General features: G+C 61.8%; 59 protein-coding genes, 1 tRNA gene and 1 pseudogene (1 of these 61 running past the window's edge). 22 read left to right on the top strand and 39 right to left on the bottom strand.

The window, feature by feature from the left end:
* Positions 1–105 precede the first annotated feature (105 nt).
* The 6 genes from WBN73_RS02865 to WBN73_RS02840 form a co-directional block, all read right to left on the bottom strand.
* Positions 106–1,815, bottom strand: coding sequence for an ABC transporter ATP-binding protein (locus WBN73_RS02865; protein ID WP_337339412.1), 1,710 nt, complete (start codon positions 1,813–1,815; stop codon positions 106–108).
* 10 nt (positions 1,816–1,825) lie between these two features.
* Positions 1,826–2,770, bottom strand: coding sequence for an ABC transporter permease (locus WBN73_RS02860; RefSeq protein WP_024817469.1), 945 nt, complete (start codon positions 2,768–2,770; stop codon positions 1,826–1,828).
* Entirely contained in the window at positions 2,760–3,689 is a 930-nt protein-coding gene (locus WBN73_RS02855) for an ABC transporter permease (RefSeq protein WP_207594118.1), read from the bottom strand. The genes WBN73_RS02860 and WBN73_RS02855 overlap by 11 nt, the downstream gene beginning before the upstream one ends.
* Before the next feature lie 124 nt (positions 3,690–3,813).
* A complete protein-coding gene (locus WBN73_RS02850; protein WP_337339411.1) occupies positions 3,814–5,496 on the bottom strand; it encodes a peptide ABC transporter substrate-binding protein in 1,683 nt (560 codons plus the stop codon).
* A 338-nt stretch (positions 5,497–5,834) separates the two neighbouring features.
* Positions 5,835–6,305 (bottom strand): SRPBCC domain-containing protein, encoded by a 471-nt coding sequence (locus WBN73_RS02845; RefSeq protein WP_207594120.1) that lies wholly within the window; start codon positions 6,303–6,305, stop codon positions 5,835–5,837.
* A gap of 213 nt (positions 6,306–6,518) precedes the next feature.
* A complete protein-coding gene (locus WBN73_RS02840) occupies positions 6,519–6,899 on the bottom strand; it encodes a hypothetical protein (RefSeq protein WP_207594121.1) in 381 nt (126 codons plus the stop codon).
* A gap of 305 nt (positions 6,900–7,204) precedes the next feature.
* Here WBN73_RS02840 and WBN73_RS02835 point away from each other — a divergent pair, with 305 nt between their 5' ends.
* The gene (locus tag WBN73_RS02835) at positions 7,205–7,738 is read left to right on the top strand and encodes a hypothetical protein (protein WP_207594122.1); all 534 of its coding nucleotides are present in this window, start codon (positions 7,205–7,207) and stop codon (positions 7,736–7,738) included.
* Positions 7,739–7,859: 121 nt separating this feature from the next.
* Here WBN73_RS02835 and WBN73_RS02830 read toward each other — a convergent pair whose 3' ends face one another.
* Positions 7,860–8,513 carry an SDR family NAD(P)-dependent oxidoreductase gene (locus tag WBN73_RS02830; protein ID WP_337339410.1) on the bottom strand — a complete coding sequence of 218 codons (654 nt, stop codon included), beginning with the start codon at positions 8,511–8,513 and terminating at the stop codon, positions 7,860–7,862.
* A 584-nt stretch (positions 8,514–9,097) separates the two neighbouring features.
* Here WBN73_RS02830 and WBN73_RS02825 point away from each other — a divergent pair.
* Entirely contained in the window at positions 9,098–9,301 is a 204-nt protein-coding gene (locus tag WBN73_RS02825; protein WP_207594124.1) for a hypothetical protein, read from the top strand.
* Between the two features lie 218 nt (positions 9,302–9,519).
* Positions 9,520–9,906, top strand: coding sequence for a hypothetical protein (locus tag WBN73_RS02820; protein ID WP_337339409.1), 387 nt, complete (start codon positions 9,520–9,522; stop codon positions 9,904–9,906).
* 177 nt (positions 9,907–10,083) lie between these two features.
* Here the strand turns inward: WBN73_RS02820 and WBN73_RS02815 are convergent, their stop codons facing one another.
* From WBN73_RS02815 to WBN73_RS02805, 3 genes are all read right to left on the bottom strand, one after another.
* Positions 10,084–10,584 (bottom strand): hypothetical protein, encoded by a 501-nt coding sequence (locus tag WBN73_RS02815; RefSeq protein ID WP_337339408.1) that lies wholly within the window; start codon positions 10,582–10,584, stop codon positions 10,084–10,086.
* Between the two features lie 82 nt (positions 10,585–10,666).
* Positions 10,667–11,167, bottom strand: a complete 501-nt coding sequence (locus WBN73_RS02810) for a GrpB family protein (protein WP_337339407.1) — start codon at positions 11,165–11,167, stop codon at positions 10,667–10,669.
* Positions 11,168–11,524: 357 nt separating this feature from the next.
* Complete coding sequence (locus tag WBN73_RS02805) at positions 11,525–11,905, bottom strand: hypothetical protein (protein ID WP_337339406.1); 381 nt, start codon at positions 11,903–11,905, stop codon at positions 11,525–11,527.
* 176 nt (positions 11,906–12,081) lie between these two features.
* Between WBN73_RS02805 and WBN73_RS02800 the strand changes: the two genes are divergently transcribed.
* Together WBN73_RS02800 and WBN73_RS02795 are read left to right on the top strand one after the other, a co-directional pair.
* Positions 12,082–12,540: a hypothetical protein gene (locus WBN73_RS02800; protein WP_337339405.1), complete on the top strand. Its 459-nt coding sequence runs from the start codon at positions 12,082–12,084 to the stop codon at positions 12,538–12,540.
* Positions 12,541–12,869: 329 nt separating this feature from the next.
* Positions 12,870–13,250 carry a hypothetical protein gene (locus WBN73_RS02795; RefSeq protein WP_337339404.1) on the top strand — a complete coding sequence of 127 codons (381 nt, stop codon included), beginning with the start codon at positions 12,870–12,872 and terminating at the stop codon, positions 13,248–13,250.
* A gap of 147 nt (positions 13,251–13,397) precedes the next feature.
* On the opposite strand, the gene WBN73_RS02790 is transcribed toward WBN73_RS02795, so the two are convergent.
* Complete coding sequence (locus WBN73_RS02790; protein WP_337339403.1) at positions 13,398–13,754, bottom strand: hypothetical protein; 357 nt, start codon at positions 13,752–13,754, stop codon at positions 13,398–13,400.
* A 903-nt stretch (positions 13,755–14,657) separates the two neighbouring features.
* The gene (locus WBN73_RS02785; protein ID WP_337339402.1) at positions 14,658–14,888 is read right to left on the bottom strand and encodes a helix-turn-helix domain-containing protein; all 231 of its coding nucleotides are present in this window, start codon (positions 14,886–14,888) and stop codon (positions 14,658–14,660) included.
* Between the two features lie 93 nt (positions 14,889–14,981).
* Here WBN73_RS02785 and WBN73_RS02780 point away from each other — a divergent pair, with 93 nt between their 5' ends.
* Complete coding sequence (locus WBN73_RS02780; RefSeq protein WP_337339401.1) at positions 14,982–17,000, top strand: alpha/beta hydrolase; 2,019 nt, start codon at positions 14,982–14,984, stop codon at positions 16,998–17,000.
* A 122-nt stretch (positions 17,001–17,122) separates the two neighbouring features.
* Positions 17,123–17,518 (top strand): hypothetical protein, encoded by a 396-nt coding sequence (locus tag WBN73_RS02775; protein ID WP_157731655.1) that lies wholly within the window; start codon positions 17,123–17,125, stop codon positions 17,516–17,518.
* Between the two features lie 437 nt (positions 17,519–17,955).
* On the opposite strand, the pseudogene WBN73_RS02770 reads toward WBN73_RS02775, so the two are convergent.
* Positions 17,956–18,899 (bottom strand): annotated as a pseudogene (locus WBN73_RS02770) (YobI family P-loop NTPase); the annotation flags it as partial.
* A gap of 131 nt (positions 18,900–19,030) precedes the next feature.
* The gene (ychF, locus tag WBN73_RS02765; protein ID WP_207594149.1) at positions 19,031–20,116 is read right to left on the bottom strand and encodes a redox-regulated ATPase YchF; all 1,086 of its coding nucleotides are present in this window, start codon (positions 20,114–20,116) and stop codon (positions 19,031–19,033) included.
* Positions 20,117–20,227: 111 nt separating this feature from the next.
* On the opposite strand from ychF, the gene WBN73_RS02760 reads away from it, so the two are divergent.
* Positions 20,228–21,457: a DNA recombination protein RmuC gene (locus WBN73_RS02760; protein WP_337339399.1), complete on the top strand. Its 1,230-nt coding sequence runs from the start codon at positions 20,228–20,230 to the stop codon at positions 21,455–21,457.
* 85 nt (positions 21,458–21,542) lie between these two features.
* Here WBN73_RS02760 and WBN73_RS02755 read toward each other — a convergent pair whose 3' ends face one another.
* Positions 21,543–22,628: a 4-hydroxy-3-methylbut-2-enyl diphosphate reductase gene (locus tag WBN73_RS02755; protein WP_337339398.1), complete on the bottom strand. Its 1,086-nt coding sequence runs from the start codon at positions 22,626–22,628 to the stop codon at positions 21,543–21,545.
* Positions 22,629–22,652: 24 nt separating this feature from the next.
* A complete protein-coding gene (locus WBN73_RS02750; protein WP_337339397.1) occupies positions 22,653–23,510 on the bottom strand; it encodes a hypothetical protein in 858 nt (285 codons plus the stop codon).
* Positions 23,511–23,695: 185 nt separating this feature from the next.
* On the opposite strand from WBN73_RS02750, the gene xseA reads away from it, so the two are divergent.
* On the top strand, positions 23,696–24,973 hold the full coding sequence (xseA, locus tag WBN73_RS02745; RefSeq protein ID WP_207594153.1) for an exodeoxyribonuclease VII large subunit: 1,278 nt from the start codon (positions 23,696–23,698) through the stop codon (positions 24,971–24,973).
* 41 nt (positions 24,974–25,014) lie between these two features.
* Positions 25,015–25,266, top strand: a complete 252-nt coding sequence (locus tag WBN73_RS02740) for an exodeoxyribonuclease VII small subunit (RefSeq protein WP_207594154.1) — start codon at positions 25,015–25,017, stop codon at positions 25,264–25,266.
* Between the two features lie 42 nt (positions 25,267–25,308).
* On the opposite strand, the gene WBN73_RS02735 is transcribed toward WBN73_RS02740, so the two are convergent.
* From WBN73_RS02735 to WBN73_RS02695, 9 genes are all read right to left on the bottom strand, one after another.
* Complete coding sequence (locus tag WBN73_RS02735; protein ID WP_337339396.1) at positions 25,309–26,163, bottom strand: polyphosphate kinase 2 family protein; 855 nt, start codon at positions 26,161–26,163, stop codon at positions 25,309–25,311.
* Between the two features lie 54 nt (positions 26,164–26,217).
* Complete coding sequence (locus WBN73_RS02730) at positions 26,218–27,438, bottom strand: pyridoxal phosphate-dependent aminotransferase (RefSeq protein ID WP_207594156.1); 1,221 nt, start codon at positions 27,436–27,438, stop codon at positions 26,218–26,220.
* A 120-nt stretch (positions 27,439–27,558) separates the two neighbouring features.
* A complete protein-coding gene (locus tag WBN73_RS02725) occupies positions 27,559–28,515 on the bottom strand; it encodes an ABC transporter substrate-binding protein (RefSeq protein ID WP_337339395.1) in 957 nt (318 codons plus the stop codon).
* Positions 28,512–29,255 carry an ABC transporter permease gene (locus WBN73_RS02720; RefSeq protein ID WP_337339394.1) on the bottom strand — a complete coding sequence of 248 codons (744 nt, stop codon included), beginning with the start codon at positions 29,253–29,255 and terminating at the stop codon, positions 28,512–28,514. Before WBN73_RS02720 ends, WBN73_RS02725 begins: the two co-directional genes overlap by 4 nt.
* Positions 29,252–29,992, bottom strand: a complete 741-nt coding sequence (locus WBN73_RS02715; protein WP_337339393.1) for an ABC transporter permease — start codon at positions 29,990–29,992, stop codon at positions 29,252–29,254. Before WBN73_RS02715 ends, WBN73_RS02720 begins: the two co-directional genes overlap by 4 nt.
* On the bottom strand, positions 29,992–31,086 hold the full coding sequence (locus WBN73_RS02710) for an ABC transporter ATP-binding protein (RefSeq protein ID WP_337339392.1): 1,095 nt from the start codon (positions 31,084–31,086) through the stop codon (positions 29,992–29,994). The genes WBN73_RS02715 and WBN73_RS02710 overlap by 1 nt, the downstream gene beginning before the upstream one ends.
* Positions 31,087–31,240: 154 nt before the next feature.
* Complete coding sequence (rsgA, locus tag WBN73_RS02705) at positions 31,241–32,410, bottom strand: ribosome small subunit-dependent GTPase A (RefSeq protein WP_280623194.1); 1,170 nt, start codon at positions 32,408–32,410, stop codon at positions 31,241–31,243.
* 224 nt (positions 32,411–32,634) lie between these two features.
* Entirely contained in the window at positions 32,635–33,087 is a 453-nt protein-coding gene (locus WBN73_RS02700; RefSeq protein WP_280623195.1) for an NUDIX hydrolase, read from the bottom strand.
* A gap of 32 nt (positions 33,088–33,119) precedes the next feature.
* Positions 33,120–34,916: a glycoside hydrolase family 35 protein gene (locus WBN73_RS02695; RefSeq protein ID WP_337339391.1), complete on the bottom strand. Its 1,797-nt coding sequence runs from the start codon at positions 34,914–34,916 to the stop codon at positions 33,120–33,122.
* A 50-nt stretch (positions 34,917–34,966) separates the two neighbouring features.
* Between WBN73_RS02695 and WBN73_RS02690 the strand changes: the two genes are divergently transcribed.
* Positions 34,967–35,998 carry a pirin family protein gene (locus WBN73_RS02690; protein ID WP_280623198.1) on the top strand — a complete coding sequence of 344 codons (1,032 nt, stop codon included), beginning with the start codon at positions 34,967–34,969 and terminating at the stop codon, positions 35,996–35,998.
* 64 nt (positions 35,999–36,062) lie between these two features.
* Here the strand turns inward: WBN73_RS02690 and WBN73_RS02685 are convergent, their stop codons facing one another.
* The gene (locus WBN73_RS02685) at positions 36,063–36,998 is read right to left on the bottom strand and encodes an N-acetylglucosamine kinase (protein ID WP_207594165.1); all 936 of its coding nucleotides are present in this window, start codon (positions 36,996–36,998) and stop codon (positions 36,063–36,065) included.
* A gap of 41 nt (positions 36,999–37,039) precedes the next feature.
* Here WBN73_RS02685 and WBN73_RS02680 point away from each other — a divergent pair, with 41 nt between their 5' ends.
* Complete coding sequence (locus WBN73_RS02680) at positions 37,040–38,098, top strand: nitronate monooxygenase (RefSeq protein ID WP_337339390.1); 1,059 nt, start codon at positions 37,040–37,042, stop codon at positions 38,096–38,098.
* Here WBN73_RS02680 and WBN73_RS02675 read toward each other — a convergent pair.
* On the bottom strand, positions 38,073–39,047 hold the full coding sequence (locus tag WBN73_RS02675) for a LysR family transcriptional regulator (protein WP_337339430.1): 975 nt from the start codon (positions 39,045–39,047) through the stop codon (positions 38,073–38,075). The genes WBN73_RS02680 and WBN73_RS02675 overlap by 26 nt on opposite strands.
* Positions 39,048–39,177: 130 nt before the next feature.
* Between WBN73_RS02675 and WBN73_RS02670 the strand changes: the two genes are divergently transcribed.
* Genes WBN73_RS02670 through WBN73_RS02660 form a run of 3 tightly spaced genes read left to right on the top strand, consistent with a single transcriptional unit; the run spans position 39,178 to position 41,641 of the window.
* Complete coding sequence (locus WBN73_RS02670) at positions 39,178–40,407, top strand: MFS transporter (RefSeq protein ID WP_337339389.1); 1,230 nt, start codon at positions 39,178–39,180, stop codon at positions 40,405–40,407.
* Positions 40,408–40,438: 31 nt separating this feature from the next.
* Positions 40,439–41,080, top strand: a complete 642-nt coding sequence (locus tag WBN73_RS02665; RefSeq protein ID WP_337339388.1) for a TMEM175 family protein — start codon at positions 40,439–40,441, stop codon at positions 41,078–41,080.
* A gap of 54 nt (positions 41,081–41,134) precedes the next feature.
* Positions 41,135–41,641, top strand: a complete 507-nt coding sequence (locus WBN73_RS02660) for an Lrp/AsnC family transcriptional regulator (protein ID WP_089595726.1) — start codon at positions 41,135–41,137, stop codon at positions 41,639–41,641.
* Between the two features lie 19 nt (positions 41,642–41,660).
* Here the strand turns inward: WBN73_RS02660 and WBN73_RS02655 are convergent, their stop codons facing one another.
* Positions 41,661–42,896, bottom strand: coding sequence for an MFS transporter (locus tag WBN73_RS02655; protein WP_337339387.1), 1,236 nt, complete (start codon positions 42,894–42,896; stop codon positions 41,661–41,663).
* 146 nt (positions 42,897–43,042) lie between these two features.
* Here WBN73_RS02655 and WBN73_RS02650 point away from each other — a divergent pair, with 146 nt between their 5' ends.
* The 4 genes from WBN73_RS02650 to zapE are packed head-to-tail and all read left to right on the top strand — an operon-like array spanning position 43,043 to position 46,205.
* Entirely contained in the window at positions 43,043–43,594 is a 552-nt protein-coding gene (locus WBN73_RS02650; RefSeq protein WP_280623203.1) for an Lrp/AsnC family transcriptional regulator, read from the top strand.
* A gap of 10 nt (positions 43,595–43,604) precedes the next feature.
* The gene (locus WBN73_RS02645) at positions 43,605–44,030 is read left to right on the top strand and encodes a DUF1761 domain-containing protein (RefSeq protein WP_207594170.1); all 426 of its coding nucleotides are present in this window, start codon (positions 43,605–43,607) and stop codon (positions 44,028–44,030) included.
* 10 nt (positions 44,031–44,040) lie between these two features.
* Positions 44,041–45,036, top strand: coding sequence for a magnesium/cobalt transporter CorA (gene corA, locus WBN73_RS02640; protein ID WP_337339386.1), 996 nt, complete (start codon positions 44,041–44,043; stop codon positions 45,034–45,036).
* Positions 45,033–46,205: a cell division protein ZapE gene (zapE, locus tag WBN73_RS02635; RefSeq protein ID WP_337339385.1), complete on the top strand. Its 1,173-nt coding sequence runs from the start codon at positions 45,033–45,035 to the stop codon at positions 46,203–46,205. The genes corA and zapE overlap by 4 nt, the downstream gene beginning before the upstream one ends.
* A 35-nt stretch (positions 46,206–46,240) precedes the next feature.
* Here zapE and WBN73_RS02630 read toward each other — a convergent pair whose 3' ends face one another.
* The 11 genes from WBN73_RS02630 to galU form a co-directional block, all read right to left on the bottom strand.
* A complete protein-coding gene (locus tag WBN73_RS02630; RefSeq protein ID WP_207594172.1) occupies positions 46,241–46,771 on the bottom strand; it encodes a ferritin in 531 nt (176 codons plus the stop codon).
* A 54-nt stretch (positions 46,772–46,825) separates the two neighbouring features.
* The gene (crcB, locus tag WBN73_RS02625; protein ID WP_337339384.1) at positions 46,826–47,197 is read right to left on the bottom strand and encodes a fluoride efflux transporter CrcB; all 372 of its coding nucleotides are present in this window, start codon (positions 47,195–47,197) and stop codon (positions 46,826–46,828) included.
* Positions 47,194–47,637, bottom strand: coding sequence for a fluoride efflux transporter FluC (locus tag WBN73_RS02620; RefSeq protein WP_337339383.1), 444 nt, complete (start codon positions 47,635–47,637; stop codon positions 47,194–47,196). The genes crcB and WBN73_RS02620 overlap by 4 nt, the downstream gene beginning before the upstream one ends.
* Positions 47,624–48,148 (bottom strand): universal stress protein, encoded by a 525-nt coding sequence (locus WBN73_RS02615; protein WP_337339382.1) that lies wholly within the window; start codon positions 48,146–48,148, stop codon positions 47,624–47,626. The genes WBN73_RS02620 and WBN73_RS02615 overlap by 14 nt, the downstream gene beginning before the upstream one ends.
* A 41-nt stretch (positions 48,149–48,189) precedes the next feature.
* Positions 48,190–49,902, bottom strand: coding sequence for an ABC1 kinase family protein (locus WBN73_RS02610; protein WP_337339381.1), 1,713 nt, complete (start codon positions 49,900–49,902; stop codon positions 48,190–48,192).
* A 4-nt stretch (positions 49,903–49,906) separates the two neighbouring features.
* Entirely contained in the window at positions 49,907–50,449 is a 543-nt protein-coding gene (locus tag WBN73_RS02605) for a PadR family transcriptional regulator (RefSeq protein WP_089595737.1), read from the bottom strand.
* 445 nt (positions 50,450–50,894) lie between these two features.
* Positions 50,895–50,967 (bottom strand) — tRNA-Ala (locus WBN73_RS02600).
* Between the two features lie 38 nt (positions 50,968–51,005).
* Entirely contained in the window at positions 51,006–51,806 is an 801-nt protein-coding gene (locus tag WBN73_RS02595; protein ID WP_337339380.1) for an SDR family oxidoreductase, read from the bottom strand.
* Positions 51,807–51,812: 6 nt separating this feature from the next.
* Complete coding sequence (locus tag WBN73_RS02590; protein WP_207597607.1) at positions 51,813–52,694, bottom strand: hypothetical protein; 882 nt, start codon at positions 52,692–52,694, stop codon at positions 51,813–51,815.
* Positions 52,695–52,839: 145 nt separating this feature from the next.
* Positions 52,840–53,451 carry a GNAT family N-acetyltransferase gene (locus WBN73_RS02585; RefSeq protein ID WP_337339379.1) on the bottom strand — a complete coding sequence of 204 codons (612 nt, stop codon included), beginning with the start codon at positions 53,449–53,451 and terminating at the stop codon, positions 52,840–52,842.
* Positions 53,452–53,458: 7 nt separating this feature from the next.
* The gene (galU, locus tag WBN73_RS02580; RefSeq protein WP_198318245.1) at positions 53,459–54,394 is read right to left on the bottom strand and encodes a UTP--glucose-1-phosphate uridylyltransferase GalU; all 936 of its coding nucleotides are present in this window, start codon (positions 54,392–54,394) and stop codon (positions 53,459–53,461) included.
* Between the two features lie 98 nt (positions 54,395–54,492).
* On the opposite strand from galU, the gene WBN73_RS02575 reads away from it, so the two are divergent.
* The 3 genes from WBN73_RS02575 to cpaB form a co-directional block, all read left to right on the top strand.
* Positions 54,493–55,101: a 5-formyltetrahydrofolate cyclo-ligase gene (locus tag WBN73_RS02575; RefSeq protein WP_207594179.1), complete on the top strand. Its 609-nt coding sequence runs from the start codon at positions 54,493–54,495 to the stop codon at positions 55,099–55,101.
* Positions 55,102–55,237: 136 nt separating this feature from the next.
* A complete protein-coding gene (locus WBN73_RS02570; protein WP_207594180.1) occupies positions 55,238–55,501 on the top strand; it encodes an FmdB family zinc ribbon protein in 264 nt (87 codons plus the stop codon).
* A gap of 70 nt (positions 55,502–55,571) precedes the next feature.
* On the top strand, positions 55,572–55,938 hold the 5' end (the start) of the coding sequence (gene cpaB / locus WBN73_RS02565; RefSeq protein WP_207594181.1) for a Flp pilus assembly protein CpaB. It continues 437 nt past the right edge of the window; only the first 367 of its 804 coding nucleotides appear in the window; it begins with the start codon at positions 55,572–55,574; its stop codon lies beyond the right edge, outside the window.

Below are 55,938 nucleotides of genomic sequence, written 5' to 3'. Positions count from 1 at the left end.
CAGAGCGGGCCTCACAACAAGTCTTTATGAACGGCAAGAGCCGGTGGTTTCCTTTCGGGAACCACCGGCTCTTGCGTTATCCAACCGTCAAGCGTTCGACACCGGTCAAGCCACCGCGGGCGGGAGCAGGAGCGATCCGCCAGGGATGGCATCCAGGAGTGCCTGGGTGTATGCCTCACGGGGGTTGTCGAAGACATCCTCCGTGCTGCCCGTCTCCACGAGCTTGCCCTTTTCCATGACGCAGACATGGTCCGCAATCTGGCGGACCACGGCGAGGTCGTGGGTGATGAACAGGTAGGTCAGGCCAAGGTTGTCCTGGAGGTCTGCCAGCAGGTTCAGCACCTGTGCCTGCACCAGGACGTCAAGGGCCGAGACCGCTTCGTCGCAAATGATGACTTCCGGATCCAACGCCAGCGCGCGGGCAATAGCGATACGCTGCCGCTGACCGCCCGAGAGCTCGTTGGGATACCTCTGCATCATGGACTGGGGCAAAGCCACCTGGTCCAACAATTCGCGGACCTTCTTCTCGCGGCTGGCCGCATTCCCGATCTTGTGCACGCGCAGCGGCTCTTCGATGGTTCTGAAGATGTTGTACATCGGGTCCAGGGAACCGTACGGATCCTGGAAGATGGGCTGCACGCGGCGACGGAACTTGAAGAGCTCCTTGCCCTTCAACCCAGCAGTATCCACGCCGTCGAAGATGATCTGGCCCTCAGTGGGCTTCTCAAGCTGGAGGACCATCTTGGCAACAGTGGACTTGCCCGAGCCGGACTCGCCCACGATCGCCGTCGTGGTTCCGCGCTTGACGCTGAAGCTGACATCGTCAACAGCAGCGAAATCCGACGTCTGACCCAGTCCCTGACGCAATTTGTAGATCTTGCGCAGGTTCTTGATCTGGAGGACCTCGTCCTGGACCCGGCTCTGTGCGGCAGCCACGGGCGCCAAGAGATCGCCGGCCTCCACACCCTGCTCCTTGGCCACCTGGATACGACGCGATGCCAGGGAAGGCGCCGATTCAACCAGGCGACGGGTGTAGGGGTGCTGGGGATTGCGGAGGAGTTCCAGCGAGGGACCGGCTTCGACCACGTTGCCCTGGTACATCACGATCACTTTGTCAGCGCGTTCGGCGGCGAGGCCGAGGTCGTGCGTGATCAGCAACACCGAGGTGCCGAGTTCAGTGGTCATGGTGTCCAAGTGGTCCAGGATCCTGCGCTGCACCGTGACATCCAATGCCGAGGTCGGTTCATCGGCAATGAGGAGCTTGGGCTGGCAGCTCAAGCCGATGGCGATCAGGGCGCGTTGACGCATGCCGCCGGAGAATTCGTGCGGATACTGCTTGGCGCGGCGTGCAGCGTCGGGAAGTCCGGCTTCGGAGAGGACGCGGGCAACGTCTTCCGGGCCATCAGGGCGACCGTTGGCCTTCAGGGTTTCCCGCACCTGGTAACCGATCTTCCAGACCGGGTTCAGGTTGGACATGGGGTCCTGGGGAACCATGCCGATGTGGCTGCCGCGGAGCTCGATCATCCGCTTCTCCGAAGCGTGGGCGATGTCTTCGCCGTCCAGGAGTATCTGCCCGGATGAGACGCGTCCGTTGTTGGGCAACAAACCGATGGCGGCCAGCGCCGTCGTCGATTTTCCCGACCCCGACTCCCCCACAATGGCAACAGTCTCGCCCGGCATGATGGACAGGTGCGCGTTCTTGACCGCCTTGACCTCCCCTGAGCCGGTCTTGAACGTGATGGCCAGGTCCTTGATTTCCAAGATGGGCCGTACTGGTGCCGTGGCTTCATCAATTCTGATGTCTGCAGAAGTCATGTTCGCCTCCTTAGCGCTGACGGCTCTTGGGATCAAGAGCATCGCGGACGGCGTCGCCAAGCATGATGAAGCTCAGGACGGTGATGGACAGGGCTGCTGCCGGGTAGAGCAGGATTCCCGGGTTGGTGCGGATCGAGGCGTTGGCCGCTGAGATGTCGTTACCCCACGACATCACGCTGCCGGGCAACCCGACACCCAGGAAGGACAGGGTGGCCTCAAGGACAATGAAGACGCCCAGCTCGAGGGTGGCAAGGACAATCACGGGCGCCAGGGCGTTGGGCAGCGCATGCTTGACGAGCGCACCAAACTTGGACACACCCAGCGACCGGGCCGCGGTGACGAAGTCCGCATTGCGTACTTCGATGACGGCGCCTCTGGTGATACGCGCCATCTGTGGCCATGCGAGGAGGGAAATTGTCAGCACCACTGTCCAGACGCTCCTGTTCTCACGGAACAACGGCAGCTGCGTGATGACCAAGGCGCCCAGGATGATCGGCAACGCGAAGAAGATATCGCCGAGTCGTGCAAGGACGGAGTCCAGCCAGCCACCGTAGTAACCGGCCAGCGCACCGAGGGTGACGCCGATGATGACAACGGCAAGTACGGACAGGACACCCACAGACAGGGAAGCCTGCGTACCGTGGATCACGCGGGAATAGACGTCGCAACCCTGCAGGGTGAAGCCCAGAGGGTGGCCCGCAGTGGGACCGCCCTCGGAATTAGCCAACTGGCAGTCGTTATCGGGTGCCACGCTGGTGAAGAGGCCCGGGAACAGCGCAACGACGACTAGCAGCAGGATCAGCAGCGAGGAAACGATGAACATAGGGCGCCGGCGAAGCTTGCGCCAGGCGTCTGCCCACAGGCTGAGCGGCGCCTGATCTGTTTTCACGGCATCGGTGGCCAGAAGGGGTGTCTCCTCGACGGGAGCTACGAAGTGTTCAGTATTACTGGTCATAGCGGATCCTCGGGTCAAGCCAGGCGTACAGGAGGTCAACCAAGAGGTTGGTGATAACAAAGACCAGCACCAGAACACTCACGATCGCGACGATGGTAGGGCCTTCGCTGCGCTGGATGGCCTGGAAGAGTTTGTTACCCACTCCGGGGACGTTGAAGATACCTTCGGTAACGATGGCACCGCCCATGAGCCCACCAAGGTTGGCGCCCAGATAGGTCACGACCGGGATCAGCGAGTTCCTGAGGATGTGGGCCATCACGACGCGGGGCCGGGACAAACCCTTTGCTGTAGCCGTGCGCACGTAGTCCGCGTTCATGTTCTCGCTGACGGAAGCGCGGGTCAGCCGGAGGACATAGGCGAAGGACACCAGGCCCAGGACGACGGCAGGCAGGATCAGGTTGCCCCAGTCGGCGTTGGCGCCGACCGTCGGTTTAGCCCAGCCCAGTTGGACACCGAACACCAGCTGGAAGACGAAGCCCAAAACGAAGGTAGGTACGGCGATCACCAGGAGTGAAACAACCAGAACGGTCGAGTCGAAGAGCTTGCCCTTTTTCAGGCCTGCGAAGACACCGAAAGCGATGCCGAACACGGCTTGGATGATGAGGGCTTCAATGGCGAGCATTGCCGTCACGGGGAAAGCCCTCGCCAGCGAGTCAGCGATGGGCTGCTGGGTGAAGTCAACGCCAAGGTTGAAAGTAAACAGGTTTTTGATGAAGAGCCCGTACTGGACCCAGAACGGCTGGTCCAGATTGTACTGGGCCCTCAGGGCGTCGATGACGCTCTGAGGCGGCTGGCGATCGCCGAAAAGGGCGGCAATCGGGTCACCGGGTAGTGCGAAGACCATGTAGTAGACGAGGAGCGTGGTCCCCAGGAATACCGGGATGACCTGAAGGAGTCTACGGAGAATGAAACGAACCACGGGTCACCCCTCTCCGGTGGTGGGGCATTGGTGTGTCATGTGTGCCTTCCTGCCAAGCAAGCAAGGGGGGCCCGGCACTGTGGCCGGACCCCCTTTGCCCTAAGGCAAGTTCAGATCCTGGAGACTACTTGGCCTCGATGTCGAAGTAGCGGACTCCGCCGTTCCAGCCGGTTTCAGCTGAGACAACGTTGTTGCTCCATACGATCGGGGTCGCCCGGTACCACAGGGGCAAGCCCGGGAGTTCCTTGAACAGGATCTCCTGTGCCTCGTTGAACTTCTTGTTGGCGTCTTCCGGAGTCTTGGCTGCAAGGCCTTCCTTGAGGAGCTTGTCGAACTCGGCGTTCGAGTACTTCTCGTAGTTGGACGATGCGTTGGTTGCCCACACCGGTCCGAGGAAGTTGTACAGCGACGGGTAGTCGCCCTGCCAGCCGGCGCGGGTGAGACCCGGGAGGGACTGCGACTTGCGCAGGTCCAGAACTTCAGCGAACTTGGCGAAGGGCTGGATTTCGGCCTGGATACCAAGGTTGTTCTTGAAGGCGTTGGCAACGGCGTCAATCCATTCCTTGTTGCCACCGTCTGTGTTGGAGGCAATCAGGAGCGGCTTCGAACCGTCGTACGGCTTGATCTTCTCAGCCTGGGCCCAGAGATCCTTGGCCTTCTGAGCGTCGAACTTCAGGACATCGCTGCCCGGGATGGCGTCGTTGTAGCCGTCGAGCACGGGAGCCGTGAACTCGGTGGCCGGGGTACGCGTGCCGTTGAAGATGACCTTGGTGATCTCTTCGCGGTTGATCGCGTGGGACAGAGCCTGGCGACGCAGGAGACCGGCTTCACCCTGGAAGTTCGGGTTGTAGCCCGGGATGTTCAGCGTGGCGTTGTTGGCGTTCGGACGCGTGGAGTTACGGTCCGGGAAGTCCGTGGTGTAGGTCTTCAGTGCGTTCGACGGGACGACGTCCGTGATGTCGAGGTTGTCAGCCTGGAGATCCGTGTACGCGGGGCCCGGATCGGTGTAGAACTTGAAGGTCACGCCGCCGTTCTTGGCAGCACGCGGGCCGGTGTAGTCAGCGTTCTTGACCAGGGAGATGGACTGGTCGTGTACCCAGGCACCTTCCTTCTCGAACTTGTACGGGCCGTTGCCGATGGGGTTCTCGCCGAACTTCTTCGGGTCCTTCAGAGCCTCGGAAGGCAGCGGGTAGAAGGCGGAGTAACCAAGGCGCAGCGACCAGTCAGCCTCCGGCTGGGACAGCTTGACCGTGATGGTCTGGTCATCCGTTGCTGCCAGGCCGGACATGGTCTGGGCAGTGGGAGCCGGGGTGGAGGTCTTCTTTCCGTCGGCGCTGGTGGTCTCAGTGACCGCGCTGACGTCGGTGTAGCCTTCGATGGATTCGAAGAAGAAGCCGTTGTTCTGGAGGTTGGTGCTCAGCGCGGCGAAGTTCCAGGAATCAACGAACGTCTTGGCCGTGATGGCCTCGCCGTTGGTGAACTTGGCGCCGGACTTGACCTTGATGGTCCAGTTCTGCGAGTCGGTTGTCTCAATCGACTCTGCCAGAGCGTTGACGGGCTTGCCGTCAGAGTCGTAGGCGCGAAGGCCTTCGAACAGCAGCTCGACGACGCGGCCACCGTACACCTCGTTGGTGTTGGCCGGAAGCAGCGGGTTCTGCGGTTCGTTGCTGTATGCGGAAATGACCTTGTTCGGGTCAGCTGCGGCAGAGCTGTTTGTGCTGGTGCCGCCACCGCCGCCGCAACCGGTCACTGCGAGGGCGATGATCGCCGCTACGCCTAGAGCTTTGGAAGTGCGCGAGAAACGCATTCCGCCTCCTATGAGTCGTGGAGTTGAGCAGGGAAAATTCGTGATTTCCCCCAGGCACAGGCACAGTTTCCTACTGTGACGTTGCCTACATGTGTGTGTAAGCCTACCCACATTGTGTCCGGATGTTGGGACATGGTGGCCAAACTGTAACCGTTCCGCAACCTACACATGCCTAAATTGGCGGGAATTTCAAGTCAAACCCTACTCGGTGGTAGCATTCGCTGTCTGACAGCAGGACAGGACGATTTTTGGGGAAAAATAGAGTCCCGGTTCCGTGGAACCGAGACTCTTTCCTCATCTATGGCGGGTCACCGACCGCCGGGTGATTGGCACCTCTGCTAGTCAGCACCCTCAGCCAGCGCTGCCAGTTGATCCGTGACCAGGCTCCAGCCCTCCTGCAGGCCAAGCTGTTCATGCTCGGCAAGCGCCTCCGGGCTACCGTGACGCGCCACAATCCGGTACAACGTTCCATCGGTGTGATCGGCAAAAGTGACCTCTCCCGTCACAGGGACGGGCCTGGGGCTGGCGGGCCGAAGGCTGCTGTCCACGGCGTTGGTAAACACCACTCGCTCTCCCGGGTCAACGACGAGGAAGGCGGCGTCCATGTGTGGCACGAAGGCCGAACCGTCCTCGCTCATGGATGTCACGAAACCGCCGCCTGCGTGCGGCTCAAATGACTCAAGCCTGCAGGAATATGGTTCGGGGATCCACCACTTCTCGAAGAGCTCCGGCGTTGTCCAGGCACTGAATACCCTGGCACGGGGCGCACGGATGACCCGTTCGACCACGAGGTCAAGATCACGGTTCACGGTTCTCCTTGAAGTTGCTGGTCTGGGCTTTGCTGCACCCGACCCATTATGGGTGTCGCGCCTACTGGGCGGGAGTGCGTCGATGGATTCGTCAGCCCCCGAAAAGCGGACAAGGCTTCTCTTGGCAGGGCGTTGTTGCCGTCATCAAAGATCAGCACGGGTTCGGGTGCCTTGGTGCCGCTGGGCATCCGACCCCGTGCCGACTGCCTACTACTAAGCGGCTGTGGCTACCCAGGCCGAACAACCATAGATGCCGGTGCCGGCGCTGCGGTTGTTGAGGCATGCCCGCACATAAACCGTGCCACTAAGCCCACTGCCTTGAGTTTGGCCAACAGAACCGTACCCAGCGCTGTTTGTCAGCGTCGCAATATAGGTGGTCCCGTTCGACACATACCTGAGCTGGGCGACTGATGATACGCCGTCCGACTTTGTGTCCTTGCTTGTCAGGACATTGCTGGACGAGTTGTAGTAGGCATATGAGCCGGTTACTGACGCCCCTGCGCTGGCTGAAGCCATAGGCGCGGTAGCAAGCATTGCGATTGCCATGGCACCCGCTGCTGCAACTCCGGAGATAGCCAACCGTGATTTACGCATGTAATAATTCCTTCCCCATTTTTTCGTGAATTATTAGCCTCACACTCGCCCCCTAACGTGGTGGCGGTCACACTGCGGAGCCGCTCTGAGTCTCAAGTGGTCGATTTCTGGTGTCAAGTCACATGACTGTCGAATCGTTCTATTGCGCCTCTGTCCACCACCCAGGCAGCAGCGGAGAAGATTGCCAGCAATTTCGCGTCACGTTTCCGTGATTCAACTCACGTACTAATCAGCAGCCGTCATGTTGCCGCTGCCATCGCTTGGGGTCATTCGACACCGGGCTTTCCCGCTTGAAAGGTCCATTGATGAAAATGTTCGGACGCTTTTCAGACCACTCAGGAGATTCCACAGTTTCTGGCGAAAACGCAGCAGCGATGCCGTCGCGACGTAACGCGGCAACCAGAAGAGGAATCTCCAAACGACCGCTCAAGAAGCTCACGGCAGCCGCCGCCATCGGCGCCGTGCTGTCATTGACCATGGTGGCAGCACCTGCCAATGCCGCCGGAACCAAGCTGTCGAGCAATATCAAGTACTGCAGCCAGTTCCCTCATAACGGATGGGGCGGCCAGCTCTATTACAGCGACGGACGCTCAAAATGTGCGCAGGTATACACCAACTACAACCTGAACGTCAGGAAGGGACCCGGCACCGGCTACGCCTACGCCGGGTGGATGCTCAGCAGTGGCAAGGTCTACGAATTTGATTGTTGGACAACCGGCACCTGGGTCGACGGTGACAACATCTGGCTCAAGCTCTATTCCAACTCCGGTCCCAGTTACGTTTCTGACCGCTATGTCTACACCGGGCCCAGCGTTACGACCTTTCTGCCGCACTGCTGAAAGGCTCTAGAAATAAGGGGTCTGGCGCCGAAGCGCCAGACCCCTTATTTACGTCGGGACAATGAATGCCAGGATTCCAGAGGTTGGTCGGAATGTCTCAGTTACAGGACCTTGGCCGAGTCTAAAAAGCGGTGCTGGGTAGATCCTTCTCGCCATCGACGATCGCGGTGACGATCCGCGCTGCAACCACGTCCGGATCAAGCCCCACTCCGAATCGCGGCGCTGACCCGGCGATCGGATGCTCGGAGAGTGCGGTACCAGTGTGGCCTGGACGGGCATCCAGGATTCGGATGCCCGTCCGGCGATACTCGCGCGCCGCTGCGACAACGAAGGACGCAAGCCCGGCCTTCGACGCCGAGTAGGCCGCCAGACCGGCCACGGGTGCCTCGGCAACAACGCCGCTCAACGTGACCACGAATGGCTCCCGTCCCTCACGTGCCGAGGCCGTGAGATAGGGCTGGCTCTGGGTAATGAGCTGGATTGGACTGAGGGTGTTCACAGCGAAGAGTTCATCAACCGTGGCGGGTTCAAGGTCAGATGCGGCGCCGAAAGCGACGACCCCGGACGCCACGACAAGCCCGTCGAGGCGTCCATGCTGCGCATTCGTGTCTTTCAGGACTTCCCGGATCACGGAAGGTTCGCGCAGATCGTACCCAGCAGACTTTGACGACCGGGCGACCACAGCACCGGCGCCCTCCAACTGAGCGGCTATGCGCGAACCAAGTCCGCCAGTGGCGCCGACCACCAGCACAACCGCACCCTGAAGAGTCATCATGGGTAGATCCTAGGTCATGCGCTGCAGGCCCGGACCCGTTCACCTGTCATTGCGCACTTCTTGCCCTGAACCTGAAGATCAACCGGTCAGAAACTATACGTTGAATCTAAACTCCACCACGTTACGTAACCGGGTAACCTGTGCAGAGCCTGCCCATTTCTAGTCGGCTTCTCGCTGTCGGTCTCCGGCCTACCGGTCGTCTGTCCGCCGCGCCACTTCATCATGCTCACCCGGAGTCTTCTTCGGAATCCCTGGCGTCTGCGAAGGCTGTGTCTGGGAGACGTTCGTCAGAGACAGCGGGGCGGAGAGCGGCGTGGGCATCGCATCTCAGTATCGGAGGACGCCCTCAGTAGAATCGCTCATCGACATCCACGATGTCATAGCCAGCCGCCTTCGCCTGCTCAAAGACGGCATAGCAGGGTTGACGACTAGCGAACCCTGTCCTGCCAGTGTCTGACAGGCGTATGCATGCTAGCCGCGACAGATATCACTACTATGGCGTCGCGCAAATCGAGATCCCGGCTCGCTTGAGATCTGGCAATAGCCGGGGTCATCGCGACCTGGTCCTCTGGGAGAGCACCGCAATGGCTATTCGGGCAACAATCGCGATTGGCGACGACAGATGGGCGACGCGCCCCTATGGCGTGGAGTTCGACGACGCAGTGTGTGATCGCCTGTTTGCGGTTTCCTTCATCGAGCATCTCCCTTTGCTGTCGGAGCCAGGAGCTGACGTTGTTCTTCTCCTGGGACCAAAGATGAAAGCGCAGTACGAACAGTTCTACCCGTAGATCAAGCTCACGGCGCAGCTGCGCCGCGCCAAACTGAATCTTCCGCCCCGGTATGCCGGTCAGCGGCCCCTACTTCGGTAAATGACACGGCCCCATGCCGTCAACAGCAACCTAGTCGAGGGCTCGTTAACCGATCCTTCACCGGGCAGCGATGCGTCAAGGAGACGGAAGTCCACAATAGACATTGAATATCCCCAAAGACCCGATGAAGGTGCACAGTGAATCTTGAAGAATGGCATGACATGCGTACTCTCACCGAGGACATTCTTGCTCGAGCCGTTGAAGATTGGGTCACCCCCTTCGAAGTGGTCTCAGTCTGCATCCGTCGAGGCCTGAGAGACCGGGACGATGTTCGGGACCTCGCGCTTGGCCTGATCATTCGCATGATAGCCACCGGCCTGCTCGTGCCCGGTGATATTGGAGGGTCGAAGCACCGTCCATGGGAGTGCTCCCCAAGCGAGGCCGTCGCCCGCATTGCCGCTGAATGGGCTTCCTTTCCCGACCTGGCCAGCCTTGGGACAGGCGATATAGCATGGCTCGATGCCACACCCGAGGGGAACGTGTCGGGCAGGAGGTTCTGCTTCGTGAATATTCCGCCTGGCTAGAGGCGACAAACGCGACAGACCGAGAAACGCCGTAACCAACAACAAACGCATCGGCGGGGTCAGAACCATCAACCGCAATGAGACGTTCGGTGAAGGATCGTCTATCGAACGCTCTGGTGCTTGCTACATCCGCGCCGGTTGAGTTCTTCCCGAACCCGAACAAACACGAACCGGGGCTTAGCGGTTATGGAATTCGAACCTGTCGCCCCCGTCCGGATCGCCTAGCGTATAGGTGAGGAACTGATCTGAGCCACGTTTCCAGACAGACAAGGGAAAGATTGCCAAGTCCTGTGATATCTCGGGCCTGAGCCTGATGTTCGTGGCCTTTTTGCTGACGAGGTCCTTTTCAATCGACCATTGGCCGGAATGGGTTTCTAACCTTTCCCAGTCGAGCTTCTCTGAATAGGTCCATTCCCCGAAGGTTCCCTCGGGCACTCCAGACCACTCGAAGATACCGTCAGCGCAGAGCTTCAAAAGTGTCGTGTGGCCTTTCCTCGGCTTCGATGTCCACTCGCCAACAATGTCAGAAGGCTCTACCTCGTCGGGGAGCTCCAACAATGCGCACGCACTCACCGTGGCGACGAGAACTGCGCCCCCGAGGCCTATCAGTACCTGCCGGCGGCCAACCTGGGATTCCCGCAACTCAGCCCGCGCAGGAACGAAGTTGCCAATCTTCATTGATCTTTGCCTCTCTCACAAGGGGGATTCGTTTCAACACCAAGGAGCCGATGAAGGATCCCATACCGGACGCTGGTTAGTGCTAGTCGGGTTCTCCTGCGCTTTTGAGGATCGCAGCCACCACGTCCGCTTTTTGCCTGATGTAAGCACTCCAGTCCTTGGTGTTGACGGCGGCTTCGCGCTTGGCGTTCAGATAGCGTTCTCTTGCTCTGATGTCCTTCCGCAAGATGTCGCGGAACTGCATGCGTTGGTGCCATTGATCTCCGTGGAATTGGACAAGGTGGACGACGATCTCTCTGTTACTCCTGTCGGGCAGGCTCAACCAAGCGTGTCCTTCTCTGTGGCCCTCGCAGTCAAATCCATCCGACCTGAGCGAGTCCATGGCGGTCGTCCATTGGTGCAGGTTCACGCCGACCAATACGTCAACCACGTCCTTGGCAGGAAGTTCTGGAATGGAGGTCGAACCTATGTGCTCGACCTCCGCGTCCGGTAACAGGGAAACCAGTCTTGCGCGGACGGCGTCAAATCTTGTTGCCCATCGCTCTGGGTCAGCAGGGACAAGTTCAATGCTGTCGGATTCCATAAGCCCTAACGTGGCTGTTTGGAAGGATGACCCAAAGGCGCGGGACTCGGCAGCTCCGCCGAAGCCATATGCGACATTTACCCTGATGCTAATACATGTGGCGACCGGGCAATGCGGATTGATCGGGGTGTGCATCGGTGGTATTCACCCCATCCGAAGGGTCCCGCCCAACTCTCGGAGACCGGGACGTCATACATATTCATTTCGCCCTTGAGGCGCATCGTCTAAGTCCCGATGAGGAATTCTCCAGCGCGACATCCCGGAGTCAGAGGGTTGGAGAACGGGCCCAAGCTCAGAAACCCCGTAAGGAACTAGCTGATCTCTCCAACTGCAAGCAGATTCTGAAACTTCACCTTGTCAGAGAGAGCGCATCACCTGTAGCAAGACTTTCCCTGAAGACACCATCACCGCGCCCTGGTCGAGGCCTTTGGGCAAGTGACCCCGCTGCGACTCGTTAGTGATGCAGGGTGGGCATCCCGGTGGAAGGATGACCCAGCCGGCGGCCCGCGCTCCTTCAACGAGCAGGTCCCAGGGCCTGTCGCCAACGATGTGATTGGCCAGCATACTGTCATCATCAAGGTAGGTGTCGATCGAACCGGCTCCGTATTCTACGAGTGCAAAATTTCGTTCCGGGTTCTCACGCACAATGAATGGCTGAAGGCTCTGGTACATTTTCGCCCCACCGCCCGGGGCCGCATCGCCGTCTTTGAAGCGCTGGAAGTAAACATCGAAGGACACGGACACATGTTGTCACACTCACGCAGCAAAACCATGCACAACGCTACCCGTAAGCCGGTGGCTCTGCGGACGCTTCAAATGCCCTATAGAGGATCGGGTTACGGGCGCCCATAAGCATTTCAGTTCTCAAAGGGGTTTGGCTGCTTTGCAAGTCACGTGCCCTATGTACTCCGGCCGTGATTGAAACACTTACCGCTCAGATCATGTCCTATCTGGACGATCCAGACATAGTGCTGTTGCCGGCCCATCCAGAGAAAGAAATAAGAGCCAACACCTGGGCATACTCTGCAGCTTCGTCGCCGCGCTCTTCGGCCGCAGATCTTGCCGGCGCTCTCGATGAAGTCGTCAATGGACTTCGGGACCGATTCAAGGCAGCTCCACATCGGGGAACTTTCTATGCTTGGTATGACGAGCAGGCCGGAAAGCTGCGTTGTTCATTGACCTCGCAAAGCCAGTTGCCCTTCGGAGGCCGAATCCGCACGACCACTGATTCAGCCCTGGTCATAGACCGGATACTCGCAGACCAAAGCCCCGGATTCATCAGCTTCGATAGGCTGCGAGAAGTACCCTTTTCCTCAGCCTTCACGGAGGAGACCTCGCACGGCGAGTTTCTCGTATGGGCCGTCCTCGTTTGAGCAGCCGGCAGAACGGAAAGCACTCAATCTCGGTTTCTGCGGCCTCCAGCTGTGCCCAAGGAAGTAACGCACAGGAAGGGCCGGCAGAGGATCCCTTACCGGGCGGGCCGTTGCATGCCGTCTGGCAGAATAATGGCAGCCATTATCACCCAGGTCCTACCGGACCTACATGGTGCACTGCGTAAGCGAGCTACAACAACAGAACGGAACTCCCGGCGATGAAGCGACGGAACATTCTGCGAATATCGGCGTTGGCGCTTTCGTTTGCCGTTGCCGCCTCCACGGCATCGTGCTCAGCGCCGATTGCTCCCGTTCCGCATCATGACCAAATGGTAGGGACATGGAAGTTCTCCCCGTCTGAAAGCGACGACCTGAGGAAGACCGACTCATCTTCGGCCATCGTGGATCTACGGCCCGACGGCACAGCGTCCATCCAGGATTTTCCTGCTGATGGCTTCTCTGACTCCGTGATCTTTGGCGAAGGGCGCTCCACTACCGGAAGATGGGAGATAGTCCCGCAGCTTGACAAGTACAGCGGCGCCCAGGGTCACCCCGGGATCCAATTGAGCCTGATCAATCCCGCCTCACCAACGAATACCCTCACAGGAGTGAACCTGGTCGTTGTTGGGGATGAGAAAGACTTCCGCATCATGATCAAGCTGAGTGAAATTTCGGAAGTGAGCATTCGGTATGTCCTGCGGCGAGACTGACAGCGCGACCAGATTGCCGGGCCGCGGACTTGACCGAACCGTTGGCGGCAGCGTGTGCTCGCTCGGTCCCGCGTGCGGCGGATCATTGCTATGGCGCCCGCTGAGGTATCCCTTAGCGGGCGCGAGCTCGTCGAATCGACCTGCGGTTCAAGAGCTGTCTCTATTGAAGAAAACAGCGGCGGCCTCGTCTGTTGCCGAAAACCGCACCGAAATGGCCCCTGCCGCAGGCACTCTCCAGACATCGCCGGTGCTAAGCAACTCGAAGGCCTTGGCATCAGGAATCAGCCTCATCTCGCCGTAAGGCTCCTGGCAGTAGTAGAGCTGAACAAGTCCCATGGTGAGGAGTTCAGAGACGACCTTCGTTGCCTCCAGGACCAAAGATTCCTCACCGGCAGAAGGGTAAAGTGCCCGGAGTTCCCAAGGCGATTCCCACAATCCTCCATAATCCTCGACTGCCTGCCACAAAAGGATGCGCTGGCTTGCAGAAAGGTCCGGAACCGTCATAACTGGATCATACGGCCGTCTCCCTCGAAAGCGTCTGTAAGCCGATCCTTTACCGGGCGTCCCCTTCGCGATCGCCGGATATATGGTTCGCCGCCTGACGCTTCAGGCTTGTTAGGGGTTTACTGTGGCTCTTGATGTCGACGTCGTGGAAGGATGAACTCTGAATGCGCATGACCGGGTTCAGTTCGACCTCGATGAGGATGAGCGAGGGGTCCTGCGTCGAGGCCTCACGGAATGGGCTGGGCCGGCGGCCCCTACGGAAGCAATGGCCTTAGCTATGGGCTTTCGCGACGTTGGTGATTTGTTTGCCGAAGGCGAGCGAATCGCCGCGTCCATCCAGGCCGGTCGGTCCTTGACGAAAATTGATTGGCGCCGTGCCCTGCTGGCCACCGAGACTGTTTTCTCGAGCAACACTGTTGGCGCTGGGCTGGACTGGTCTACCGTCACCGGTTATCAAGACGACGAAACCATAAGGATTCTCAGGGCCATCCAACGCAGGTTGGGTGGCAGTAGAACGTGGCCCGACAATGGGCCTTCGACGATCGAGTCTCCGAAACGCGATGTGGAGTGGACAAGACCGCTGTTCCCTCCACCGGCCAGTTGGAGGGTGCCGGTGCGCCCGCAGCTGGAGCCGACTGTGGCTCTGCCTGAAGTGGCGGGGCAGGCTGACGGGCATGTCGCTGGTGTGGGATCCGTGGCAAAGCGTCAACGGACCAGGCGGATAGCTGAAGGCTTGGCGCTGGGTGTCCTTGCATACGGCGTAGTAAGAGTGCCCAACGAAAAGACAGCCCTTGAAGCGGCTTTGAACAGTGCGTGGAAGTCTTGGCCTAGAGCCGTGGACTTCGGGAACGTGCACGGTCCAGAGTCCGGGCCAGGCTTTCATGCCTCGCATCAGCAAGACTCTCACTCCGGTAGTTCGCCGGCGGCGATGCGCTCTGCAGTGACCCTGTACGCCTCAGCGATGTAGCTCTCCACATCGGTGGCAGCAATGCGCCAGACGTTCCGGCCTCCGACCTGGATGCCCCGTAGATCGCCTGACTTGAGCAACGCCCTGATCTGGTTCACTGACACATTCAGTTCCTCGGCAACCTGCTCCGTCGTCAGGAACCGGTGCTTCTTGGCATCCTCAGGCACCCATCCTAAAGTCGTCGAACACAACGAACTTCCGATTGAGCAAACAATGGTTATGCTAGTCGTTGGATTTATTGTTCTGCTTGGGGGCCTTGCATGGGAATTGCTTTTGATGACGACGCAGCCGACGCGTTGATCCGTGCCGCGAACTCTGCCGACGACGTTCTGCGCGCCGAAGGAGGCTTACTGAACGAGGCCGAGCACCAGGCAGTGCAGGACTTCAGCGGCGGCTACGGGCGTCTGTTCAAGGAAGCCTGCGGCATCAGGTCCGATGATCGCGGCAAGCTGGCAGGTGTCCTCGCGGCTCTGGCCGAGGACGTCGGCGAGGCCAAGCACAGGGCACAGCAAGAGAAAGCCCGGCAAAAGAACATGGACGCCTGGCAGCAACGCGACAACATCCGCAAACAGCACCTGCTCCCCGGGAACATCGCAGAAGCATCCGCAACAGTCGCCACCATCGTCCTGGACCCCATGCCCGAGAGCACACCGGTCCCTGCACCGGCTGTTTCAGCTGTGTTTTCTCCGCGGGACCGGCCCCGGTTCGCCGGCGGACCAGGAACTGGAACCACCTCGGCTGACCCGGGCAAGCTGCGCGGCTTCGCATCAGTATCCCGGACTGCCACGAACACCTTGAACTCACACTTTGTCGCAGTCCGGAATGCCTGGAGCAGTTTCACAGCATCGTGTTCCTGGGTGACCATCGAGACTGAATCGTTTGTTGCTGGTTTTGAGCAGCTGCTCGCCGCCAACGCAGCAGACGCCGATTGGATAGAGCAGGTCTCCACCGCATTCGAAACAGCAGGCAACGGCTCTATCGCGGACAGCATGCTCAACGGGCTCTTCATCCAGTACGCAGCACCAAACCAAGTCGGTTTGAACGACATCGGAACCATGAGTGCAGCGCAACTGAAGGTTTGGCTGGGTAATGGTGGCAGCGCCAGGCTGCGGGAACTCCTGACCCTACCAGGACTGGACCCCGTAGCCACAGCCACGTGGTGGTCTGGCCTCGGCCACACCGTCGAGCCTGCCACCGGGAAAGTCACCGTCGGTGAAGAACAGCAGCTCCTGATCGATGCTCTTCCCGATGTTATCGGAAACCTGAACGGTGTCACCGCGACCGCCCGGGACCTCGCCAACCGCAAAAAGTTGCTGCAGATGCACGACTACTGGAAGAAGTACCGCGACGAGCATGGCGGAGACGTTGATGAAGGCTCCCAGGAAGGCATGGTCAACAAAGTCTGGGAATCCCTCTACGACAGCCAGGGCAAGCCGAAAACCAATCCTCAGGATCCATCCGACATCCGGCAACTGATCAGCTTCGCTCCCTTTAGTCTCGGGACAGGTTCGGAGACCGGGTTCGGTGCATCTATTTCCGTGGGAGACCTCGACGCCGCCAAGCACATCAGCTACCAGCTCCCCGGGCTGGACACCACCATCGGCAAGGACATGGCATCAAAGACCAAGCAGGCCAATGATCAGCGGCTTGATCAACGCAAACTCGCCGGTTCCAACGGGCTGGATAAGAACCGGATTGCTGTCGTTGCCTGGATTGGTGTCGAGCCGGCCCAGGGTCTGGGTGTGTTCAGCAACGACCAAGCAAAAGTCGTGGGTCCTGCCCTTCGCAACTACGCGACAGGGGTCAACGCCGTTCACCAAAACCTCGACAACGCAGCCATGACAACAGCAGTCGGGCACTCCATGGGTTCCCTCGGGGTCATGGAGGCGGCAAAAACCGGGCTGCCTGTCGATAACCTCGTTCTCGTCGGTGACGTTGGTGCCCCTGATAACGTGACCTCCGTGAACGATCTCCATCTGAACCCCGGTGGAACTGTTTACCGGGGAAGCTACGACTGGGACCACGTAGCCGAGGTCGGGCATGGAGTCGGCTGGCAGCGTAAAAGCACCGACGACTCCGGATTCGGCGCCGTCACCTTCGGCACGGACGGCACCACAGGACCGGATGGTGCCACAGAACTCCCAACGAAAACCCACGACGGACAAACAGGCGGCAAGGACGGCATCTACGGGTACTTCGACAGGAGAACCCAGTCAAGCTATAACCAAGCCAGAATCGCCCTCGGCTTGAATGACCAACTCACGAATGCGACACGATGACAACCATGCACCGCCCCCTTAACAGGCGCATCCTTCCCGCCGCAGCCATCCTTCTAATCACCCTTGCAGGGTGCGGAACAACCCCTGGAACCAACCCACCTACCAGCACCGCGGAGCAAACCATGGACCCAGAACAAGCCCGCACAGAGTACTTCAACCTCTTCAACAAGATTCAAGCCCTCGCCCCGGGCGACTGGGATGTCGCGCCACCCTCCGAATATCAAGGGGATGTCTGCCGGCTCCCGGACGGGTCTGACGGTACCCAATTCTCAATCGATACCAGTCGAAGTCCGCTGAGCCGGGAAGAAATGGACGCTCTGCACGACAAGGTAAAAACTGTCTTCGTGTCCACGGGGTTCACTGTGAAGCAAGAATCCGATGGCGGCCCGAACTTCGTCAGACACACCGATGTGTTCGGGCCCGACAAATTCGTCATGGGGCTCACCACCGGAAAGTACGAAATAAACCTCGGCGGAAATACCCGCTGCGTTCCCGACCCGGAAGGCAAATTCCGGTAGGAAACGATGACCACCATGCACTGCCGCCGATACTGGCGCGCCCTATCCACGAGCGCCGTCCTGCCTGCCAAGAGCTCTTGGTCGCCGGCCTCGCCGGCCACCTCACGAACAACGAGATAGCCAAAACTTGGGGATCAATCCCCGCACAGTCGAAGGGCACATCCCCCGCGGCCTTCATAAAACAAGAACACATCCCGGCATGACCTACACGATCTGGTTGTGGACGCCCTGACCCGCTGATGCCCGGTGTACGAACCCTGCCCCCCAGCCCAACCTGGTGCCGCAGTCGCCCCGTCAATGTTCATGCTACGATGATGCGCTTTCTTGCAAACTGGATGGAACCGACGTGGCAACTCACTGGGCCGCCCAGACTGAGCGGGACCGCAGTCTTCTCTGTGCCACTGCTATGAAGCTTGAACCGTTAGGCTGCCCTGGCCGTCACTGGTTTTGGCCTCGCCGTCCTTGAGCTTCCCTTCTTCATCTTTTTCGTCTTTGGATTCCGGATCCGTTCCGAGCTGCTCGAACAGGCTGTCCTTGATCGCGTAGATGAACCGAAGAGGCTCGTTCCCCGCCTGCCAGTTCGCGGAAGCATTGACGAGGGTGTTCAGTTCCCGGAGCGAGTCGAAGATCTGCGGATCCTCGAAGCGGTCCAGATCTTCGAAGATCACGAACTTCGGCTTGACGGTGTCAAAGAGGGCAACGATCTCGTCAAGAAAGCTGTCAAAGTAGGTGGTCGGGCCTTCGCCCAGGGCGATTTTCGTGCCGGCAGTCGTGACCTCCGAGACGATCCGGTCGCCGATGATCCACCGTGCCGCCCACAGCGACGCCAGAACAAGGCCGAATAGCATTCCAGCCCGTACGAGGTACCCGGGCAAGTCCGCTGCGGCGTCCGGCCAGCCGGGCCCGGAACGCACCCCCAGCACCCACAGAAGCCCCAGACTCACAACACTGACAAAGAGGGCGTGCAGGAACGCCCTGAACTTGGTCACGGGTTTGGGCCGGGCGAACCGGGATCGACGGATCGTCCCTGGTGCCAACCGGTAGACAAGTTGCTTGACCAGTCCCTTCTGGATCCGGTTGGTCAGGTCCTCGTCATCTTCATCCGGGCCGAGGGTGTTGATACTGATGCGGATAGTGTCTTTGTCGTGCTTCTTCTGAAAGTTGTCCAGCACGCTGGACTTGCCGGCTCCGTAGCGGCCGGTGAGGGCGATGTTACGGTTCCTCTTGTCGAGGACCGCCTCTTCAATGTGCCGCACGTAGATCTTGTGCTGCCACTCTTGAATTCAGGGGCGAGGCTGTGCAGCTTGATAGGCTGCTTCGGCGCCACTGGCTCCTGCAGCTGCTTCGGCGCCTCGGGCTGACTCGGACGTTCCTCGGCCACGGTTCCTCTTCCCCCAAAAGCGTTACACGTCAGTGTCCAGCTTCAGAGGCGCGGTCGGGCATGCCTCTGAAGCTGGACATCAGTGATTCTGTGAACTACTTCTTCCACTTGCCGAAGAAGTAACGCGCGACTCACACGTTGAAGCGGAACTCCACCACATCGCCGTCGGCCATCACGTACTCTTTACCTTCGATCCGGACCTTGCCGCGGGACTTTGCCTCCGCCATGGAACCGGCGTCGATCAGGTCATCGAAGGAGACAACCTCGGCCTTGATGAAGCCTCGCTGGAAGTCGGAGTGGATCACGCCGGCTGCCTGGGGAGCGGTGTCACCCTGACGGATGGTCCACGCACGGGTTTCCTTGGGGCCTGCCGTGAGGTAGGTCTGCAGGCCGAGGGTGTGGAAACCGACGCGCGCCAGCTGGTCGAGGCCGGATTCGGACTGACCGTTCATTTCCAACATTTCGCGGGCCTCTTCCTCGTCCAGTTCCACGAGGTCGGATTCCAGCTTGGCGTCAAGGAAGATTGCGTCAGCAGGGGCAACCAGGGCACGGAGTTCGTCCTGCTTCGCCGGATCGCCAAGGATGCCTTCATCCGCATTGAAGACGTAGATAAACGGCTTGGCGGTAAGAAGGCCCAGCTCCTTGAGGTGACCCATCTCCAGCTTGTCGCTCTTGATCGAGGAGAAGATGGTGTCGCCGCGTTCCAGGACAGCCTGTGCCGCCTTGATGGCTGCGAGCTCGGCAGCTTCCCGTTTCTTGATCTTGACTTCTTTTTCGATGCGCGGAATCGCGTTCTCGATGGTCTGGAGATCTGCCAGGATCAGCTCTGTGTTGATGGTCTCCATGTCGGAGCCCGGATCAACCTTGCCATCGACGTGGATGACGTCGGGATCGTCAAAGACACGGACGACCTGTGCAATGGCCTCGGCCTCGCGGATATTCGCCAGGAACTTATTGCCCAGGCCTTCGCCCTCGGATGCACCCTTCACGATGCCGGCGATGTCCACGAAGGACACCGGAGCGGGAAGCATCTTCTGGGAACCGAAGATTTCGGCCAGCTTTGCCAGGCGGGGATCCGGAAGATTCACGACTCCGACGTTGGGTTCAATCGTTGCGAACGGATAGTTCGCTGCGAGCACCTGGTTGCGGGTCAGTGCGTTGAAAAGAGTTGATTTGCCGACGTTGGGCAGTCCGACGATGCCAATAGTAAGAGCCACGAGCATTGATTCTACCCGTTGGAACCTTGTCCTTGCTTGTTACTGCCCACGATGCGCGCCCACCGCGGTGGCCTCACCAAAACTGTCGTACCCCTGTGACAAGGTTGCTGCATGGATGGATTTGGATTGGTTTTGGCCCTGCTCATGCTGTTGATCGGCGCCGCCATAGGTCTGGCAACGGGCTATGTTGTCTTTCGACGCCGGGGCGCTGGCTTGGAGGAAGACTTCGACGCCGTGTCGGCGCGCCTCTCGGAGGTGACCGCGCAGCTGGCAGCCGCCGACGCCGAACGGCGGCTTTTGTTCACGCAGAACCGCGAGTTGACGGCGTCCAGGAACTCGGATGGCAGTGTTTTACGGGCGTTGGGCCCGGTTGCTGAGAAGCTGACAGCGGTGCAGCAACAAGTCTCGCTGCTGGAACGTGACCGGGTAGAGCAATACGGCCAACTTGCCCAGCAGTTGCAGGATGCCCGGTTGTCTGACGAGCAGCTCTTGCGGTCCACACACGCCTTGGCCTCGGCCCTGCGCTCCAACAGTGCACGCGGCCAATGGGGCGAAGTACAGCTCCGCAGGGTCGTGGAGGCTTCAGGAATGCTGAGGCACGTGGACTTCCATGAACAGGTGCATTCAGGCCGGACCGAGACCACGCTTCGGCCGGACCTCGTAGTCCAATTGCCAGGTGGCAAGCAATTGGTAGTGGATGCCAAGGTCCCGCTCGCCTCTTACCTCGCAGCGCAGGAACAACTGCACGAAGACGGTGCTTTTGGGGAGTCGGTGGCACCTGCCAGCAACCATGATTCAAAGACCTTGCTGTCACAGCACGCCAAAGCGCTGAAGTCCCACATCGATGCTTTGGCGGGCAAGAAGTACTGGGACATTCCCGGCAACTCCCCTGAGTTGGTGATCTGCTTCCTCCCTGCTGAGTCCATCCTGGCGTCAGCCCTCGAGGCAGATCCCGCGCTGTTGGAGTACGCCCTGTCCCGCAATGTGGTGTTGGCGTCTCCCGGGACCCTGCTGGCGGTCCTGAAGTCGGTGGCCTTCACTTGGCGCCAGGATGTCCTCACAGACAGCGCCCACGAACTGTTCGAGCTCGCCAAGCAGCTCTACGAGCGTATGGGCACACTCGGGGAGAACGTTGGCAAGCTGGGCAACTCGTTAAAGACGTCCGTTGACCGCTACAACGCGATGGTGGGCACTCTGGAAGCCCGGGTCCTGCCGACCGCACGCAAGCTCAACACCATGGACGATGCCGGCCTTGCCGCGCCGATGTCCGTTGAGGCAGTCCCCCGTGCCCTGGCAGCCCCTGAGCTGCTGGCTGACGAGGCCGAGGAGTCTGCCGCATAACGAACAGGCCCGCAGCACTGCCTCCCCTGGGGAAGGCGGTGCTGCGGGCCAGTTTCTTTGAGTTTCTGTTGTGGAGCGAAGCGGGTTAGGACGTGGTCCGGTTTCCGCGGCCGCCGAGCGCGCGCGTCTCGTCGCCGGCTTTCTTCAACGTGGCCCGCAGCTCCTTGGGCAGTGAGAAGAGGAGGTCTTCCTCTGCCGTCACGATTTCCTGCACTTCGCCGTAGCCATAGTCAGCCAGCAGCCGCAGGACGTCCTTGACGAGTACTTCCGGGACAGAGGCACCCGAGGTCACACCGACCGTTGCGACGCCCTCGAACCAGGCTTCGTCCACTTCGTTGGCGAAGTCCACGCGGTATGAGCTCTTAGCGCCATATTCCAAGGCAACCTCAACCAGGCGCACGGAGTTGGACGAGTTGGCTGAGCCCACCACGATGACGAGGTCAGCCTGGGGAGCAATCTTCTTGATAGCCACCTGGCGGTTGGTGGTGGCGTAGCAAATATCGTCGCTGGGCGGGTCTTGGAGGGTTGGGAACCGGTCCTTGAGGAGACGGACCGTCTCCATGGTTTCGTCCACGCTCAGCGTCGTTTGGGAGAGCCAGATGGTCTTCTCGGGGTCGCGTACGGTGACCTTGTCTACTTCGTGCGGGCCGTTAATGATCTGGATGTGGTCCGGTGCCTCACCGGCAGTTCCTTCGACTTCCTCATGGCCCTCGTGGCCGATCAGGAGGATGTCGTAGTCATCCTTGGCGAAGCGCACGGCTTCCTTGTGAACTTTGGTGACCAGCGGGCAGGTGGCGTCGATGGTACGGAGGCCGCGGTCTTCAGCGGACTGGACCACGGCCGGAGATACACCGTGGGCGGAGAAAATAACCAAAGCGCCCTCCGGGACCTCGTCGGTTTCCTCGACAAAGATGGCACCCTGTTCTTCAAGGGAGCTGACCACATGGACGTTGTGCACGATCTGTTTGCGGACGTAGACCGGAGGCCCATAGTGCTCAAGGGCTTTTTCTACAGCAATGACTGCCCTGTCCACTCCGGCGCAATAGCCGCGCGGCGCCGCCAGCAGAACCTTCTTGGGACCCGTGACGGGTGCCGCTGCCTGTACCTCTTCCGGAGATCGCCGTCTGCGCGGCACCGTGGGCATAGGAATGGAAACTGCTGTGCTGGTCATGTCTCCATGCTACCGGCCCGGCCTTTAACTTCGGGCCGAACGTGACCCTCGTCGCCCTGAGACCACTCCCGCTATGACGCCCACCACCAGGACGGCCCCGGACACCAACACTGCGATCCATACCCACTGGCCAAAACCGTTGCGGGCCGTGGTGAGGAACTCGTTCTTGAACAGTTCTGCCACGCCGTTGGCGCTGGCAAGGCTTCCGACCATTCCACCAGCGAGGTCTGCTCCCGCCGTCCAGAGGGCTGCCAGCGCCAATCCCCCCAGCCCAAGGAAGACCAAAGCCAGCGACCGTCGTCGTGCAGCCGCCAATGCCAGAAGGGCAGACACCAGCGCCCCGGCAGCGGCTATCCACCACAGCGGCGCGAAGGCTGCCACGCGTTCCAAGAGTTGCCGGTGCGAAGGCTCCCCCAGAGAGACAAGGCTCTCCGCGGGGACATCGAGCCTGATCCGCGTAGCCTCGGCAAAATGATCACGGATCAGCCGCACAAGGGGCCCTATGTCCAACACGAGTGCTGTGGACGCCGCCGATTCTTCCGCCCGGGCGACCGTCCCAAAGTTCAGCCTGTGGCTGTTCCGTACGGTTTCCTCCCAGGCTTGCGGATAGTCACTCCACGACTGCATGCCCGTGGCCGCGTTCCGGAGCGCGTCGGCCGCCAGGGATTGGATGGGGCCGGGCAGATCCACGGAGGACTCAAAGGTGCCCACTGCGGCCGTAGCCAAACGGTTCTGGAATTCGGGATCGTTGCCCAGCGAGCCGGCGATCCGAACGAATCCCTCTTCTTTGACAATGTTCTGGTCCACCCACGCCGCAGGAACAGCGACGGCTGTGAGCAGAAGGGCGAGGATCACTCCCAGTGCTGAAACAAAAGTACGCAACGTCGTCCTCGGGGTCGTGGGCTGTGCCACCATCCTAGGTCTGTCCACATGATCGGAAAAATGTCAGGGTCGGCATGGAAGCTATGGATAGAGTTGGAAGGCGGCCGGCAACCAAGACCGCATCCCGGAGCGAGGACACATCATGCAGCAGCAATCACGGAGACTGGAACAGGCACGGACCGCCCATGTCCGCTGAAGCGACTCCGGAATCGACACTGCCCGGGACGGCGGCCGAAACCAGCCCCGATAACCCCTGGCCGCTCCAACTGCTGTCCCGCAAGCTGAAAGCCCACATCGAGCGTGCGCCGGCGGCGTGGATCGAAGGCCAGGTTATTGAGCTGAACCGCCGGGGCGGCAACGCCTTCCTGACACTGCGTGATGTTGACGCCGAGATTTCCCTGCCGGCGTCGGTGTGGTCCACGGTGTTGGACCGTCAAAAAATACCCCTTGAACGCGGATCCCGCGTGGTCGCACTCGTCAAGGCGGATTTCTGGGTCAAAACAGGGCGCCTGAACATGTCCGTCAAGGACATCCGTCCGGTGGGCCTGGGTGACCTGCTGGCGCGGATTGAACGGCTGAGGCAAGCCCTCGCGGCCGAAGGCCTGTTCGCTGACTCCCGGAAACGCAAGCTGCCGCTGCTCCCCCACCGCATCGGCCTCATCACCGGCCGGGACTCGGACGCCAAGAAAGACGTCCTGCGTAATGCTGCGTTGCGCTGGCCGGCGGTTGAGTTCGATGTCCACGAAGTCGCTGTCCAAGGCAACACCGCTGTCTCTCAGATCATCGCAGCATTGAAGAAGCTCGACGCAGACCCTCAGGTAGACGTCATTGTCATGGCACGCGGCGGTGGGGCGTTGGAAGACCTCCTCCCGTTCAGCAACGAGGACCTCATCCGCGCAGTATCTGCCGCCACCACTCCGGTTGTCAGTGCGATCGGGCACGAAGCCGACCGACCCATCCTTGACGACGTGGCGGACCTTCGCGCGTCAACGCCCACCGATGCCGCCAAGCGGATAGTTCCTGACGTAGCCGAGGAACTGGCCATGGTCCGTCAGGCCAGGGACCACCTCCGCAGAAGCATCGGCAGGATGGTGGACCGGGAGACGGACCGCCTCCATGCCTTGAAGTCACGGCCGGTCCTGGCGACGCCGGCTTCCATGGTGGACGCCCGGGCGGATGACATCCACCGGCTGCAACGGCGCTCCCATTCGGCAGTCAACACGGCCGTCGTCCGGGCCCTGGATCAGGTCCACCACTTGCGCGCACAGGTCAGGGCCCTGTCTCCGCAAAAAACACTGGACCGCGGCTACGCCGTGGTCCAGATTGTTGGTGAGGACCAGGCCGGGCACACAGTAGTGAGCAGTCCAGAGGAAGCCCCCGACGGAACCGCACTGGCGATTCGAGTAGCCGAAGGTCGCTTCAGGGCAGTTTCCACGGGCCAAGGACACATAGTGGACCGTTGATGAACCGGTCACCATCATCATCACCGAACACAAAGGACATCATGACCGAGAACAACTCATCCGCAGCTTCACCGGAATCCCTCGACTCGTTGAGCTACGAGGAAGCCCGGGAGCAACTCATGGGCGTCGTTAGCCGCTTGGAGGCAGGGGGTGCCAGCCTGGAAGAATCCTTGGCCCTGTGGGAACGGGGCGAAGCACTGGCCAAACGCTGCGAGGACTGGCTGGAGGGCGCCCGCAAACGCCTGGCTACCGCCCGGGACGCAAGCAACGACGCCGGTGCTGCCGCGCAGTAACGCCCAAGCAGGACCGCATCGAGCAGCCCAGGGTGCGGATTCCTAGGAAGCCACCACCAAAGCGCGTTCCGCAGCGACGTCGAACTCGGCCTTGGGCCAGTCCAACTGGAGGCCTTCAAGGGCATCCAGCAGCAGCTGTTGCACTGCGATGCGCGCGTACCACTTCTTGTTCGCCGGAACCACGTGCCAGGGTGCTGTATCTGTTGACGTTTTCTCGAAAGCAACACCGTAGGCGTCCATATAGTCGTCCCAGAACGCACGTTCGGCAAGGTCGCCGCTGCTGTACTTCCAGTGTTTGCTGGGATCGTCCAAGCGGGCGACAAGCCGTTCTTTCTGCTCGTCCTTGCTGATATTGAGCATGACTTTGACGATGGTGGTGCCCTGGTCTGCGAGGCGGGCTTCGAAGTCGTTAATGGCTGCGTAACGGCGTTCCAACTCCGAATCGTCCGCCCAACCATGCACGCGATGGATCAGGACGTCCTCGTAGTGTGAGCGGTCAAAAACCCCCACCATTCCGGCTGCGGGAGATTGTTTCTCGATCCGCCACAGGAAGTCGTGCGACTTTTCCTCGTCCGTGGGCGCCTTGAACGCCGACACTTGAACGCCTTGCACGTCCATGGCACCCACCACATGGCTGACAATGCCACCCTTGCCGGCGGTATCCATCGCCTGCAGGATCAGCAGGAGCCTCTTGGGGCTGCCAAAACGGCCTTGGGCAAAGAGTTTCTCCTGCAGTTCTGCCATCTGTGCGTCCTGGGCTTCAAGCAACGCCTTGCCGTCAGCTTTCGCGCCGGGATACCCGGGGGTTGAGTCCGGGTCCACGCCGGCCAGCGTGAACCCGGGCCCGACCCTCAATACGTCAGCGGGACTCTTGGCAAATTCAACTGCAACAGCCATGGGGTGTGCCTTTCCGCGGGGCCGCGCCCTCATGGAACGACCATGGACCTCAGGCTAGTTGCCCGGGTACCTCGACAGGAAGTCCGCCATGCGGCCAATGGCCTCTTCAATGTCTTTGACGTTGGGCAGGGTGACCATCCGGAAGTGGTCCGGGCGCACCCAGTTAAATGCCCGGCCGTGGGAAACCAGGATTTTCTGTTCCTTCAACAAATCGAGGACAAACTTTTCGTCGTCCCGGATGTGGTAAACCTCGGGGTCCAGTTTCGGGAACAAGTACAGTGCGCCCCTGGCCTGCTGGGTGCTGACACCGGGAATGGCGTTCAACAGGTCGTAGGCCTTGTTTCGCTGTTCCAGGAGCCTGCCGCCGGGCAGGATGAGGTCGTTGATGCTCTGGTATCCACCGAGGGCTGTTTGGATGGCATGTTGCGCGGGAACGTTGGCACACAAACGCATGTTGGCCAGGAGGTTGATGCCTTCGAGATAGTCGGCGGCGTCCTTCTTGGGCCCCGAGATAGCCATCCAACCGGCGCGGTATCCACAGACCCGGTAGGCCTTGGACAGGCCACTGAACGTCAGGCACAGGACGTCGTCACCGGTGAGCCCGGCGAGGTTGGTGTGGACGGCGTCCTCGTAGAGGATTTTCTCGTAGATCTCATCGGCAAAGAGCACCAGGCCGTGTTTCTCGGCGAGAGCGACGATTTTCTTGAGCGTTTCTTCCGGGTACACCGCGCCGGTGGGATTGTTGGGGTTGATGACCACAATCCCCTTGGTGCGGGGCGTGATCTTGGCTTCCATGTCCTCAAGATCGGGCTGCCAGCCGGAATCCTCGTCGCAGAGGTAATGCACGGGTCGCCCGCCGGCCAAGGCAACGGAAGCAGTCCACAGCGGATAGTCCGGTGTGGGAATCAAGACCTCATCGCCGTCTTCCAGGAGCGCCATGAGGGACATGGTGATGAGCTCGCTGACGCCGTTGCCAAGGTAGATGTCATCAACGTGGATGTTCTGGATGCCCCGGGTCTGGTAGTACTGCGATACAGCGGTCCGGGCCGAGAAAATCCCGCGCGAATCGCTGTAACCCTGGGCGTTGGGCAGGTGGCGGATCATGTCCACCAAAATGGCGTCGGGCGCTTCAAAACCGAAGGGAGCCGGGTTTCCGATATTCAGTTTGAGGATCCTGTGACCCTCTGCCTCCATCTGTTGGGCGGCCTGAAGAATCGGTCCACGGATGTCGTAAAGGACATTATGAAGCTTGGTGGACTGCTTGAATTTCGCCATCCCTCAAATATGCCACACGGGTGATGGACTTCAGCTGAGACTTAACTCACAGAAACGACGACGGCGGTGACGGTCCCGCGTGGGGCCGTCACCGCCGTCGTACGCAGCTCTGGTCAGGCGTTACTTGACGATGCCCTTGTCCTTCAGCCAGGCGGCTGCTGCGTCCTTGGGTGCCTGCTTCTGGTCTCCACTGACCGCACGGTTCAGGTTGATGAGGTCATCCGTGGTCAGGATCTTGGAGACGTTGTTGAGCGCTTCCTTGGCCTTGTCCGTCATCTTGGCCTCCTTGACCAGCGGAAGTACCTGCTGGGCCTTGAAGTTGTTCTTCGGGTCTTCCAGGACCACGAGGTCGTTATCTGCGATGGACGGCGTAGTGGTGTAAATGTCCGCTACCTGCACCTTGTCCTCCAGCAGAGCCTGGAGCGTCAGGTTGCCGCCGCCGTCGCTGAAGGGCTGGAGGCCTTTGAGCTCGCAGTTGTAGTTGGCCTTCAGGCCCGGGAAGCCGTAGGCGCGCGTCTCAAACGTGGCCGGAGCTGCCATGGTGAAGTCCTTGCAGACCTTGGCCAGGTCCTCGATGGATTTCAACTGGTACTTCTCCGCAGTCGCTTTGGTGACCACCATGGCGTCCTTGGACTCGGCCTTTGCCGGTTCCAAAACCGCGAGGCCATCCGGAAGCTTGCCCGGGAGCGCTTTGTAGACGTCCTCCGCGGAAACTTCCTTGGCTTCGGTGTCCACGTAGGACAGGAGGTTGCCGGAGTAGTCCGGGACGAGGTCGATGGAGCCGTCCTGGACTGCCTTGAAGTAGATTTCGCGCGAACCGATGTTCGGCTTGGAGGTGGCTGTCAGACCCGCGGCGTTGAGCGCGCCAACGTAGATCTCGGCAATGACCTGGCTCTCGGGGAAGTCGGCCGAACCGACAGCCAGCGAGCCACTGGCAGCGGATCCGCTGGGTGCCGAGGTGGACGGCGTGGCCAAGGGGCTTCCGCCACACGCGCTCAACGCGAGGGCCACACCCAGTCCGGCTGCGAGGCCGCCGAGACCACGGCGTGTAAGGGTCATGGGGACGGGGTTCTTCATGGTGTACCTCCTTGAACGGCAGCCCCGGCGGGAGCTGTGGCTGTGGGATCGTCGGACGCCTTCTGGCGGCCGCTTGAGTCGAGGGTCAGGCCTGGTGAGATGACGAGCCGCTGTACCCCGGCCAGGATCAGGTCTACTGCGATGGCGAGCCCGGCAATGAGCAGGGAACCACCCAGCATCCGGGGGAAATCCTGCAGGACGAGGCCGTCAAACAGGTAGCGCCCCAGTCCGCCCAGAGGCAGGTAGGCCACCACCGAGACGGTGGCGATGACTTGCAGGACCGCGGTGCGGATGCCACCAAACATCACCTGCAGTCCGTTGGGGACTTCCACCCGGAAGAGGATCTGAAGTTCGGTCATGCCCATGGCTCGGGCAGCATCTACCACGGTGGAATCGACGCTGGAGATCCCGGCGTACGTACCGGCCAGCAATGGCGGCACCGTGAGAATGACCAGAGCCCAGACGGGCGGCATCAAGCCGCTGCCTGCGAGCAAGGCGAACAGCACCAGCAGACCGAGGGTCGGGAGTGCACGCAGCGCACCGGCGACGGCGACCGCAACCACCCTGCCACGGCCGGTGTGCCCGATGTAAAGACCAATGGGTACGGCGATGGCCGCGGCGATCAGGAAAACGAGTCCGCTGTATTGCAGGTGTTCCATCAATCGGGTGGGGATGCCACCGCTTCCGGTCCAGTTCTTGGGGCTCGTCAGCCAGGCTATGGTCTCGGCGAAGATGTTCATGCAGAGGCCCCCGGATCCGGGCGAAGGCCAGCGTGTGGAGTGGCCGGCCCGGACTTGGGTTCGGTGAGAAGCGCAGTTCCGTCCTGCCGTGGAGTCTTTCCGCCGGCGGCACGGGTCCACGGAGTCAGGAGCCGCTCAAGAACCACCAGGACAGCGTCCATCAGCAAAGCCAGGATAAGAATGGCGATGATTCCAACCACCACAACGGTAATGAAGGTACGCTGCAGGCCGTCAGTGAACAGAACTCCGAGGTTTCCCACCCCAAGGAGTGCGGCGACGCTGACCAACGAGATGTTGCTGACCGACACCACGCGCAAGCCTGCGAACAACACCGGCAAGGACAAGGGCAGGTCAACCTGGAAGAAACGGGCCAGGGGCTTGAACCCCATGGCAACGGCAGCATTGCGGAGGTCGTCGTCCACGGAATCGAACGCATCAATGGCCGCGCGGACCAGCAGCGCCACCGCATAAATGGTCAGCGCCACCACGACGTTCAGCGGATCCAGGATCCTGGTGCCAAGGATGGTGGGCAGAATGATGAAAAGTGCCAGCGAAGGAATGGTGTACAGCAAAGAGGTAGCGGTGGTCACTATCGACCTGAGCGTGCTGTTGCGCCTGGCCAGCTGGGCCAACGGGATGGAAATCAGCAGGCCCAGGATCATGGGAATGATGGCGAGCACCATGTGCTGGCCAGCCAATCCCAGGACCATGCCACTGTTGTCGAGGAACCACTCCATCAGGTGGCGTCCTCCCTGTGGTGGCGGACTTCTTCGATGAGTGCCAGGACTTCCGGCGCCTTCAAGACTCCGGCCACGCGGCCGTCGTCGTCTACTGCCACGCCAAGACCCGACGGCGACGACAACGCCGCGTCCAGGGCGCGGCGCAGTGTGTCTCCCTTGCGGAACAGCGATCCGCCCGGGATCAAACCTGCACCGTCGCGCGGCGAGGACCATCCCAACGGGCGGGAGTCGGCGTCGACCACCAAGGCCCACTCCCCCGATGCCCGGCCCGCATGATGACCGTCGGAAGGACTAACCATGGCGACAGGGTGCAGGGTCACTGCGTCAGCTGCGGTGAAAGCCAGGTGCCTGAATCCGCGGTCGCGTCCCACGAAGGAGGCCACGAAATCGTTGGCCGGTGCCCTCAGGATTTCTTCCGGCGCAGCATACTGGGCCAGTTTCCCTCCAACGGCGAAGACCGCAACCTTATCGCCAAGAACCGTTGCTTCGTCGATGTCGTGCGTGACGAAAACAATGGTCTTGGCCAGTTCACGCTGGAGGCGCAGGAGTTCCTGTTGCAGTTCGTCACGGACCACCGGATCCACCGCGCTGAAGGGTTCGTCCATCAGCAGGACGGGCGGATCAGCAGCGAGCGCCCGGGCCACCCCGACGCGCTGCTGCTGACCACCTGAGAGTTGCGACGGATACCGCTTGCCGAGGAACGAAGCCAATCCGACGACGTCCAGGAGTTCCACCGCGCGCTTCCGCGCATCCGCCTTGGAAACACCGTTGAGGCGCGGGACAGTGGCGATGTTGTCCAGGACGGAGCGGTGCGGCAGGAGGCCGGAAGACTGCATGACGTAGCCCATGGAGCGGCGGAGCTCAGGCGCAGGAACCTGTGAAACGTCCCTGCCCGCCACAGTGATGGTCCCGCTGGTGGGCTCCACCATCCGGTTGATCATGCGCAGGGATGTGGTCTTTCCGCAGCCCGAAGGCCCAACGAACACCGTGATGGAGCCTTTGTCGATGGACATACTGAGGGCGTCCACCGCCGGCTGCCCGCCCTGGTATTGCTTGGTGACGCTCTGGAACTCAATCATGGCTTCGGCCATACCCGGGCTTACCTATCTGTGGTCGAGAACATCGGCAGAGCCACACGATCATATGCACTCTTATTACTTGGCTGCAAAGCAATCTTCACCCAGCCTAGCCAGCACCACGGGCGATGTCAGCGCCGCCACGTTTTCCGTAATGAATCGGCAATGTTCAGCGTTTCCGTCGCTTGTTGCCTTTCCCGGCCCGCTCCTCAGCTTGGTCGTGCCTGTACCGTTCCGCCGCGCGTTGGCCCCTTTCGGCCGACACCACCTTTTGATGCCACTCACGCTGGTAGGCGCGGCGGGCAGCGGCGTCATGTTTCCTGGCCAGGGCAGCCAGCTCACGTTGCAGTTTCAGGTAGCTTGCCCACCGCCGGGGATCGAGTGTTTCTTCCGCGAGCGCCTCCTGGACCGCACATCCCGGCTCGGCCTGGTGGGCGCAGTCCGCGAAGCGGCACTCGGCGAAGAGTTCTTCAAGGTCGCCGAACATCTCCTCCATCCCCTCGTCTGCGTCGAACAGGCCGAACCCGCGGACCCCGGGGGTGTCCATCAGCACAGCACCATCGGCCAACGGCACCAGCTCCCGGGACGTGGTGGTGTGCTTACCTTTGCCGTCACCGGCCCGCACCTCTCCTGTCTGTTGGACCTCACGTCCGGCGAGCGCGTTGATCAGGGTTGATTTCCCTGCCCCGGAGGGCCCCAGGAAAACCAGGGTGGCCCCTGCGGGGATGTGCTGCCTGAGTTCGTCCAGCCCGTCGCCTTGCTCCGCCGAGGTAGTCACGACATCCACGCCGGCTGCCTGCAGGATGACCTCCCCCACGACGTCGTCCGCCAACCGGGCAAGATCGGCTTTGGTGATGACCACCAGTGGCGTGGCGCCGGAATCCCAAGCGGCAACCAAGGTCCGTTCCAAGCGGTTGTGGGTCAGAGGGCGGTCCACCGGAACCACTACGGCGACGATGTCGATGTTGCTGCCCAGGATCTGCTCCTCGGAAGAGGCTTCGAAGGCACGCTTGCGGCTCAGCGCCGAACGACGCGGCAAAACCTCGACGACGGCGGGCTCACCCGCTGCGTTGTGGCCGAGCCACACCCAGTCTCCGGTAGCCGGCACCAGCCCGTGGGATGGATAGGGCAGGTGGAGCAGGCCGTCGTCCGAAGCGACCAGCACCCGGTTCCTGTCCAAGCGGACCACGCGGCCCGGTCTGGCGTTTTGTTGGAGGTGGGAAGAGGCGTTGGCGCGGAAAAGTCCGGCAGTTTCCTCGGTGAAGCCGTAGTCGACGGGACCACGAAGGTGCAGGGTGGAACTGCTTAAGGGGTTGCTTGAAGAAGCGAAAGTGTTCAATGGAAGCCTCTGCTGAGGCCCGGCCACCTAGCTCTGGCAGGCTGATGCCGGGACAGGAATGATGGGCTGATGACGGCGCACCGCAACTGGGAGCGGGGCGCGCAAGATCGCTGCAATCATCAAATCCACCCCCTCGGCATCCTGGCCGGCAACTGAATAGCCGACAACGTTGTACAGCGTAACCAAGCAACCGGGGATTTGGCTAGGCCTTGCGGCAAACTGATTTAGCTGGGTTTCCCGTCTGCCGGGCGCTCCCTGTAGAGGCGCAGCGCCGTGTCGACCAAGGAGACCCGGTTAAGTTTGGGTATGTCTTCAAGGGCGATCCAGGCAGCATGGGTGGTGCTTCCATCCACCTCGTGGGTCAATTCGCCGCCTACCACCGTGGCCTCGTAGACCAGCCGCAGTGCTTGGAAGTCCTTCACCGAACCATCCGGGCGGATATCGCCGGGCCAGTGGCCGACGTCGATCCCCAGCATGCCATCGATACGCGCTTCGTAGCCGGTTTCCTCGAAAACTTCCCGCTTGCAGCCGTCAACGGGGTGTTCGGCAAGATCCAGGCCTCCGCCTGGCAGCGTCCACCCTTCCTTTCCGTCCTGCTTCCAATAGGCCAGCAGGATCTTCCCGTCCCGGACAATAACGGCGTAAGCGGCTGGGCGGGTATCGAACTGGAGGGTCATGGAGCCAGCATAATTCCTTGGACCAGATCCCCTTAGGGAAGTTCGGCCGCCGCGATGGGCCCGGCTTCGACGGGGCCCAGATCAGGTATTTCGCGAAGTTCGACGACGGTCCCCGGCTTCCCAAGCTCCAGCACCTTGATGCTGTTTTTGCCGGGCCTCAGCAACGGAGCAGGCGCGTAGAGGGTCACTTGTGGCCCCTTCTCCCAGTACCTGCCGAGCAGGAAGCCGTTGAGCCAGACGAAGCCCTTCCCGGAATCAGGCAGGGCGAGGTAGGTGTCGGCCGGTTCGCCAATCTCGAAGTCGGCTCCGGCCAGTCCTTCCAGGTCTTCCTGCTTCCAGTCGGCCAGGGGCACCGGTGTCTGCGTCCAATGGAACGTGTACCGCTGGTTGATGAGGACACCGCCCAGGATGCCCTTGCCGCGGCCTGTCAATGGGCCGTAGTTGATGCGGCCCAGGTTCTCCACGAGGATCTCCAGCTTGGCGGGAACTCCGGTGCCGGTGACGACGAGCCCCTCAGCACCGGTGACATCGTCGAGCACACCGACGAAGTCACCGTCTACCCACACGTAGGCGCGGTCGTTCAGTCCGGTAATCTTTAGCCGGCTCTCGGTGGGATCGCCGGTTCGTCCGGGCAGGATGGCTTCGGCAGCGTAGAGGACCATCCCGGCGTCGAGTCCAAGCTGCTCGAAGGTCAGCGGCTTGACGCTGCTGACGGCTCCGCTTGCTTTCCTGACCAGACCGAGCAGCGCCGGCCCCTCGGATAGGGTCAGGGACCGGGCCGGAAGTACCGGGGCGTCGGCCAGCAACTCCGCAGGGAGTTCCGGCAGCTCTTGAATGCCTTGGGCGCGGAAGAATTCCCGGCGGAAGGCGTGGAACTTGGGTGTCAGGGCGCCGTTCTCTGCGATGGGCGCGTCGGAATCGTAGCTGGTGACCGTGGGCTGGAGCATGGTGCCATCGTGGTTGCTGCCGGAGGTCAGCCCAAAGTTGGTCCCGCCGTGGGCCATATAGGCGCAGAGCGAACCGCCCAGGTCCAGCATCTTGCGTGCTTCCCGTGCGGCATCATCAGCGTCTCGTCGGTGGTGCAGTTCGCCCCAGTGGTCGAACCAGCCGCCCCAGAACTCAACATTAAAAAACGGCTCGCCGGGCCGGCGTCGCTGCCACGTCGCTATGGCTTCGTCGCCCCGGCTTCCCAACGTAGCAGTCGCCCACGTTCCTTCGATCGAACCGCCGTCGAGGAAGTAGTCGTTGCCGCCGTCGGCTGTGAAGAGCAGCTCCGTGATGCCGCGCTCTTCCAGGACGCGCCGGTTCCAACGGATGTACTCGTGGTCGTCGCCGTAGCTGCCGTATTCGTTCTCGATCTGCACGGCGACCACGGGCCCGCCTGCTGATGCTTGACGCGATGCGACGACCGGGAGGAGGTGGTCGAACCACTCCTCAACGGCCGCAGTGAAGACCGGATCCATGCATCGCAGGCCAATGCCGGGGATACCGGTCAGCCAGGCGGGAAAGCCGCCGTTGTCCCACTCGGCACAAATGTAGGGACCGGGGCGGACGATGACGTCCAGTCCCTCTTCCGAAGCGAGGTCGATGAACCTCCCGAGGTCACGCCATCCGCTGAAGTCGGGGGCCCGATCGCGCTTAGGCTGGTGGAAGTTCCAGGCGACGTAGGTGTCGACGGTATTGGCGCCCATAGCCTTCAGCCGACGCAGACGGTCCTGCCAGAGATCCGGATGGATCCGAAAGTAGTGGATGGCTCCGGCGAGGATACGATACGGTTCACCCGAACGGTAAAGGATGGCGTCGTGGTAGCTCAAAAGGGCGTTGTTCACACGGAACAGATTAGCTCAATTTCCAACATTTATGCACAGGTGATGAACACATGACCAATCTTGATACTTCTCCGGCTCAGGAAGTCTGCCCGGCCGCCCACGAAGGTCAAGGGCCTTGCGTTCAGTTATGGCCCGAACGCGAAGTCCCCCTGGGCGGTGTCCGGGCCATGAACGTCCTCCGGACGCTGCCCCAGCGTGGCCTGCCCACCGTGGGAGCGTGGTGTTTCCTGGACAGTTTCGGTCCGGACAGGGTGGCCATGAGCGTCCTCCCCCACCCGCACTGCGGACTCCAAACAGTGACGTGGCCACTCGAAGGAGCCGTCCGGCACCGTGACAGCGTGGGCAGCGATGTGGTGGTCCGGCCGGGCGAGCTGAACATCATGACAGCAGGCCACGGCATCTCACACTCCGAATTCTCCGTGCTCCCCGCGACTACCGGTACGGGATCGAGCCCCGTAGTGGAAGAACTCCCGGTGTCGCGGGGCCTGCAATTGTGGGTCGCACTGCCCGACGAACACCGCCACCGCGCGCCATCCTTCGAACAGGTCCGGGACCTGCCGGTAGCCGTGGGCGAAGGCTTCACCGCCACCGTCATGGTGGGCGAATTTGCCGGCCACCGCTCCCCTGCCACCATGTTCAGCCCGATTGTTGGGGTTGACATCACGGGCACGGGCTCCCTGGACCTCCCTTTGCGACCGGACTTCGAGCACGCCGTGTTGGTCCTGGACGGTCACCTGGTGATTGACGGTCAGGACATTGAGGCCGGGCCCCTGGCTTACCTCGGTGCCGGCAGGACCAGCCTTGCTGTGGAAGCAAAGCCGGACACCCGCTTCATGCTCCTTGGCGGCGAGCCGTTCGGCGAAGACCTGCTGATGTGGTGGAACTTTGTGGGGCGGACCCACGAAGAAGTGGAAAAGGCCCGCGAGGAATGGGAGGCGGAGGGATTGCTCGACGACGCTGCTGCCGCCGCCTCACGCTTCGGCTTCGTCCAAGGCCACGGCCCCGACGCCGGGCCGGAAGCAGGCCGCATACCCGCTCCACCACTTCCCGGAGTCAAGCTGCGCCCGAGAACCCGGGGCTGAGTTTTTGTACAGCTGATGCCCTCACTGAGACGTTCCAGGGACGTCAGCTGTACAAAATCCCCCGCTAGGACCGCTGCTCGGCCACCAATCGCGGTACGCCAAACACCGGATCCTGTTGCAGGATGCGGACGTCCACAATCCCGTCCTCTGCCAGTTTGGCCTTGAAGGCCTCCTGCAGCCGGGGGACGTTCATGCCAAGTCCGCTTCCGAGGATTACCGGACCATCCATTCCCAGCTGGCGAACGGCTTGCCGGGCGAGGTCAGCGAGGTCCCTGCCGGCCTGTTCCACCATCGCTTGGCTGATGTCGTCTCCGGCGTCGGCGGCTTCAACAACCAGCCTCGCCTGCTGTGCCCAATAGCGGCGGCCGGTGTCCGGTGAGTGGAACATGGCAATCAGCTTTCCCGGTTCATCCACTCCGCAGGAGTCCAGCAGCGCACGGCTGAGCGCATCCGGCTCCAAGCCTTGGTTCATTCGCCTCAGACTGTGTCGGACGGCTTCACGCCCCAGCCAATAGCCGCTTCCTTCGTCGCCCAGAAGGTAGCCCCAGCCACCCGCCCGGGCCTCTTCCCCGGCGTCATTCTTTCCCCACGCAGCTGAGCCCGTACCGGCAATGACGGCAACGCCCGCACTCGCGCCGCCAGCCGCCAACAGCAGGCGGGAATCATGAACCACGGTGATGTGGGCCCCGGGCGCATGGGGGGCGATCAGGTCCGCGAGCGCCTGCGCGTCTTCCTCAGTGTCGATCCCGCCGGCGCCTGCATAGACTTCGTCAATTTCACCGCCGCCGATTTTGCCGAACAGTTCGGCGAGGTTGGCTGCTGCCTGTTCCCTGCTGACGTTTTGCACGTTGGAACTTCCGGCGCTTTCATCACGGACCGGCGCGCCATTTTGGAACCGTACGCCACGGGTCTTGGTGCCGCCGATATCGAGCCCGATGACCGTTCCACTCAAGGCCTCCGATGGGGCAGGGGAATGCTGGGCAGAGTCAAGATTGTTCACCGTGAAAGACTAGCTTGGAGCGTCCGGAGGAGAAACTGTCAATGCCACATCCCCTGTTCAACACACCGTTTATTGCTGCCCCCATGGCGGGCGGAACCTCCACACCGGATTTGGCTCGGGCCGTTCACGAGGGTGGTGGTCTGGGTTTCCTCGCTGCCGGCTACAAGAGCGCCGAGGCCATGTGCGCCGAGATCGCAGCGGCCAGGTCCCTCGGCATTCCCTTCGGCATGAACGTCTTTGTACCCGACCCACGCCAGCTCCCTCCCGCCCCGGAGGCAGTGGAAAGGCTTGAGGCCTACCGGGCAGAGCTTGAGCCTGAGGCCGCCCGGTACGGCGTGGCCTTGCCTCCCTTGCGCCTTGATGACGACGACGCCTGGCAGGACAAAATCGACGCCCTCCTCGCGGACCCGGTGGAGTTCGTCAGCTTCGCCTTCGGTCTTCCTGGCAAACAGGTGGTGACCGCGCTCCAAAAGGCCGGAACAACCGTCATTTCCAGCGTGACCAGCGTCGCTGAGGCCTTGGCTGCCGCCGAAGAGGGTCCGGACGCCCTCGCCGTCCAGCACACTTCCGCGGGCGGACACACGGCTGCCTTCCTGCCGGGCACTCCGGAAACAGCGGGAGCCCCGGGAGCCGGAACCCCGGCAGCCCGGACGACGGCGGAACTGGTCGCCCAGGTGCGTGCCGCCGTCGCAGTTCCCCTGATCGCGGCAGGGGCCGTCATGGACGGCCGCGGCCTACGGGAGGTGCTGGCGGCTGGGGCGTCAGCGGCCCAAATCGGGACCGCCCTGGTTCGGACTGACGAGAGCGGTGCCCGGCAGGCGCACAAGGATGCCTTGGGCGACCACGTGTTCACACAAACCGCCATGACCCGGGCCTTCACCGGGCGCATGGCCCGAGCCTTGGTCAACGATTTCGTCCGCGACCATCAGGACGCACCGGAGGGCTACCCTGCCATCCATCACCTCACGGCACCGGTCAGGGCGGCCTCTTCCGCGGCCGGCGATCCGCAGCGGCTCAACCTCTGGGCAGGGACGGGTTGGCAACGGGCCCGGGAAGGGTCAGCGCAGGATGTGGTCAGGGAGTTCCTGAGCGGGCTCTGACGAGTTCCGCGAGCAACTCTCCGCCCTCGGCGACCACCAGTTCACGGAAGAGCCGCACAGCGTCCGGTTCGAAGCTTCTCTCCCGCCAGGCGAGGCCGATCTGCCGAAACGCCAGGTCGGATTCGATGGCCACTTCAACCAGTCCAAGTTCGGCTTTGGGCAGGAACTGTCCCGTGCCTGAACCGGGACCGGCGGGCGGAAGGATGCTGAACCCCAGTCCGGCCGAAACCAGCCCGCGGGCCGAGGTGGATTCCTGGACTTCAAAGGCGATCCGCGGGCGGAAGCCCGCCTCCCGCAGGAGTGCCTCGCCGAGTGCCCGCAGGCCAACTCCGGCTGGAAGCGTGATGTAGGGGTCGTGGCGCAGCTCTGAAAGGTGCACGCTGGCCCGCGCGGCAAGGGGGTGCCGATAGTGCAGGACCACCCTGAGTGGCTCCCGGTAGAGCGGAAGGGAACGGATGCCTTTGCCTTCGGGCGCAATGGGTGCGGTCAGTGCGAAGTCCATCTCGCCGCTGGCCAACTGCTGCAGGCAATCGTCGCGCGGTCCTTGCCAGAGTTCGAACACCGCATGGGGGTGGAGCCCGCGGAACGCGCTGATGAGCAGTGGAAGCGTCGCCTCTCCGAACGTGTGTTGGAAGGACACACCGATCCGGCCCCGCACCACGTCAGACTCGTGCCTGACCCTGTCCAGGCCGGCCTGGAAACTCTCCAGCGCTGCTTCGATGTAGGGCAGAAATGTTCTGGCCTCGGGGGTGAGCCGGATGCCGCGGCCGTCGCGGATCAGCAGGTCCGCTCCTACGATTGCACTGGCCCTGGCCACTGCACGGCTCACTGTCGACTGTGGAACGCCCAGGATCTCCGCTGTTTCGGTCATGTGTTCCGTGCGGCCAAGTTCCGCCAGGACAGGCAGGAGCGGAAGAAGCTGAATGAGCTGGTGGTGGTCCGGCTCCATGGTGTTCTCCCTTCCGCCTTCCGCAGCAGCCCGCCGCCAAGGTGCCGGTCCCGGATTCATGCTGTGATGCATCAATTATAGGCAACCCATGCATTGGAAAGCTGAGTCCCTGGCGCCCTACCCTTGCCGGGTGACCAACACCATCGCCAGCGGCAGCACAGAAACGTGGGACGGCCATGCCAGGGGTTCCCGCGGATACAGCCGGATTCTCGCAGCGCTGGCTCTCGCCGGAGTTGCAACCTTTGCCCAGCTGTACTCGACACAGGCTGTCCTGCCCCTCATGGCCCACGACCTCAAGATCACTGCAGCCGAGGCCGCACTCAGCATTTCCCTTGCCACCGCAGGTCTTGCCATCACCGTGCTGCCGTGGTCGTTCGTGGCAGACAGGATCGGCCGCGTGCGCGCCATGGCCATTGGCATCGCCGTGGCAACACTGCTGGGGCTGCTGGTTCCCCTGGCGCCCACCGTGCCGATGTTGATGACGCTGCGCACGTTGGAAGGCATGGCTTTGGGCGGCATCCCCGCCATTGCCATCGCGTACCTCAACGAGGAAGTGACCAAGGTCCACACGGCGTTGGCGGCCGGGACCTATGTAGCCGGAACTACGTTGGGCGGCTTGGCCGGGCGCCTGGTGGCCGGCCCAGTGGGCGAGCTCTGGGGCTGGCGTGCCGCGACCCTTGCCGTCTCCTTGCTGGCCACTGTGTCCGCTGTCTTGTTCCTGGTCCTCGTGCCCAGGCAGCGACGCTTTAGTCCAGCCCCGGCGCTGGGATTCCGGGGTGCACTCAAGACGTTGAAAGGCCACTCGAGCAATCCCAAACTGGTGTCCTTGTACCTTCAGGCCTTCCTGCTCATGGGTGGCTTCGTAGCGGTTTACAACTACCTGGGGTTTCGACTGCACGCAGATCCGTTCCGGCTCCCTGCAACTGTAGTGAGCCTGATCTTCCTTGCGTATCTGTCCGGCACTGTCAGCTCACGGTGGGCCGCTGGACTGACCACGACGTTTGGCAGGCGCAACGTCCTGGTGGCCGGAATTGCCATCATGTCCGCGGGGCTGGCGCTGACCTTGGTGGAGAACCTGGCAGCCACCCTCGCCGGGCTGGTGATTTTCACAGGCGGCTTCTTCGCCGCCCACAGTGTTGGTTCAGGCTGGACGGGGGCCATCGCCACGACGGGCAGGGCGCAGGCGGCATCCCTGTACAACCTGTCCTACTACCTGGGCTCCAGCGTGATCGGCTGGGCCGGCGGCCTGGCCTTCCAGGCGTTTGGCTGGCCGGCCTTGGCGTTGAGCGTCATCGTCCTTTCGTGCACGACGGCGGCAGTCACCTTGATAGTGCACCGCACACCAAACCAAGCCCGCTGATTTCCAGCCGCCTGCCCCTAGAATCAGAGGCATGACACAGGTCACGAAAAGCCGGGAACTGTCGTCACCGGAGCGTTTGCAGGCGTTTACGGATGCCGTGGTGGCGATTGCTTTGACGTTGTTGATCCTCCCGCTGATGGAGAGCGTGGGTGAGCTTGCAGACCACAACGGCACCACGGCCGAATGGTTGGCCGAAGAACAGTACGCATTGCTCGGATTCGTATTGAGCTTTGTCCTCATTGCCGTGTTCTGGGTGCACCACCACAAGCTCTTCCGCAGCGTCAAGCACGTTGACCCGGGCCTGCTGTGGCTGACTGTGGCCTGGATGTTCACCATCGTGGTGATGCCGGTCGCCACATCCCTCTCCACCCAGATGCCCTCCGACTGGGCCCAACCGCTGATCTACATCGGCACCCTGTTTGCCACCAGCCTCATGCTCCTCGTGGCCCGCGCGTACTTGCGGTCACACCCCGACCTCCACACCATGGGAGATGCGGAATCGGCGTCAGGAATTCGAGCGAGTGGCATCGTTTCCGGGCTCTTCCTGGCAGCCCTGGTTCTGGCCGTAGCCATTCCGGGTGCAGGCAACTGGCCCCTGCTCCTGATGCTGCTCAGTGAGCCACTCCAACGGCTGGATCGGCGACGGGCCCGCCGCGCACGGGTAAAGCGATAGTCACCTGAAGAATTCACCGATTAGGATGGATGGAAGGCAATTTCAGGAGGATCCGTGAGCAACCCCACGAAGAATGTTCGGTCAGGCACGGGCAGCGCTGAGCCGCTGGACGCGATTGATGAACGAATCCTCGCCGCGTTGGTGGATGACGCCCGGATCTCGAACAAGCAATTGGCAGAGCTTGTGGGAATCGCCCCCTCCACGGCCCTCATGCGGACAAGGGCTCTTTCCGAACGCGGAATCATCGAAGGCTTTGAGGCCGTGTTGAGCCTGCCGGCCATCGGCCGCTCCGTCCAAGCCCTCATCGCCGTCCGTCTCCGCGCCCACGACCGCGATCAGATCGACCGTTTTACGGCCCGCGTTCCCAAGCTTCCGGCGGTGATCTCCACTTTCCACACCACCGGTTCCGTTGACTACTTGCTGCACATCGCCGTCGCCAATACCGACGACCTCCGCAACTGGCTCCTGGACAACCTCGCCACGGATCCCGTAGTGGGCCACACGGAAACCACCATGGTCTTCCAGCACATCCCGGGCAATCGCGGACCGCTGCCGGAGTAGAACGACCAGGCGGCGCAGGTCAGGAACGCACTGCGCTCCGCAGCGAGATTGCCGCCAGCGTCAGCGCCGCAACGCCGCACAGGGCCGTGAAACCCACGACGGCGGCCTGGAGCCCCAGTGCCGAGACAGTCAGTCCCAGCCCGATCACCGGAACGGCACTACCCAGGTACGTGATGACGTAGACGGTACTGATGACCTGGGCGTGGCGGGAAGCCTCAACCTTTCCGGCAACTTCGTTGAAGACCTGCCGGAAAGCAATGCCTTGACCCATGCCCGCCGTGACGCTCGCAGCCACCAGCAACCACGGGCTTGACCATGCAGCCGCAGCGCCCACCAGGACAACCGAGACCCCCAGGACCGCCAAGGCCACGGGCACAACCCAACGGCCACGGGTACCCAAAAGCTGGCTCAGCGCCGAGGCGCCCAACGTGACTCCTGCCAGCAAGCCGATCAGCGGCCGCGAATCTGCATGGACCACACCGGCGAAGTACCCCGGCGCCAATGACAGGCAGAAGCCGAAGACTGCGAAGCTCAGGAACCCGGTGGCAGCTGCCATCCAGAAGGCTCCGCGGGCATCACGGGAGATGGAAGGCTTCCGTGGCGCCAGGACCTTGAGGGGTTTCGGGCCCTCCGCCGGAGCGATGGCAGGCCTGGCTTTGAGGAGCCACAGGGGAATAAGGGCAGCTATCAGCACCGCCGAATGGACGTAGTACGGGGTGCGCGTGGGGTCCGGCAAAAGTGACAGGAGGCCACCGATTGCGGGGCCTGCCGCCACACCACCTGCCGAGGAGAGCAAAGTGAATCGGGAGGCCCACTCAGGCCGCTGGGGCAACAGTTCACGCAAGGCAGCTGAGCTGGCTCCGGTCGCCAGCCCCACTGCCACTCCCTGGAGTGCCCTCCCCATGGACAAGGCAACCAGTGTGTCCGCGTTGGCAAAAATCACACCACCCACCAAACCGACCAGGACAGCCAACACCAACGCCGCACGACGCCCGATGTGGTCCGACCAATGTCCTGCCACCATGAGGACACCCACCAGTGCAAGGACGTAGCTGGAGAAAGCAACTGTCACGTCCAGCGATGTCATACCAAGCCTGGCCTGCAGCAAGGGATACAACGGAGTGGCCAGGTTGGCGCCTACCAGCAGCGTAAAGATGACGACGCCGGTCAACACCAACCTGGCGGTGGTGGAGGCATCCCATCCCCAGCGGTCGGCGGTAACCGGACGCATGCGGAGTTCGCTCAAGACAGTCATTTCCATGCCTTCGGGCTCGGTGGCCGGGCTGATGGGTTCCTTGTGGGAAGCGCAGTCCGACTAAGTATTGGTGGCAACAGAATGCAGCAGGATTGATCTGAACATGCTGCAATAGTTTGAGAATTGAGCAAAAGACTCAAACTCGAATGACCCAAGTGAGCTGGAGTGACCATTTGAACACCCTCGACCCTATGGACCTGAAGATCCTCCTGGAACTCATCAAGGATCCCCGCATCCAGATCGCCGAGTTGAGCGACACCTTGGGTATTGCACGCAACACTGCCCAGAGCCGGGTCAAGCGCCTCCTCCGGTCCGGGGTGCTGCACGCCGCCGGACGGGAGGTAGACCTCGAAAAGGTGGGGTACGACGTCGTCGCTTTCGTGACGATCGAAGTCACCCACCGCGAACTCGACGGCGTCATTGGTGCGCTGCGCTTGATCCCCCAGGTCCTGGAGGTCCACGAAATTTCCGGCCGGGGCGATCTCTGGTGCCGGGTAGTGGCAACCGACACCCACAACCTGCAGTCGGCACTGCGATCGGTCCTCCGCACCAAAGGCGTGATCCGGACGGAAACGGTGTTGGCCCTGCATACTCACATCCCGTACCGGACTGAACCACTGATCGAAAGGATGTCTGCCGCGCCAACACGGCCAAGGCTTGAGAGTCAGAGCCCCGGGTCACAGGCCCGAACCGACTAGGATTTCAGGAATGGATTGGCTCTCACACATCTCCCAGATCAACTGGTTCGCTGTACTTCTGGCCTTCGTTTCAAGCATGGTCATCGGCTTCGTCTGGTACATGCCGGCCGCCTTCGGACGCAGGTGGATGAAAGCGATCAACAAAACCGAAGACGACCTCAAGAATATTGAGGGCGGCGCCGGCATCTGGGTTCCCATGATGGTGGCCGCAGCGCTGACCAGCATTCTCCTGGCGGTCCTCATCAGCGCGCTGGAACTCAACACTTTTTGGGCCGGCGGATTCTTCGCGCTGATCCTGTCCTTGGTGATCCGCGCCGGCGGCCACGTCATCCACAACGGCTTCGCGGGGCGCCCCTCCGCGGTGACCGTCATCGATTCCGGCCACGACATCGCGGCCATGACCATTGCGGGCGCCATCATCGGAGCCATGCAGTAGCGTTCAACCAGTGACAATCATTGATAACGCCGTTTACGTAGACGGCGTCCGCACAGCAACCCCGCACAGCCTCGAGCAGACGTTTGAGACCTTGGCGGAACACGGCGGCATGGCCTGGATCGGCTTGTACCGGCCCACGAAGGACGAGATGGCCGCCGTCGCCCAGGAATTCGGCCTCCACGAGCTCGCCGTGGAGGACGCCGTCTCGGCACATCAGCGGCCCAAGCTTGAGCGCTACGACCACAACCTGTTTACTGTCCTCCGCCCAGCCAGGTACCTCGATGAAACCGAGACAGTGGAGTTCGGCGAGCTGCACATCTTCACCGGACCAAACTTTGTGGTGACCATCCGGCACGCTGAGACCGGTGGGGTGGCCCGGGTCCGCCACCGGCTGGAGACACGACCGGACCTTCTCTGCCATGGGCCCGAAGCCGTGCTCTACGCTCTCCTGGACCAAGTGGTGGATGACTACGCGCCGGTAGTGGCAGGTCTTGAGAACGACATCGATGAGATAGAAGACCAGCTTTTCAGCGGCGACAGCACCGTGTCGCGCCGCATCTACGAACTTGCCCGTGAAGTGATCCAGTTCCAACGGGCCATCCAGCCCCTCCCGGACATGATCGCGCTGCTGGAAAAGGGCTTCGAAAAATATGGCGTGGACATTGAGTTGCAGCGCTCCCTGCGCGACGTCGAGGACCATGTCCAGCGCGTCATTTCCCGCGTGAACTCCTTCCGGGATCTGTTGCAGAACGCGCTGACCCTGGATGGCACCCTGACGGCCAACCGCCAGAACGAAGCCAGCGCCGCGCAGAACGAGCAAGTCAAAAAGATCTCCTCCTGGGCTGCCATCCTCTTTGCCCCCTCCTTCGTGGCCGGCGTGTATGGGATGAATTTTGACCATATGCCGGAGCTGCATTGGGACTATGGCTACCCCCTGGCGGTGGGGCTCATGTTCGGTGCAGCCCTGCTCATGTACGTCATTTTCAAGCGCAAAGGCTGGCTGTGACGCCACTGTCGAGGCCTGCTCCCCGCACTGCGCGGGACACTGTCCGCGCTTTGCTGGCGGGGATGGAGCACGACGCCGGACTGGCGGGTTTTGCGCTTGAGCCAAGTCAGCGACAGGCAGCCGAGCGGTTGGCGGCCTTCGGCGCCCAACTGACGGGCCGTCGTCGTCCGCTTCCCCGCAAGGCGCCGCGGAGCCTGTACTTCCACGGACCGGTGGGCCGCGGCAAGACATGGCTGATGGACAGCTTCTACGGACAGCTTGACGCCCGGAAACGCCGTGTCCACTTCCACGACTTCTTCCGCAGGCTCCATGCGGGAACCCACGTCTTTGAGGCCAACAGCGGAACTGCCATTGAGCAGTCCGTGGATGCATTGCTGGATGGCATCGACGTGCTGTTCTTCGACGAATTCCATGTCCATGACGTTGGCGATGGCATGTTCATTGCCCGGTTGCTGCGGTCTGCTGCGCAGCGCCGTATCCCCCTGGTGGTGACCTCGAACTACGCCCCGGACGACCTCCTGCCCAATCCCCTGTGGCACGACCATTTCATGCCCACCATCGAGGCCATCAAAGAGATGATGGACATCGTGGAGATCGAGGGGCCCACGGATTTCCGCCGTTTTCCCGCCGCTGGAACTGCCCCTGCCGAAGGGTTTGCCGCGTTCCGCTCAGGTCGGATCGTCTCTCCCGGCACGCCCGCACAACTGGGGCGCCTCGGTCTCTTCCGGCCAGCACCATCCCAAGGCCGCGTTTTGCAACCGACAACCCAGCCGATTGTGGTCAGGAACTCCGACCCCGATGTGCTCTGGGTCGGTTTCGAGGAGCTCTGCGGTGGGCTCACCTCAACAGCGGACTTCCTGGTGTTGGCGGAGACCTATAAAACGTGGGTGATCGACGACGTTCCCTCCCCTGCAGGAAACGATTCGGCATCCGCACCCTCATGGCAGCGGTTCAGCAATGTGGTGGACGTGCTGCACGACCAGGACATCACGCTGTTCCTGATCGGCGAGGGACCGATGGAATGGGACATCGACGCATCCGGCAGTGATCTTTCGGTTTTGCCGGTGGATCTGGCGCGGATAGCGAGCCGTTTGTCCCTCTTGGGACGGTCAGAGCACCACGATGGCGTGGACAGTGCTGTCCACAGTGAAGAGGCCGCCGGAAGCTAAGCTTCCGACGGCCACAGCATGGTAAGGGTCCGGCCTTAGATGACACCGCCGGCTGCGGACGGTGCACTGGCATCGTCGCCGCCATCGCCGACCGTTTCGCGGGCGACGTAGTTCTCGATGTCGAAGAGGTTCTCAGCCCGTTCCGTGATGTTGAGCAGCGTGGTCATGGAAGCAACTTCCTCAACCTGCTCCTTCAGGAACCACAGCATGAACTGCTCGCCCAAGGCATCTCCCTCTGCACGGGCAACGCGGAACATCTCTTCGATGTTGCGTGTGACTTCCTTCTCCTGCTCCAACGCCAAGGCGATGGGCTCCTTGGCGTTGGAAAAGTTGTTGCGAACAGGGGCGATGCCCGGGATCTCAACGTGCACATTGCGGTCCAGCATGTACTGGACCATCATCATGGCGTGGTTTCGCTCCTCGAGCGACTGACGGTAGAAGTGCCGGGCGAGCTGAGGCAAGTCTTCGCCATCAAAGTACACAGCCACTGCGATGTATTGCTGGGAGGCTGCAAACTCATTCGCAACCTGGGCGGACAACAGCTCATTGAAAGTCTTCTTAGCCATGGCTCGATCCTACAGGCGGACAATACCGGTTCCGGTGGTGAGATTCGCCACTGCTCAGGGCAGCAGCAGACTGATCCACACACCCGCAGCGGCCGCCACGACGCTGACTGCCATGGTCCCCAAGCCGTTGATGACCGCCAATGCTGTACGCCCGCTTTGAACGAGCCGGATGGTCTCAAGGCTGGCGGTGCTGAAGGTGGTGTAGCCGCCCAGGAAGCCCGTACCGAGGATGAGCATCAAGGACTCCGGTGCCTGGCCACGCATGACCAGGCCCGCCAGGAAACCCAGCAACAGGGAGCCCGAGATATTGATGATGACGGTCCCCCATGGGAAGGCAGTCTTCAGGCGTGCACGGACCAACCCGTCCACCACAAACCGCACTGCCGCACCCAGCCCACCGGCCAGAGCAAGAAGGATGACTGTCACGAGCGTCGTCCGGTTGCCCGCCGGTGATGCCAGGCGCCCAGCCAAATTCCTGCGGTGGCAGCGGCGGCCCCGCCTATTAGGCTCGCAGCGAGGTACACCGCAGCGGCTGGAGCAGCTCCAGCGGTGAACAGGTGCACCGCGTCCAGGGCCAGCGTGCTGTAGGTGGTGTAGGCGCCCAGGAATCCCGTGCCCAAGGCGAGCCGCAGGACCCGGCGATTGCCGACGTCGGGCCCCCGGCGTGAAAGTCCCTCCAACAGCGCGCCCAACACCAGAGCACCCGAAAGGTTGATGACCAAGGTGGGAAGCGGCCACGCGCCGGGCGCTGGGATGACCAGCCCCAAACCGTACCGTGCGAGTGCTCCGAACACCCCGCCGGCTGCCACGATCGCGATGAAACCCCAATGGAGGTGGACGGGGTTATTGGCCTCAGTCGTCGTCATCGTCAGTGGGGACCCTGGGATTAACGGGAACAACGAGCACCGGCCGGGCCTGGCGGTGGAACAGGTGCCGCGCCACCGAGCCTGCCGTCAGTTCTTTCAATGCAGCAGCCAGTTTGTGCTCCCGGGTACCCACCACGATCATGGAGGCTCCAATGTCCTCAGCCTCACGGGCCAAAGCGCGGGCGGGTTCCCCGGCCAGATGGACCAGCGACCATTCAACGCCGTTGCCGTCCAAGTGGTCATGAAGGGTTTGCACCAGTGATTCGGGGATCCTGTGAAGATCCGCATCAATGCCGTCCGGATCGATCGGCGCTGCCGGCCCTCCGGTGCTGCCGTCCACCGGGTACACCGTGACGTCTGCATAGGCGCACACCAGCGGCAGCCGGGCACTGGCCGCCACAGTCGCTGCTTGTTGGAGGACCACTGGATGCTGCCCCGGCATGACGCCTACCAGGATGGGGCCGGCCGCACTGGTGGAAGCCTCGGAACGCGGGGCGGGAGTCTCTGTCACAAGGAAAGTCTACGGCGCGGTACTGGAGCCCGCGGTTGTTCTCAGGACTGTCGCCGGCCCGACCACAGGCCGTAGAGCAACGGGACCACTGAGCTGATCATCAGCACATTGCCCAGTCCGGGATCGTCCGTCCGCAGAACGGCTCCGGCGATCAGGAGAGCGCCGAAGATCAGCGCCGCCACTGCACGCCGCGCCGTCAGGATGAGACTCGCCATCTGCCGCTCCAGGCGCCGGTTGCCCACTTGGAGGGATCCTTCTTCCAGTCTCGAGACCAGCCCGTCCAGCCTCTTGGGCAGGCGAAGGGCGATGGCGGCGGCTTCGAGAGTTTGGGACGCGACATCGTTGATCAGGTTGCCGCGCTCGTCCCGCAGAAGTTGGGCCGCATATGGTTCCACCGAGTCCCACAGGTTGAAGCGGGCATCCAGAGAGCTGCACACACCCGACGTCAGGGACATGGCCCTGATAATGAGCAGGAAATTCTCGGGTAATTGGAAGGGCAGTGAGCGGATCACGCTGCCGAATTCAGTGCCGAATTCACGGAACTCCCGTGGGTCAACATCGCGAAGCTCGGCGAAGCCCATGCCACCGAAACGCGCAAAGAGCTGCGTCATCGCCCGCTCAAGCTCTGCGGTATCGGCTGACTGCATCAGCACCCCTACATCGCTGATGGCGGTGACCAGTCCTTTGCCGTCACGAGAGGCAGCGGCGATCAGGAGCTTCCGTAGGCCGCTTCGCGTCTCCACGGGAACCTCGCCCATCATTCCGAAGTCTATGAAGGTCAGTTTCCACGGATGTTCACTGGAAGGATCATTGGCCGGAGTAACGAAGATATTGCCGGGATGGGGATCGGCGTGGAAGAAACCCTTGGTGAACAACTGGTCAAACATCACCGAGGCGAAGACCGGTGCCACTTCGGTGGGGTCTATGCCGGCCAGGCGAAGCGAGTCCGCGTCCGTAATCTTGATGGCCGTGACGTCTTCGAGGGTGAGCACGCGGCGGGTGGTCCGCTCCCACACCACGGCCGGAACGGTCACCCGGGCGTCATCGGCGAAGTCAGCAGCAAACCGCTCTGAATTGGCCGCTTCATTCAAGTAGTCGATTTCCTCGAGGCTGGTCTGCGCGAATTCCTTGATCAGCGCAGGAACGTCTGCACGGTTCGAAACGAGGCGGATGCGGCTGAGCCAGCCTCCCACTTTCCCCAAGGCAGCGAGGTCGACGTCTACTATTTCGGCGATGCCAGGCCGCTGCACCTTGAACACGACACGGCTGAGACCGGTGTCCTCGGCGTTACCGGAGAGCAGTTTCGCCCGGTGTGCTTGTCCCAGTGAAGCTGCCGCGATGGGAGTCTCCTCGACCGAAGCAAACACTGCCTCCAGGGGAGCCCCAAGTTCGGCCTCAGCCAAGGCCCGGATGGCGTGAAAAGGGACAGGCGGAACTTCGTCCTGCAGCCCCTCCAGCTCCGAGGTTATTTCCGGCGGCAGCACATCGAGCCGGGACGACATGAACTGGCCCACCTTGATCATCAGCCCGCCGAGCTCCACCGCTAGGCCATGAAAACGCCGGGCGAAGCGCCGCATTCTGTTGGCGCGGTTCCGTTCAGTCAGCCTGCGCAGGCCCACTCTGGGCAGGAACAGCTCGAACCACCAGGTCACCGCCAAATGCCATGCGGCGAATCGGAGGATTCGACGATAACGGGCACGGGGGCTCCCAGCTCCCCTCAGGGAATCAGCCCGTTCGCGCCGAATCGACGTCACCCCTTCAGTCCTGGGCGAGGATCGAGTACAGGCGGCGGCGTGCCTCCTCAAGCACCGTTACAGCCTCCTGGACTTGCTTGGGTGTCCCGGTACGGCCGACCTGCGCCGCAGCCTGCGCCAGGTCCACACCGGCCTTGGGCAGTGCAGCGAAACCCGGGCTCGATGACGTTCCCAGGGAATCCCATGGCGCTGACGTTTCGGAACCAGCCACGTCCTCCCGGCCCGCCTCGGTCAGGGAGTAGATTTTGCGCCCGTTGGACTCCTCGGCACTGACGAAACCTTCGTCCGCCAACAGCTGCAGGGTGGGATAGACGGAGCCGGCACTCGGCTTCCAACTACCGCCGCTGCGCTCTTCGATTTCATGAATGATCTGGTAGCCGTGCATGGGACGCTCAGCAAGCAGGGCAAGGATCGCCGATCGCAGCTCGCCCCGGCCCGCACGGGTTCCGGAACGCTTTTCGAACCGGGAACGGAACTCCTCAACGGCTTGCCACATGCCGTCCAGGTTGTTGCCCATGAATCCGTTTGCAGGGAATGAATTGTGCATCAAGCTCACCTCAATCAGTCGCGAACGATACTAAACGATAGTTAACGATATACCTTCACGCGGCTTAGGAACAACGGCGGCCTGGCCGGTTCATGCTGGCGGGCATGGCTGCGCTGGCAAACGACGGAAAGGAGATGAGGTGTTTGGCCATCGAGTTCCTTCGTCGCAGGATGGGCGATGCCCACCATCCTCGTCGATGACTCCACTCCGCGGAAAGACCCGTTAGCGCAGGGCCGGACAGCACTTCTGGGTGACGCCGTCCGGCCCCAGCCGCGGAACCTTGGGGCAGCGCCGGCGAACGAGGGGGTCATTGGCCGTTGCGTGGGATCCGCTGGGTTCAGTAAAGATGAGTCGGGGTTCAGGCACACGAGTAGTTGGTACTCGTCTTTGCTTGTGCTTGAAAGATCCACTACTTGCCGGGCACGATAGCTGGCGGGCTGAATTGTGGAGCTAAGGAGATTCGAACTCCTGACCTCTTCGATGCGAACGAAGCGCTCTACCAACTGAGCTATAGCCCCCTGGACCAGACCGTAACCGTCCGGCCAGTGTCCCTAGGCTACAAACTTTCGCGGCGCTTTTCCAACCACGACACGAACGTCTCCACGCCATCCTTTTGCCCGGGGATCAGGTTGTTGCCGGATCGCAGGAATGCACCCATCGCCCCAGGCAACGGCACCTTCACAATCGTTCCCCGCGCGCCGGTAACCGCCTTCCATGACTCCGCCATCTGCCGCATGGTGAGCACTTCCGGACCACCCACCGTACGCAGGCGGTGACGTTCAGGAGAGGCGCTCTCCATGGCAGCGTCCAGCAGTGCCCGTGCAACGTCAACTGGCGAGATGGTCTGGAATCTTGTGCGCTTGAAGACAGGAATGAGGCGCACTTTGGCCCCGGCAGCGAAGATCATTGCCACCAAGCCGTGAAACTGTGTTGCGCGAACCACCACGGTCTCAAGCGGAGAAGATGAGTACTTCCGCTCTTTCCCAACCTTAGAGACGTAATACGAATAACTGCTGAGGTCGCAGTTAATGATGGACAACGCCACCGCCCTGCCGACCCCGGCACGGTGAGCCGAGGCAAGAAGGCGGGCACCGCCGTCGGCGAATTCTCGTTGGGCTTTGCCGAACTGAGCTTCAAGGCAGTCAATCACGACGTCGACGCCCTCCAGTGCGGCCGCCAGCCCTTCTCCTGTGGTGACGTCGCCCGCAACATAGGTGGCGCCGTCGTGATGCTTCTCCGAGCCGGGAGGCGGCACGTGGCGTGACAAAGAGGTCACCTCATGACCCGCATCCAGAGCAAGCCGGACAACCTCGCGACCTACCTGGCCGGTACCGCCTGCTACGCAGATACTGGCCATGCGTGGCTAGGCGCGGCGGCGCTGCAGGACGTCGTCCAGGTTACTGAGCGCGCTCTGCCCCTTGGCGGAGACGGCAGCAGATGCCTCGGCCTGCTCAGCACCTTGCTTCAGGACGGGCTTGCCCACGGGTTTGGGAGCCTCAGGGAGGTCCAGCGGCTCAGGGGCCGGCCTTGAAGCCTTGGCGGCTTCCACATACGTGGGCTTCGGAACTGCAACAGGCTCCCAGCTGGCACCTTTGGAATCGGTTGCTTGCGCTGATGTGTCTCCTGCGGCAACGGCAACCGCCAAAGCAGCCTGGCGAAGCTCAACAGCGGACAAGCGCGCAGCTTCACGGCTGGTGGCTTCGGCGTCGAAAACCGTAGTTTCCTTCGCTTCCACTGCTGGTTCCTTGGGCAAGTAGCGTGCTGGCGTCGGGATGGGCGCTGCCTGCGCCGCACGGCGTGCCCGGCGTTCGCGAAGATCCCTGAGAGCGAGCTTCCGCAACGTGACGACGGCGAGCACCGCACCGATGAAGGACACCAGCGGCAACCAGAATGACCCGACGCCAAAGGTGAGGAGGATGCCCGAAACGGCGGCTGTCACCAGCAAGGCAAGGCCTGCCAAGGCCAAAGTGAGCCGGGCATAGCGGATGGTGAATGGAGTGGTGGGCGCTTTCCGCACGGACGACTCAGCCGCGCGGGATTCCTGGGGCGACGCCGGTGCTTTGCTGTGCATGGTCTCCATCGGTTTCTCCTGCTGAGGTGCCAAAGTCAGTACCACCCCTGCCTGCGGTTCGTCTGGTTCGTCGTCGATTGCCCCTGCTGGAACAGCGGCCGTTTGGACTTGTTGGCGCCTGTTCCGGAGAACGTAGGGCGCCACCCAGACCATCCACAGCGCAACAGTGACCACGAGTATCACTGAGCTGCTGAGAGGGAAGTCCACATTCAAAACCGTAGAAGCAAATCACCGGGCGCGGCGGCATTGCGGCCGGTGTGTCGTCGTCGAGTCCTCAAATGACTGGATATACGGACAAAATGGCCTATGACCTGCCCATTTATCCTCTGAGCCACCGACGCAGCAGACCCTCAGGAACCTCGTCCGATGTCAGGGCAAAGGACCGGTGGTCAGCCCATTCGCCGTTGATGTGCAGGTACCGTTCCCGATACCCCTCATCCCGGAATCCAAGCTTCTCCACCACCCTCAGGCTGGGGGCGTTTTCGGGCCTGATGTTGATCTCCATGCGGTGAAGGCCCAACACCTTGAAGCAGTGGTCCGTTGCCATGGCCACCGCCGTCGGAGCAATACCGTGCCCGGCCCGCTCCTTATCCACCCAGTACCCCAACGTGGCCATCATGGCCGATCCCCAAATGATGGAGGAAACGGTCAACTGCCCGACGATGAGCGGCTCACGGTATCCAGGGGTCCGCTCGACAATGAGGAAAGGCAATGCCGTGGACTGGCGGGCTTGGTTGTTCAGCGAGGCCACCATCTGCCGATAACTGGGCAGGCGCCCACCCGGTGCCGGGTTGGACGCCTCCCAGGGAGCAAGCCATTCGCTGTTCCGCGAACGGACTTCAGACCACTCCCGCTTGTCGCGGTATCGGATGGGGCGAAGAAGCAGGTCTCCGCTTTCCAGCGTCACCGGCCAGATCGCAGAACCGTACATCCTGAGGTTACTTGGGAAGCGAAGCAGTGAAGGTCGGCAGCCACTCACGCAGTTCAGGACCGAGGTCCTCGCGTTCGCAGGCCAACTCGATGCAGGCCTTGAGGTAGCTGAGTTTGTCACCGGTGTCGTAGCGACGGCCCCGGAAAACAACGCCGTACACGCCGTAGCCTTCACCTTCGCCGGCTGCCAGCACCTCGAGGGCGTCGGTCAGCTGGATCTCGCCACCACGGCCCGGCTCGGTCTTTTCGAGAACATCGAACACTGCCGGATGCAGCACGTAGCGCCCGATCACGGCAAGGTTGGACGGCGCTTCTTCCGGAGAAGGCTTTTCCACCAGCTGCTTAATGCGGACGTAGCCGTCTTCACCGATCTCCTCGACGTCGGCGCAACCATAGGCACTGATCTTGGAGGGCTCCACCTCGATCAGGGCAACCACGGAACCGCCGGTCTTTTGCTGGACGGCGATCATGTCGCTCAGGAGGTTATCCCGGGCATCGATCAGGTCATCGCCGAGGAGTACTGCAAAAGGCTCGTGCCCGACGTGCTGCTTCGCACGAAGGACAGCGTGGCCCAAGCCGTTGGGGTCGCCTTGGCGGACGTAGTGGATGTCACCGAGGTTGGTGGCGGATTGGATGGCCTCAAGCTTGGCGGTATCGCCCTTTTCGGCCAGCGTCGCTTCCAGCGCCGGCACACGGTCGAAATGATCCTCCAGGGCGCGCTTGCTGCGCCCAGTGATCATCAGGACGTCGTGCAGGCCAACCTTGACCGCTTCTTCGACGACGTACTGGATGGCTGGCTTGTCAACCACGGGCAGCATTTCCTTCGGCATCGCCTTTGTTGCAGGCAGGAAACGGGTACCAAGACCCGCTGCGGGGATGACGGCCTTACGGACAGCATTGTTATCGAGAGTCACCGGACTAATGTAACGGAAGGAATACATCATCGGCTAAACCCTCGCCGCGCCGGGACAACATTTCTGTGGACTGAACCGCAGCTTTTGTCGCCGGACCGGCATCAGACGAACCTCACGATCGGACATCCATGGCATCGAAGGAAGACATCCGCAGCAGCCGCCGCCTCCAAAGGCGCGCCCTCTCCCCCGAACAGATCGCTGCTGCCGGTGCGTCGATCGCGCAGCATGGAACGGAATGGGCGGCTGCAGCTTCCTCCGGCACGGCGGCCACTTTTGCCGTCTATGTAGGTGTCGCGTTTGAGCCACCCACCATGCCACTCATCCATTCCCTGCACGAGGCCGGACACAGGATCCTCCTTCCCGTGTGCGAGCCCGGCCGGCAGCTGAGCTGGGTCTATTGGACCCCGTCGACAGTTTTCGTCCGTTCCTCCTACGCCCCTATCGACGAACCTGAGGGCGAACGCATGGAAAGCCAGGTGGTGGCAGGCGCGGCGGGGATCTTCATGCCAGCCACGGCAGTGGACAGGGATGGCAACCGGATCGGCCAGGGCGGCGGTTACTACGACCGGCTCCTCCATGGGCTCGACGATTCCGGCCAGCGGCCGCCCACCATTGCGGTGGTGTACGACGCCGACCTGTTGCCTTCAGGTTCGATTCCCGCCGAAGCATTCGACCGCCCCGTGCGGGAAGTGCTGACTCCCTCCGGGGTGGTCCATCTCGACGAGAGAGCCCCGTGAGGTCCCGCACATCCACTGGCGCATGCACTGTAGACCGATGATAGAATTGGCACTCAGGCCCTGCGACTGCTAATGCGAAGCGAAATCTCCGCCGTTGCTGCACAGGACCTGACCTTTGTCCTGAAGGAGGAACTCAGTGCCCACATACGCATACGCCTGCAAAGACTGTGACCATGCCTTTGACATCGTCCAGTCCTTCTCTGACAGCTCCCTGACGGAGTGCCCCGAGTGCAAGGGCGCCCTTCGCAAGAAGTTCAACAGCGTCGGTGTCGTCTTCAAGGGCTCTGGTTTCTACCGGACTGATTCCCGTGATGCCAAGGGCAGCACTGTTTCAGCCGCACCCGCCGCCGCGCCGTCCGCTCCCGCAGCCGCCCCGGCACCGGCAGCTGCAGCAAGCTAACTTCCCCACTTTTCCACATAGCGCTTCAGGCCGCTGTTATCCGGCCTGTCCGGCTGGCTAACGTGGCGGCATGCCACAACAGTCTCGAAGCGCCCTCCTTGCCCGCGCCCGGCGTTCAGCGTCGCCTGCCGGCCCTTGGCCCCCGGACCCGTTTGGTGCGGGAGGGCAGTCGTCCCGACCGCGCAAAAATGCCACAAGCTTTCACCGGCAGCTGAATTATTCAGCCCGCCAAGGCAGAAGGCAAAGGATCGGCTCCTGGATCGCCCGGAACCGCCGTCTCACTGTTGCCCTCCTGCTGTGCCTGGCCGCCGGCATCGCCGTCCAACAGCTGACTCCGGCTTCGGAGCTGCGAATCAGTGTCATGGTGGCCGCCCGTGACCTCCCCACGGGAACCACTCTCACAGAAGCCGATTTCACCCGGGTGGGAGTGCCCCAGG

Origin of the sequence: Paenarthrobacter sp. CCNWLY172 (assembly GCF_037402035.1) — a bacterium.
GTDB lineage: Bacteria > Actinomycetota > Actinomycetes > Actinomycetales > Micrococcaceae > Arthrobacter.
This window is presented reverse-complemented; position numbering and strand designations above follow the sequence as displayed.

What these genes read in the sequence shown, in the direction of transcription:
- WBN73_RS02850 (WP_337339411.1), bottom strand. Translation starts at nt 5,496, where the DNA reads ATGCGTTTCTCGCGCACTTCCAAAGCTCTAGGCGTAGCGGCGATCATC.
- WBN73_RS02630 (WP_207594172.1), bottom strand. Translation starts at nt 46,771, where the DNA reads ATGGCTAAGAAGACTTTCAATGAGCTGTTGTCCGCCCAGGTTGCGAAT.
- WBN73_RS02575 (WP_207594179.1), top strand. Translation starts at nt 54,493, where the DNA reads ATGGCATCGAAGGAAGACATCCGCAGCAGCCGCCGCCTCCAAAGGCGC.
- WBN73_RS02665 (WP_337339388.1), top strand. Translation starts at nt 40,439, where the DNA reads ATGACACAGGTCACGAAAAGCCGGGAACTGTCGTCACCGGAGCGTTTG.
- WBN73_RS02675 (WP_337339430.1), bottom strand. Translation starts at nt 39,047, where the DNA reads ATGGAGCCGGACCACCACCAGCTCATTCAGCTTCTTCCGCTCCTGCCT.
- WBN73_RS02740 (WP_207594154.1), top strand. Translation starts at nt 25,015, where the DNA reads ATGACCGAGAACAACTCATCCGCAGCTTCACCGGAATCCCTCGACTCG.
- WBN73_RS02715 (WP_337339393.1), bottom strand. Translation starts at nt 29,992, where the DNA reads ATGGAGTGGTTCCTCGACAACAGTGGCATGGTCCTGGGATTGGCTGGC.
- WBN73_RS02710 (WP_337339392.1), bottom strand. Translation starts at nt 31,086, where the DNA reads ATGGCCGAAGCCATGATTGAGTTCCAGAGCGTCACCAAGCAATACCAG.
- WBN73_RS02775 (WP_157731655.1), top strand. Translation starts at nt 17,123, where the DNA reads ATGGACCCAGAACAAGCCCGCACAGAGTACTTCAACCTCTTCAACAAG.
- WBN73_RS02620 (WP_337339383.1), bottom strand. Translation starts at nt 47,637, where the DNA reads ATGACGACGACTGAGGCCAATAACCCCGTCCACCTCCATTGGGGTTTC.
- WBN73_RS02835 (WP_207594122.1), top strand. Translation starts at nt 7,205, where the DNA reads ATGAAAATGTTCGGACGCTTTTCAGACCACTCAGGAGATTCCACAGTT.
- WBN73_RS02645 (WP_207594170.1), top strand. Translation starts at nt 43,605, where the DNA reads ATGGATTGGCTCTCACACATCTCCCAGATCAACTGGTTCGCTGTACTT.
- WBN73_RS02830 (WP_337339410.1), bottom strand. Translation starts at nt 8,513, where the DNA reads ATGATGACTCTTCAGGGTGCGGTTGTGCTGGTGGTCGGCGCCACTGGC.
- WBN73_RS02795 (WP_337339404.1), top strand. Translation starts at nt 12,870, where the DNA reads ATGGTAGGGACATGGAAGTTCTCCCCGTCTGAAAGCGACGACCTGAGG.
- WBN73_RS02700 (WP_280623195.1), bottom strand. Translation starts at nt 33,087, where the DNA reads ATGACCCTCCAGTTCGATACCCGCCCAGCCGCTTACGCCGTTATTGTC.
- WBN73_RS02825 (WP_207594124.1), top strand. Translation starts at nt 9,098, where the DNA reads ATGGCTATTCGGGCAACAATCGCGATTGGCGACGACAGATGGGCGACG.
- WBN73_RS02865 (WP_337339412.1), bottom strand. Translation starts at nt 1,815, where the DNA reads ATGACTTCTGCAGACATCAGAATTGATGAAGCCACGGCACCAGTACGG.
- WBN73_RS02810 (WP_337339407.1), bottom strand. Translation starts at nt 11,167, where the DNA reads ATGGAATCCGACAGCATTGAACTTGTCCCTGCTGACCCAGAGCGATGG.
- WBN73_RS02730 (WP_207594156.1), bottom strand. Translation starts at nt 27,438, where the DNA reads ATGGCGAAATTCAAGCAGTCCACCAAGCTTCATAATGTCCTTTACGAC.
- WBN73_RS02725 (WP_337339395.1), bottom strand. Translation starts at nt 28,515, where the DNA reads ATGAAGAACCCCGTCCCCATGACCCTTACACGCCGTGGTCTCGGCGGC.
- WBN73_RS02735 (WP_337339396.1), bottom strand. Translation starts at nt 26,163, where the DNA reads ATGGCTGTTGCAGTTGAATTTGCCAAGAGTCCCGCTGACGTATTGAGG.
- galU (WP_198318245.1), bottom strand. Translation starts at nt 54,394, where the DNA reads ATGATGTATTCCTTCCGTTACATTAGTCCGGTGACTCTCGATAACAAT.
- WBN73_RS02760 (WP_337339399.1), top strand. Translation starts at nt 20,228, where the DNA reads ATGGATGGATTTGGATTGGTTTTGGCCCTGCTCATGCTGTTGATCGGC.
- WBN73_RS02815 (WP_337339408.1), bottom strand. Translation starts at nt 10,584, where the DNA reads ATGAAGATTGGCAACTTCGTTCCTGCGCGGGCTGAGTTGCGGGAATCC.
- WBN73_RS02605 (WP_089595737.1), bottom strand. Translation starts at nt 50,449, where the DNA reads ATGCACAATTCATTCCCTGCAAACGGATTCATGGGCAACAACCTGGAC.
- WBN73_RS02595 (WP_337339380.1), bottom strand. Translation starts at nt 51,806, where the DNA reads ATGGCCAGTATCTGCGTAGCAGGCGGTACCGGCCAGGTAGGTCGCGAG.
- xseA (WP_207594153.1), top strand. Translation starts at nt 23,696, where the DNA reads ATGTCCGCTGAAGCGACTCCGGAATCGACACTGCCCGGGACGGCGGCC.
- WBN73_RS02690 (WP_280623198.1), top strand. Translation starts at nt 34,967, where the DNA reads ATGACCAATCTTGATACTTCTCCGGCTCAGGAAGTCTGCCCGGCCGCC.
- WBN73_RS02790 (WP_337339403.1), bottom strand. Translation starts at nt 13,754, where the DNA reads ATGACGGTTCCGGACCTTTCTGCAAGCCAGCGCATCCTTTTGTGGCAG.
- WBN73_RS02720 (WP_337339394.1), bottom strand. Translation starts at nt 29,255, where the DNA reads ATGAACATCTTCGCCGAGACCATAGCCTGGCTGACGAGCCCCAAGAAC.
- WBN73_RS02755 (WP_337339398.1), bottom strand. Translation starts at nt 22,628, where the DNA reads ATGACCAGCACAGCAGTTTCCATTCCTATGCCCACGGTGCCGCGCAGA.
- WBN73_RS02840 (WP_207594121.1), bottom strand. Translation starts at nt 6,899, where the DNA reads ATGCGTAAATCACGGTTGGCTATCTCCGGAGTTGCAGCAGCGGGTGCC.
- WBN73_RS02860 (WP_024817469.1), bottom strand. Translation starts at nt 2,770, where the DNA reads ATGACCAGTAATACTGAACACTTCGTAGCTCCCGTCGAGGAGACACCC.
- WBN73_RS02655 (WP_337339387.1), bottom strand. Translation starts at nt 42,896, where the DNA reads ATGACTGTCTTGAGCGAACTCCGCATGCGTCCGGTTACCGCCGACCGC.
- WBN73_RS02650 (WP_280623203.1), top strand. Translation starts at nt 43,043, where the DNA reads ATGACCCAAGTGAGCTGGAGTGACCATTTGAACACCCTCGACCCTATG.
- WBN73_RS02585 (WP_337339379.1), bottom strand. Translation starts at nt 53,451, where the DNA reads ATGTACGGTTCTGCGATCTGGCCGGTGACGCTGGAAAGCGGAGACCTG.
- WBN73_RS02780 (WP_337339401.1), top strand. Translation starts at nt 14,982, where the DNA reads ATGGGAATTGCTTTTGATGACGACGCAGCCGACGCGTTGATCCGTGCC.
- WBN73_RS02680 (WP_337339390.1), top strand. Translation starts at nt 37,040, where the DNA reads ATGCCACATCCCCTGTTCAACACACCGTTTATTGCTGCCCCCATGGCG.